Source organism: Pseudomonas sp. 8209, from assembly GCF_028682105.1.
Taxonomy (GTDB): domain Bacteria; phylum Pseudomonadota; class Gammaproteobacteria; order Pseudomonadales; family Pseudomonadaceae; genus Aquipseudomonas; species Aquipseudomonas palmensis.
Window position 1 is genome coordinate 1 of the sequence record NZ_JANIAH010000012.1, and the last position, 57,671, is coordinate 57,671.

Genomic DNA, 57,671 nt, shown 5'->3' on the forward strand with positions numbered 1-57,671 from the left:
TGTGCAATCAGCGCATGGGCGAGCTGGTTGGCACGGCTGTTGAGTTCGGCATAGCTCAGGTGCTGCCCGGCGAACACCAGGGCCGGGGAGCCGGGGGTCCGCTCGACCTGGTCTTCGATCAGCTGGTGCACGCAGCGTTCGAGCGGGTATTCGGTGCTGGTGGCGTTCCACGCCTGGACGACCTGTTGGCGTTCGGTCGGCGCGAGCATCTCCAGCTCGCCCAGGTGCTGGCGGGGGTTGTCGCGCATGCGTTCGAGCAGGTTGAGCAGGTGCTCGCCGATGGCCTGCACGCCCGCGTCGCTGAAATGCTGTCGCGAATAGCTGGCATGCAGCAGCAGCGAGTCACCAGCACTGATGGCCAGGGTCAGCGGGTAGTTGGTCTGTTCGTGATAGTCGACTGCACCGAATGTCAGCCCGGCGGGCGCCTCCTGTTCCAGGGCTTCGGCCACCGGGTAGTTCTCGAACACCAGGATGTTGTCGAACAGTGCCTCGCCCTGTTGACCGGACCAGCGCTGGATATCGCTCAGCGCGGTGTGTTCGTGCTCACGCAGGCCAAGGTTGATTTCCTGCACCTGCTGCAGCCAGCTGGCCACGCTGACGTCGGGGCGCGGGCTGGCGATGACCGGCAGGGTGTTGATGAACAGGCCGATCTGCTGTTCCACGCCCGCGATATCAGCCGGGCGCCCGGCCACGGTGGCCCCGAAACATACGCAGCGCTGGCCGCTGTACTGTTGCAGCACTACCAGCCAAGCGGCTTGCACGAGGGTGTTGAGGGTGACTTTCTGCTGGCGTGCGAAGTCGTTGAGGCGTTGAGTGCGTGGCGCATCCAGGCTCAGGTAGCAGGCGCCATGGCCCTGCGCCGGCGTGCTGTTGACGACCGAATGCGCGAGCCGGGTGGGCTCCTCCAGGTCGGCCAGTTGAGTGTGCCAGTAGGCCTGGTCAAGTACGGCGTCCTGACGGCCGAGCCAGTCGATGTAGTCGCGGTAGCGGCCTGGCGGGGTAGCGAGGGCCTGGCCGCTGTAGCGTTGCAACACTTCGCCGAGCAACTGCGAGGTGCTCCAGCCATCCATCAGGATGTGGTGGCTGGTATGGATCAGGTGATAGTGCCCAGGTGCGGTGCACACCAGCACAAGCCTGAACAGCGCAGCCTTGTCCAGCGCCAGGTCCTGTTGCAGCTGCTCGGCGGCCAGTGCGTCGAGCGCGCCCGGCAGGTCAGTGCGTTGCTGCCAGTCGAGCAGGCTGAACGGCACGCGCATCTGCCTGTACACCGCCTGCAGTGGCTGCGCCATTTCGCCTTGCCAGAGGAACACCGTGCGCAGGCTGTCGTGTCGGTCGACGGCGGCCTGCCAGGCTTCGGCGAATGCCTGGGGGTCCAGGCCGCTGATGTCCAGGCGCATCTGGTTGATGTAGCTGCGACCGTCCAGGTCGTGGGCTTCCTGCTCGTAGAGGGTATGGAACAGCATGCCTTGCTGCAGCGGCGACAGCGGATAGAGGTCGTCAATCAATGCCAGGTCGATCGGCAGGGCATCCAGTTGCGCCTGGTCGAGCCCGGCCAGCGGGAAGTCCGACGGGGTAGCGCCCTGATTCAGGCTGTCACAGCAGTGGTCGATCAGTGCACCGAGCTCTGCGACATAGTCCTTTGCCAGACGCTCTATCACCTGCGGGGCGAAGCGGTTCTGGTCATAGGTCCAGCTCAGGCTCAACTCGCCGGCGTACACCTGGCCATTGATGCTCAGCCAGTTGCTCAGCGGGGCATCGGCGTGTTTCTCGGCACCGGCTGCTTCGCTGGCCGGTATCAGCAGCGGTTGCTGGGTGTCATCGAAGCTGGTGTCGAACTGGCCGAGGTAGTTGAAGGTGATACGTGCATCTGGCAGCGCCTGCAACACGTCGCGCACGGCTTGTTCGCCCAGGTAGCGCAGGGCACCGAAACCGATGCCTTTGTCGGGTATGCCACGCAGTTGCTCCTTGACCTGCTTGATGGTGGCCTGCAGGTCATGTCCCGCCGACAGCCGGAGCGGGAAGGCACTGGTGAACCACCCCACGGTACGGGTGAGGTCCAGCCCTTCACTCAGCTCTTCGCGGCCATGCCCTTCGAGCTGGATGAGGTTGTCGGCCTGTCCGGTCCAGCGTGCGAGTACTCGGGCCAGCGCGCTGAGCAGCAGGTCGTTGACCTGGGTGCGGTAGGCCGCAGGCGCCTGTTGCAGCAGGCGACGCGTGCGTTCGCTGTCCAGGTGCGAATCGAGCAGCGCGACCTGTGCCGGTGCGCCCATGGCGCTCCGGGCATCGGGCAGGTCGGCTGCGATGGCCTGGTGCTGGTCCAGCCAGTAGTCCAGCTCGCCGATGGCCTGGCCCCTGGCATGCTCGCGCAGCGCCTGGGCGAAGGCCTGCAGCGAACTGGTACGGGCCGGCAATTGGGGGGCTGGCCAGCCAGGCACTGCTGGTAGGCGCTTTGCAGGTCATCAAACAGGATGCGCCAGGAAACCCCGTCGATCACCAGGTGGTGGGCTACCAGTAACAGGCGTTGACGCCCATCGGCCAGGCTCACCAGCAGCGCGCGCAGCAACGGGCCGTGTTCGAGGTCCAGGCTGCGCTGGGCGCGTTCGCACAACTGCTCCAGTTCGCGATCATCGCACGCCACCGCTTGCAGCAGGGCGTTGTGGGCGTCGGCAGGCGCGCGGTAGACGCTGTTCCAGCCCTGTGCCTGCTGGGTGAAACTCAGGCGCAATGCGTCGTGGTGGTTGATCAGGGTGTTCACTGCCTGTTCCAGCACAGCGGCATCGAGTGGCTGCCCGGCCGGCTTGAGCAGGACCGACTGGTTCCAGTGATGACGTGATGGCACCGGCGTATCGAGGAATGCCTGCTGAATCGGCAGCAGCGCGACCGTGCCGCTGGCCGGCCCCTGGTCGATGTGTGCAACCGGGTCGTCGAACTGTGCGACCTGGGCCAGCCCCTGCACGGTCTGGTGCTGGAACAGCTGTTTGGGAGTAAAGCGAATGCCAGCCTGACGGGCGCGGCTGACCACCTGGATGGAGACGATCGAGTCGCCACCCAGTTCGAAGAAGTTGTCGTTCAAGCCGATGTTCGGCTGCTTGAGCACTTCCTGCCAGAGCATCGCGATCTGGCGTTCCATGGCGCTTTGCGGGGCCGCGTACCGGTAGCCGGTGGGCGCGGTGTCGGGCATAGGCAAGGCCTTGCGGTCGAGCTTGCCGTTGCGTGTCAGGGGCAGGCCGTCGAGCAGCAGCAAGTGGGCCGGTACCATGTAGGCCGGCAGTTGCTGTTTGAGCCCGGCAATCAGGGCCTGGCGCAACTGGTCCTGCGCCTGAGCATCGGGCAAAGGCCGGGTGGCCACCACATAGGCCACCAGGCGCTGGCTGCCCAGGTAGTCCGGGGCCAGTACGACGGCTTCGGCCACCTGGGGCTGTTGCAGCAGGCGTGCCTCGATCTCGCCCAGTTCGATGCGCAGGCCGTGCAGCTTGATCTGGTGGTCGATGCGGCCGACATAGTCGATCACGCCGTCGTCGCGATAGCGGGTCAGGTCGCCACTGCGGTACAGGCGCTCGCCGTGTCCGGCGAAGGGGTCTGGCACGAAGCGTTCGGCGGTCAGCCCGGGCCGGGCGTGGTAGCCGCGGGCCAGGGCCACGCCACCGATCAGCAGCTCGCCACTGACGCCGATGGCGCAGGGGTTCAGCTCGTGGTCGAGCACGTGGGTGCGCAGGTTGCTGATTGGCTGGCCGATGGGCACGATGGCGCCGTCGGGCGTGGTCGGCACGCTGTAGCAGCACGTGTCGATGGTGGCTTCGCTGGGCCCGTAGAGGTTGTAGATACGTGCGTCGCTGACGCTGCGCAGTTGCTGCACCAACGCCGGGCTCAGCGCTTCGCCGCCCAGCAGGATTGCCCGCAGGCTGGCCAGTGATGTGCGCTCGGCCTGGCCCATCAGGGCTTGCAGCAGCGAGGGCGCGGCTTGCAGCACGGTGATGCGCTGGGCCTGCACTTCGGGCCACAGCAGCGACATGTCGTCGTTCAGTTCAGGGCCAGCCAGCACCAGTTGCGCGCCGTTGAGCAACGGCAGCCAGAACTCCCAGACCGAGGCATCGAAGCTGAACGCGGTTTTTTGCAGCACCCGGTCCTGGGCCTGCAATTGCAGGGTCTGCTGCATCCACAGCATGTGGTTGGTGAGTGCGCCATGACGAACCTGCACACCCTTGGGGCGACCGGTGGAGCCGGAGGTGTAGATGATGTAGGCCAGGTTGTCCGCGTCGACCACTGGCGTCGGGTTGCTGTCGGCATACCCCTGCAGTTCGTTGTCGGCCTGCTCCAGCAGCATGACCGGCAGGGCCTCGGGCAGCAGCAGGCCAGGGTGCACCGATGCCTGGGTCAACAGCAGTGCAATGTCGCTGTGCTCGATCATGTAGGCCAGGCGATCCTGCGGGTAGCCGGTGTCCAGCGGCACATAGGCGCCCCCGGCCTTGAGCACGCCCAGCAGCCCGATCACCATCTCCAGGCTGCGCTCGCACGCAATGCCCACGCCGACCTCTGCACCTACGCCCAGCTCCAGGAGCTTGTGCGCCAGGCGGTTGGCGCGCTGGTTGAGTTGACGATAGGTGAGAGCGGCACTGCCCAGGCGTACGGCGACGGCATCCGGGGTGGCGTGCGCCTGACGTTCGAACAGGGTCTGCAGGTTGGCATGCGCGCCGAAGTCCGTGGCTGTGGCGTTCCAGGTGTGGAGGGCCATCTGCTGTTCGGCACGCTCGAGCATTGGCAGCTCGCCCAGGCGCAGTTGAGGCGTTTCGACAAGCCCCTGAAGCAGGTGCTGCCAGTGGCCGGCCAGACGCTCGATGGTCTGTGGCAGGAACAGTGCGGTGCTGTAGCTGAACGTGGCGTCGATCTGCTGCTGGCTGTAGTCGATCTCCAGCGACAGGTCGAACTTGGCCTGCTGCTGCTCGACACCGAGAAATTCCACCTCCAGGCCATCCAGGCGCAGTTGTGCTGCGTCCTGGTTGGCCACGCGCCAGTTGAACAGCGTCTGGAACAGCGGGTTGGCCTGGGTGCTGCGTTGCAGTTGCAGGTCTTCCAGAATCAGCTCGATGGGGTAGTCGGCGTGCTCCAGTGCGGCCAGCGACTGTTCGCGCAGGCGTTGAAGGAATTCGGCGACGGGTTGCGCGCCGTCGAGTCGGGCACGGTACACCTGGCTGCTGACGAAGAAGCCGACCAGCGCCTGTGTCTGGCCCTGGCTGCGGGTTGCATTGGGCACGCCGACGGTGAAGTCGTGCTGGCCGGTATAGCGACCCAGCAGCAGTTGCCAGGCACCCAGCAGCACGATGAAGGGGGTCAGCCCCTGTTGCTGGCAGAACCGCTGCAGGGCGCTGCCCAGCGAGGCCGGCAGGGTAAGGCAATGGTTGCCGACGAGGTGTAGCTGGTCTGGTGCATGCGGCCTGTCGAAGGGCAGGTCCAGGCTCGGCAGCTCGCCGTCGAGCACTTGCTTCCAATGGGCGGTCGCGCGTTCGTGGGCGGCGCTGAGCGGGTACTGCTGGCGCTGCCAGTGCGCGTAGTCGGCGTATTGGATCGACGGCCGCTGCAGGCCACCGGGCAGGCCTGCCTGCGCTTGCGCAAAGGCTTGGGCCAGGTCCTGCAGCAGGATCGCATTGGACCAGGCATCGGACACGATGTGGTGCATGTTCAGTAGCAGCACGTGCTCGCTGGCACCGGTACGCAACAGCGTGCCGCGAATCAGAGGTGCCTGGCTCAGGTCGAACGGTTGGGCCAGGTCGGCGTCATGGTGCCGGCGTATGGCTGCGTCGCGCTCGGTGGCGGGCAGTTCGCCCAGGTTGTGCCGTGCAAGTATCAGTCGCGCCTGGCGGTCGACCTGCTGCTGCGCCAGGTTGTCGATTTCGACGAAGCGGGTGCGCAGGATATCGTGCTTGTCGATCACTGCATTCAACGCCTGCTCCAGCGCGTCGGCGTTCAGCGGACCGTTCAGGCGCAGTGCGCGAGGCAGGTTGTAGGCACAGCTCTGCGGGTCGAACTGCTGCAGGAACCAGAGGCGCTGCTGAGCGAAGGACAAGGCGCCATGCGTGGGTGCGCAACCGGCCTTGATCACGTGTTCGGAGCCGGCTTCGTCGGCCAGCAGCAGGGCCAGCAGGTCGTCGTCGGAGGGGTGATTCATCTGGTTCATGTCGATCTCGTCGCCGTCGGCAGAAATTGAGCGTTGTCAGGAAGACGAAGGGCGACGAATGCGATTTAGTTGCAAAGGCGGGCAGCGGCGAGCGGCGGTGCGCTCGCCGGTTCAAGGCGTTCAGGCGAAGACTTTTTCGCTGACCACACGACCGCCGTGCATGCGCACCAGTTGGTCGGCCACGTCGAAATAGCGGTCGTCGTGGGAGATCACGATGATGGTCTTGCCCAGGCGTTTGAGATCGGGCAGCAGCTCGGTGTAGAAGATCCGGCGGAAGGTCGGATCCTGGTCGGCGGCCCATTCGTCGAACACCAGCACCGGGCGCCCGTCGAGCCATGCATTGACCAGGGCCAGGCGCTTGCGCTGGCCGGTGGACAGGTCGGTGGTGGTGAAGGCGCCGTCGCGCACGCTGACCTTGTGCGCGATCTCCAGGCGCTCCAGGTACTGCGCGGCATCGTCGGGCAAGGCGCCTTCGCGCTGCACCAGTTCGTCGAACAGGAAGTAGTCGGCAAAGATGGTGGTGAACAGCTGGCGGTAATCGTCCAGGCCAGGCGCATCAACAGCCTTGCCGTTGAGCAGCACCATGCCCTGTTGCGGCGTGTACAGGCCCAGCAGCAGCTTGATCAGGGTGGTCTTGCCGCAGCCGTTCTCGCCGACGATGAACAGGATCTCGCCGGGCTCGATGTTCAGGTTGACCGGCCCCAGGCGGAAGGGCGCGGCGCCGGGTGCCGCCGGGAAGCTGTATTGAACGTCGCGCATTTCCAGGCCCTCGAAGGCGTCTGCGGGCTTTTCTGCAGCGCTGAGCAGCAGGTGTGGCTCGGGCGAGGAGAAGCGCTCGGCCAGGTCGGCGATGCGGCGGAAGGCGATTTGCGCCCGGCTGATGATCGGGATGTTGCCGATCAGGTTCTCCAGTGGGCCTTTCATGTACAGCAGTACCAGCACGAAGCCGCTCAGCGCGGTGGGGTTGCTGGCCGGCCAGAACGCCTGCAGGGCCAGGGCCAGGCCGATGACCACGAAGAACAGCATCGAACCCAGGCTCTTGGCGATCACGAAGATGTTGATGGCGCGTACATGGGTATCGCAGATGAAGTCGGCGGTGCCCTGGATGTTGCGGGTGAACATGGCGTGGCGGCGTGGGCGGTGGATGCGCAGTTCCTTGGCGCCCTCGGCGATTGCCTGGTAGTGCTTCTGCAGGTTGTCCTCGGCGTCGCGCGCGGCATGGAAACCCTTGACGCCGCGGCGCTGGGCAAAGAACTGCACCGCCGAACCGATGCCGATGGCGATCAGGGTCATCAGGCAGATCGGCCAGGACAGCATCGCCAGGTAGCCCAGGCAGCCGATCACCACGGTCAGCGAGATGGCCAGTGGCGCGAACGAAAAGGCGAAATCGCTGATGGTGTCGACGTCGTGGGTCAGCACCGGGATCAGGCGGTGGGTACGGTAGCGCTCGATCTGCTCGATCGGTGCGGCGAGCACCTTGGCGCCCAGGTCCTTGCGCAGCTTGGCGATGATTTTCTGGCCGACGTAGTTGCTGCCGATATCGGCCACGATGGTGCTGAGCAGGGCCAGAACGCATAGCCCGGTAAACGCCAGGACCACGCCCTTGCCCATGCCGCCGGCATCGTGCAGGCCCTGGTTGACGGTGGCCAGCAGGGCGGTGACGCTCAGGCCTCCGACGATACCCAGCGCGATCGAGGCGATCACGATGGCGCGGTAAGGCCTGAGCAGGCTGAAGAGTTCGCGAATGGCGCTACGCGGTGCTGCGGTCATGAAACTACCTCGGTCGCGACGTGGCTACGTGCTAAGGGCGAGTGGACCCGCGCACGGCGGGCTGTCTGAAACTGGACGAGTGGATGCGCGGGGGATTTAGTGAGGGCGCCGGCGCGGCACCGGCGCCCTGGCCGGTCGGCTACAGGTCGCGCATCACACGAAAGCCCAGCCAGTCGCCGGCGTTGTCCGAACAGCGGTCGTTGCGGTTGCCTGAGCGCGAGAAGATCGGCGCTTCGGTCCAGTCGTTGCCGCGGATGTGCCGGTAGTCGCAGGTGGGGTCGCTCGGCTTGGGGTCGATCCAGGCGCTGCCATCGGTGGGTGCGCCGACGTAATCGTCATGCACGCTGTCGGCGACCCATTCGTAGACGTTGCCGTGCATGTCGTACATGCCGAAGGCGTTGGGGGGGAAGCTGCCCACCGGGGCGGTGAAGCTGAAGCCGTCTTCAGGCCCGTAGGTGTTGGCATGCCTGGCGATGCTGTATTCCTTGCCTTCGTCGAAGGGGAACGGGAAGGGGCCGGTGCTGCCGGCACGTGCGGCGTACTCGCGTACCGACTCGCTGAGCATGCGGTAGGGCTTGCCGGTCTTGTTCGACAGCCAGTCGATGTAGCGCTGCGCTTCGTGCCAGGTCATGCAGACGGCGGGGTGACGCGCGGTGGTCGGGTAGCTGGGGTTGCCGGCGCTGCATTTGCGGCCGGGGCGGTCATCGGCGTCGGGCATCTTGTAGCCGGTGTCGCGCAGAAATGCCTGCCACTGGCCGATGGTCACGGTGAAGCGGCTGACGGCAAATGGCTTGCTGAAGGTCACCTGGTGCAGCGGGCCTTCGTCGGGCTGGCGGCCGACTTCGTCATCAGGGGTGCCCATGGTAAAGCTGCCGCTGGGCAGCACGACCATTTCAGGGCAGTCCTTGCAGTCCTGGAACACCTCGCCCGGGGGCGGTACGGCGGCGTGTGCGGCGGGCATCAGGCAGGCGAGCAGGGCACCAAGGGCCAGTGCGTTGTGCCAGGGGGTCGGGATCATCTGGGGTCTCCATGAGGGGCGGATCGCTGCACGCAGGCAGGGACGGTACGCGGTGTGCTCCCCAGGAAGAACGAGCGCAGGGCCGATTAATTTATCCGGCACCGGGTGTGGCGCCGACACTAAATTTAACCTTCAAGCCTACGTCCTAGCTTGGATAAAGCCTGCTTCCAGGCTGATACAGGTAGGGCAATGACGATATCTCGACGAGGATTTGTCGCAGGCCTGGCACTGACCGGTGCTGCGGTGCCTGCTGCGTTGTACGCGCACAAGGAACTGACGCGACCCGAGCATCCGGTTACCCCGGGGGAAGCCAGGGTCGAGCTGCCGGATACGGCAGGACGCCAGTTGGCCGATCAGTTGCGCGGGGTGTGGAGCCTGCGCCTGGAAGGGCGCGATGCGGGACTGGACGGCCTGGCCACGCATGACCTGGAGGTGTTCATCGACATTGCACCGCGCGGGCGCGTGGTTCGCGGTTTCATCGACACCGCGCAGGCCCTGCGTGCCCCCGCGGCCCCGCGCTACAGCCTGCTGGGCGACCTGGCCACGCCGGGAGCGGGGGAGCTGACGTGGCGCCTTTTCGATCGGGAGCAGGGGCTGCAGCAACCGGTCTACGAATTGAGCATGGTGCTGGATGAGGTGTGGGGTGAATTTGCCAACGCCGGCAGCGGCACGCTTACCGGGCGCATTGCGCGCCTGGACCGCAGCCTTGCCCTGGTACAGCAGGACAACCGTTTTGTCGCCACCCGCAAGCTGTTCCCGGAAGCACGCGAGCGCATCGGCTTGCAGCCGGCCCTGCTGAACTGGCTGATTTCCGACGAGCACAGGTTGTTTCACCAACTCTGGCACGCTTCGCGTGACCAGTGGCACTCGTTACCCGAAGACAAGCGCAATGCTCTGCGCGGGCTTGGCTGGCAGCCCGGAACGCGCGAGCGCGAGCGCGATGCGCGGGGGCCGACCAAGGACCGCAATGGCTCCGGGGTGGATTTTCTGTTCATGCATCGACATATGCTGCAGACCGCGCGGGGGTTGCAGGACCTGCCTTCCTGGCCGCGCTTTCCGGCGCCACAGCCGGAGCTTGAACGCGACCGCCTGGGCTTTGCGCGCTACTTCGACAACCATGACGGCTGTGCGGTGCCGCCAACCTGGCTGGCGCCGGGGGATGCCGAGTACACCCAGTGGGTCAGTGACATCAAGAGTGCCGAGACCTACCACAGCAATTTCGAGGTATGGGAGTCGCAGTACCGCGACCCGCGCTACCTGTCGCGCCTGACCCTGGGACAGCTGGGCTCGGAGATGGAGCTGGGCCTGCATGACTGGCTGCACATGCGCTGGGCGTCGGTGCCGCGTGACCCGTCCAACGGTGCGCCAGTACCCATGGCGCGTGACCTGGACGACTTCTCGGCGCGTTGGTATGGGCCCGAAAACGACTTTCTCGGCGATCCGTTTTCTTCCCATGTGAACCCTGTGTTCTGGCTGTTCCATGGCTGGATCGATGACCGTATCGAAGACTGGTTCCGCGCCCACGAACGCTTCCACCCCGGCCAGGTGACGCGCAACCGGGTCAATGGCGTGCCGTGGTTCGCCAAAGGGCGCTGGGTCGATATCAGGCAGCCCTGGCTGGGCCCTGTGACCCATGGTTGCAGCACCACGCCAGGCCTGCAGCCGGGCAAGAGTGTGGAGATGGACCCGGAGACCATGAAGCTGGCGCTGCGGGTGATCGTCGCCAATACCAAGGACAAGCAGCGTTTCAAGGGGTTGCTGCGCCGGGTGCCGCAACGGCCCTGGTACGCGCGTCACCTGGTGGTCACGCGTCGCACCTGAGGGCAGGTGCAGTCATTGCACCTGCCACCCCCCTCCCACAGCCTTGTACAGGGCGATGCTGGCCTGCAGTCGCTGCAGATGCAGCAGCACGGCCTCGTCCTGGCTTTCGTACAGGCTGCGTTGCGCGTCCAGTACATTAAGCAGCAATTCGGCGCCTGCCTCGTAGCGTGTGCGTGCAATGTCGAAGGCCTGCTGGGCCTGGTTCAGCTCGACGCGCTGCCATTGGCGCTGGCGATCGAGGCCGTCGATGCTGTTGAGGGCCTTTTCGACATCGGCAAATGCGTTGATCAGTTCGCCGCGGTATTTTTCCAGCAGTTCCTGCTGCACGGCGGTGGCCTTGTCGCGTTCGGCACCGAGCCGCCCATTGTTGAAGATCGGCGCACTGAGGCCGGCCGCCAGGCTGTAGAACGGGTTGCGCAGCACGTCGGCGGCGACGTTGGCGCCGGAGCCCAGGCCGGCAGTCAGGGTCAACTTGGGCAGCATTGCGGCGCGCGCCACCTGCACGTCGGCCTTGGCCGCTGCCAGGCGAGCCTCGGCCGCGGCGATGTCTGGCCGGCGGCTGAGCAGGTCGCTGGGCAACCCGGCATCGATGCCAGGGGCGGCGATGCGGTTGAAATCGCTGGCGTGCAGGGTGAGGGCCTGCACCGGCTTGCCCAGCAATGCGGCCAGGGTGATGCGGGCCTCGGTGGCCTGCTGGCGCAGCAATGGCAGCCGGCGCTGCTGCGCAGCGACCAGTACTTGCTGCTGGGCCAGCTCAAGTGCAGTTGCCGAGCCCGCGTTGTACTTGGCGCGTACCACCTCCAGTACCTGCTGGGCGTTGGCCAGGTTGAGGCTGGCGATACGCTGCTGTTCGTCCAGGGCCAGGGCCTGCAGGTAGAAGCTGGCCACGTTGCTGAACAGGGTCAGGGTGACGGTAGCCTGGTCGAACTCGCTGGCCTTGAGGGTCTGCTCGGCACTGTCGCGTGCCGCCGCATTGCCGCCCCAGAAGTCGACCTCGTAGCTGGCGTTGAAGCTGGCGCTGTAGCTGACCGATTCTCGGTCGTTGGTGCTGCTGGAGGTGCCGTAGCCGTTATGGTGCATCTGTTTTTCGCGATTGCCGGCCAGGGCTGCGCCAACTTCGGGCAGCAGCGTGCCGCCAGCGATGGTGCGCGCCGCACGGGCCTGGCGCACGCGGGCGATGGCAGCGGCAATGTCGTAGCTGCCGCTGTCGGCCTGTGCGATCAGTTGGTCGAGTTCGGGACTGGCAAAGCTGCGCCACCAGGCGCGGTTGCTGTCGCGCACCGCCTGGGTGTTGGCTGACTGCCACTGTTGTGGCGGGGCAAACCCGATGTCCGGCGGGGTGGGTGGAGTGCTGCAGGCACTGAGCAGCAGGGCCAGGCTCAATGCGCTCAAGAGCGGTTTCATCGGAGGTTCATTCACTGGTGAGGGCCTTGACCGGATCGAGACGGGCGGCTTTGCGTGCGGGCATGAAACCGAATACCACGCCGGTGATGACCGCGCAGGTGAATGCGCCAAGCATGGCGCCCAGGGTAAAGGCCACGGCAATGTCGGCCAGTAGCAGGCCGCCGCCGATCAACAGCGCCAGGGCAATGCCGGTGATGCCACCGACCATCGACAGCAGCACCGCTTCGCTGAGGAACTGGCGCAGGATGTCGCGCTGGCGGGCGCCGGTGGCCATGCGGATGCCGATTTCGCGAGTGCGTTCGCGCACGGTCATCAGCATGATGTTCATCACCCCGATGCCACCCACCAGCAGCGAAATGGCTGCGATTGCGCCCAGCATCAGCGACAGGGTGTTCTGGGTGCGGGCCTCGGCCTGGATCAGCGCCGCATCGTTGGTCAGCTCGAAATCATGCTTGCCGTTGTGCAGGCGGCGCATCAGGTGATCGATGGCCTGCTCGGTTTCCTTGACCCGGCCCGAGTCGACGGCGCCGATGGTGACGTACTCCGGATCGCGGCTGCCGAACAGGCGCACGGCAGCGGCGGAGTAGGGCACCACGATGCGGCCATCGCTGTCCTGGTTGCCGGAGCTGGAACCTTTTTCGGCGAGTATGCCGATGACCTGGAAGGGCACGTTGCCGATCAGGATGTACTGGCCAATAGGGTCGCCGGCATCCTTGAGGAGTTTTTCCCTGACCTTGTGACCGATCACCGCGACGGCTGCGGCAGCATGTTCGTCAGCGTCGGTGAAAAAGCTGCCTTCGACCACCGGCCAGTTGAAGATCTCGGGGAAGTGGGTGTTGTTGCCGCCGACGTAGAAGCGCTGGTTGCTGTTGCCGTAACGCACCGTCAGTTCGCTGCCGATGACCGGCATGATCATCTTCACCTGTGGTAACTGCGCCACTGCTGCCACATCGTCGAGGGTCACCACCCCGGCGGGGGCGTTGTGCGTCGGCTCGCTGCCGCTGAGGTAAAGGATGTTGGAGCCGAAGGCGGCCATCTGCGCCATGACCTGGCGCTTGCTGCCTTCGCCGACGGCCAGCATCACCACCACCGAGGCCACGCCGATGACGATGCCGAGCAGGGTCAGGGCGGTGCGGAAGCGGTTGATCCACATCAGGCGCCAGGCGGCCTGCAGGGCTTCGATGAGCTCGCCTTTCCAGGCCCCGCTCTGGGTGGCGCCGCGGTCCAGGCGCTGGCGCAGGTCGTCTGCATTCAGGCTGGCCACCGCTGCGCGCGCTGGCGCCGCCGCGTTGGCCGAGTCGCTTAGGATCAGGCCGTCGCGGATCTCGATGATGCGCTTGGCGCGCGCGGCGACTTCGCGGTCATGGGTGATCAGGATCACGACGTGGCCCTGGCCTGCCAGTTCGTCGAGCAGGCTCATCACTTCGGCGCCGCTCTGGCTGTCGAGGGCGCCGGTGGGTTCGTCGGCCAGGATGATGTGGCCGCCGTTCATCAGCGCGCGGGCAATCGAGACGCGTTGTTGCTGACCGCCGGACAGCTGGTGCGGACGGTTGCCCGTGCGGGTGGCCAGGCCCAGTCGGGCCAGCAGCCCGGCCGCGCGGGCATGGCGCTCGGCGGCAGGGGTACCGGCGTAGATTGCCGGCATCTCGACGTTTTCCTGGGCCGACCCGGAGGCGATCAGGTGGTAGCCCTGGAACACGAAGCCGAAGGCTTCGCGACGGATCCAGGCCAGTTCGTCGCTGTCCAGTTCGGCGACATCCTTGCCGGCAAAGTAGTACTGGCCGCTGGTGGGGCGGTCGAGGCAGCCCAGGATGTTCATCAGGGTCGACTTGCCCGAGCCCGAAGCCCCGACGATGGCAACGAACTCACCGGGCTGGATGGCCAGGCTGATACCGCGTACCACCTCGACCTTGGGCGTGTCGATGCCGCCGTAGGATTTGCGTATGTCGCGCAGTTCGATCAGGGGCGTGGACATTCAGCCTCCACTGGCGGCGGGCGCGCCGATCAGCAGGGTGTCGCCCTCGGCCAGGCCTTCGAGGATCTGCACGCGCAGGCGATCGCTGAGGCCGGCGCGAACCTGGCGTTGCTCGACCTTGCCGTTGGGGTGCAGTACCTGGACCAGGCGCATGTCGTTTTGCCGGGCATCGGGCTCCAGCGCCACGATCGGGGCAGTGAGCACGTTGCTGGCCTGGCCGGCGACGAAGAACACCTGGGCGGTCATTTCCGCCATCAGGGAATTGTCGACGTTGTCCACGTCCAGCAGGACGGTATACAGCACGACCTTGCCCCCACCGCCGGAGGCGCTGGAGCTGGTGGGGCTGCCACCGCCCTGGCTGATCTGGTCGAGCGGCTTGGGCGGTACCGGCAGGATCTGGCGCACGGTGCTGCTCCAGCGGCGCTTGCCGCCGGCCAGGGTGGTGAAGTAGGCCTGCATGCCGGGTTTGACGTTGCCAATGTCGGCCTCCGAGACCTCAGCCCATACGGTCATCGGCGACAGCTTGGCGATGCGCAGGATCAGCGGTGTTTGCTGCTGCGCGTTGAGTGTCTGGCCCTCACGCGCATCCACGGCGACCACCGTGCCGGACATCGGCGCGTAGATACGCGTGTAGCCCAGCTCTGCCTCGTCGCTGCGCAGGCTGGCCTGGGCCTGCAGGATCTGCGCCTGGAACATGCCGATGCGTGCCTGGGTGACTTTCAGTTGTGCCTGTGCGGTCTGCACATCCTCTTCGCGGGTAGCGCCGCTGGCGGCCAGTTGCTGCTGGCGCTTGAGCTGATGCTCGGCCAGGGTGTACTGGGCGCGCTGCTCCTGCAGCTGGGCCTTGAGGTTCTCGATCGAATAGCGGCCTGCATCGAGGCGTGCCTTCTGGGTCGAAGGGTCGATCTCGACCAGCAGTTGGCCTTCCTCGACGTGGTCTCCGGTTTCCACATGCAACTTGCGGATCTGTCCCGAGGCCTGGGCGCCGACATCGACATAGCGGCGTGGCTGCAGGGTGCCGAGTGCTGTCACGCTGCTTTCGATGTCGGCGCGGGTGACCTTGATGGTGTTCGAGGGCTCACCACCCAATGGCAGGGTTTGCCAGGCCGCCAGGCTGCCGGCGGCGAGCAGGCCGAGGCCGCAAAGCAACAGGCGGCGATTTTTCGTAAGACGTGTCATGCGGGCTTCCAGCCAGAAGGGTTGACCCGCGAGTTGCTGGCGTAGACAGCGCAGGCACGGGGGCTCCTCGTTAGACGAGCTATATGCACAGGAATTTACCGGCGCACATTCAGGGTCGCAGGCCGTGCAATCGGGTAATCTGCGAGGCGTGACGGAGGTTGCTGAGAATAATAATAATTTGTATTGTTGCCTACTGGCTTCACCCTGATTCTCCATTCTCGGCGCTTTAGCGCCGAATCCTGGCCAGGTGTCGTTTTGGAAAACTACTATCGCGAACTGGTGAGCTTTCTGTGTGTTCGGCTGGGCAGTCGCCAGGCGGCCGAGGACGTGGCCCACGACGCTTATGTGCGAGTGCTCGAGCGACATGGCGAACAGCAGATCGAGTATCCGCGGGCCTTTCTCTACCGTACCGCGCTGAATCTGGTGATCGACGACCATCGGCGTAGTCAGGTGCGGCACAACGAGCCGCTGGAAGTGCTCGACACCGACGAGGCATTCCGTTCGCCGGCGCCCTGCCAGCGCATGGACATGGATCGCCGACTGGAGCTGATGCAGCAGGCGTTGGGGGAACTAAGTCCTGGGTGCCGGGACAGTTTCCTTCTACGCAAGCTCGAGGGGCTTTCTCACCAGCAAATTGCCGAAAGACTCGGAATTTCTCGCAGTCTGGTGGAAAAAAATATCGTCAATGCCATGAAGCATTGCCGGGCGCGGATGCGCCAAAATTCCGTCTGATGCACTGGTCAGCAACAAACAATTGAGGCTGCGCCTTGATTTCCCGGCATTTCCCTACAACTATCTATCAGATCCGTCACCTGACGTAATGCCTGTCGCAGCCTGAGGTTTATCGTGGCGTAGTAGCGGTCAAGGAATGTCTTCCATGCTCTCTATCCAGGCCCTTCCGATGCCCGACAAGTCCATGCGAATCCTGATTGCCGATGAGCACCCCATCCAACTGCTGCAGTTGGAGAAGATGCTCAACGGCCTGGGGTATTACCGGATTGCCCCTGTCGAGACCTTCGACGACCTGCAGCGCCTGGTGCAGAACGCGCTTTTGCCGTTCAGTCTGCTGGTCGGAAATATCGACCTGGCCAGCCACGTGGGGGTCGATCTGGAGCGGTTCTGTCGCGTGAGTACGCAGATCCAGCATGTGCTGCTGTATGAGTCGCAACACCTTCGCGTACCTGCGGTGCCTGCTGGCCAGCGTCAGGCGGTGAGCGTCAGCCTGCCCAAGGTGCCCGACAACGAGGCCCTGCAGTCCTTCATGGCTATCATCGATGCCCCACTGCTGCTGGGGCAGTTGCCCAACCCCGGGTACAGGCCTGCTGGTAACGCGCCCCCCATGCGCCGCCTGAACATGGGGCATACGGTGTTCCCTCGCGAGGCCTGAGCCGTTCGCCGCTTTTTGGTATGCTCTGCGCCTGTCCTGGCGCGCCTTGCTGCGCGCAGTGAGCCTATCGAAGCGGATGCCTTTATGACTGCCACCAACCCTGCGCGCCCGCTGCGGCTTTCGCGCGACGACCACAAGACCCTGGGCCTGGCGGCGCTGGGCGGTGCGCTGGAGATCTACGATTTCATCATCTTCGTGTTCTTCGCGCTGACCCTGAGCCAGCTGTTCTTCCCGCCCGAGATGCCGGAGTGGCTGCGTCTGCTGCAGAGCTTCGGGATCTTCGTCACCGGGTACCTGGCGCGGCCGCTGGGCGGCATCCTGATGGCGCATTTTGCCGATCACCTGGGGCGCAAGAAGGTCTTCAGCCTGAGCATCCTGATGATGGCGCTGCCGTGCCTGCTGATCGGGGTGATGCCGACCTATGCCGACATCGGCTACGCGGCGCCGCTGATCCTGCTGGGCCTGCGCATTCTGCAGGGCGCGGCGGTGGGCGGCGAGGTGCCAAGTGCCTGGACCTTCGTCGCCGAGCATGCGCCGGCCGGGCGGCGGGGCTATGCGCTGGGTTTTCTGCAGGCCGGGCTGACGTTCGGCTACCTGCTGGGCGCGCTGACCGCCACGGCGCTGGCCCAGGTGTTCACCGCCCAGGAGATTCTGGACTACGCCTGGCGCTATCCATTCTTGCTGGGCGGGGTGTTCGGCGTGATCGGGGTGTGGCTGCGCCGCTGGCTGAGCGAGACGCCGGTGTTCCTGGCGCTGCGCGAGCGGCGTGAACAACCGGTGGCCTTCCCGCTGCGCACGGTGCTGCGCGAGCACCGCCGCGCGCTGGTGCCGGCGGCCCTGCTGACCTGCGTGCTGACCTCGGCGGTGGTGGTGCTGGTGGTGATTACCCCGACGGTGATGCAGCAGCGCTTCGGCATGAGCGCGGCCGACACCTTCGCCCTGAGCGCGCTGGGTATCGTGTTCTTGAACATCGGTTGCGTGCTGGCCGGCTTGCTGGTGGACCGGGTAGGTGCCTGGCGCGCGCTGATGGTCTACAGCCTGTTGCTGCCGTTGGGAGTGGGGGCGCTGTATGCCAGCCTGATCGGCGGCTGGGGCTGGACCGGGGTGGCCTATGCGCTGGCAGGGCTGGCCTGTGGTGTGGTGGGGGTGGTGCCGTCGGTGATGGTCGGGCTGTTTCCGCCGGCCATTCGCGTGTCGGGGATTTCCTTTACCTACAACCTGGCCTATGCGCTGTGGGCCAGCACCACGCCGCTTATGCTGATTGCGCTGATGCCGTGGAGCCCATGGGTGTGTGTGGGGTTCTGCCTGCTGATGGGCACGGTGGGCCTGCTCACGGCGGTGTACTTCAGTGCGCGAGAGGACCTGCGGGCCGGGGATGAACTGGTGTTGGCGAAGGTGTGAGACCGTTTGCTCGAACGCCTTCACGGAAAAGCCCCCAGCGCCGCAAGGCGTGGGGGCTTTTTTTGTGGGCGGTACTTACATGTTCGGGTAAGTCGGGCCGCCAGCACCTTCCGGGGTCACCCAGGTGATGTTCTGCGAAGGGTCCTTGATGTCACAGGTCTTGCAGTGCACGCAGTTCTGGGCGTTGATCTGGAAGCGCTTGCTGCCGTCTTCCTGGCTGATCACCTCGTATACGCCGGCCGGGCAGTAGCGCTGCGCCGGTTCGTCGTACAACGGCAGGTTGGTGCCGATCGGGATGCTCGGGTCGGTCAGCTTCAGGTGGCACGGCTGCTCTTCTTCATGGTTGGTGCTGGAGAGGAACACCGAGCTCAGCTTGTCGAAGCTCAACTTGCCATCGGGCTTGGGGTAATCGATCTTCTTCGAGTCGGCCGCCAGCTTGAGGCAGGCGTAGTCCGGCTTGGTGTCGTGCAGGGTGAACGGCAGCTTGCCGCCGAACCAGTTCTGGTCGACATAGTTGAATGCCGCGCCGAGCATCGGGCCGAACTTGTGCATCGCCGGGCCGAAGTTGCGGCTGGCGAACAGTTCTTCGTACAGCCAGCTGGCCTTGAAGCCGTCGACGTAGGCGGTCAGTTCGTCGCCACCCTCGCTACCGGCCAGCAGCGCATCGGCCACCGCTTCGGCTGCGAGCATGCCGGACTTCATGGCGGTGTGGCTGCCCTTGATCTTGGCCACGTTCATGGTGCCCAGGTCGCAGCCGATCAGCGCGCCGCCCTTGAATACCATTTTCGGCAGCGAGTTCAGGCCGCCCTTGGCCAGGGCACGGGCGCCATAGCTGATGCGCTTGCCACCCTCCAGGTACTGGGCGAGCACCGGGTGGTGCTTGAGGCGCTGGAACTCGTCGAACGGGGAGAGGTAGGCGTTGGCATACGACAGGTCGACGATCAGGCCGACCACCACTTGGTTGTTTTCCAGGTGATACAGGAACGAGCCGCCGGTGTTCTCGGTGCTCATCACGTCCAGCGGCCAGCCGGCGGTGTGGATCACCAGGCCTTGCTGGTGCTTGGCCGGGTCGATTTCCCAGATTTCCTTGAGGCCGATGCCGTAGTGCTGCACGTCGCTGGCGTTGTCCAGGTCGAAGCGCTTGATCAGTTGCTTGCCGATATGCCCACGGCAGCCTTCGGCGAACAGCGTGTACTTGCCGCGCAGTTCCATGCCGGGGGTGTATACGCCTTCCTTGGGGTTGCCTTCGCGGTCGACACCCAGGTCGCCGGTGATGATCCCGCGGACCACGCCGTTTTCATCGAACAGCGCTTCCTGGGCAGCGAAGCCTGGGTAGACTTCCACGCCCAGGTTCTCGGCCTGCTGGGCCAGCCAGCGGCACAGGTTGCCCAGCGAGATGATGTAGTTGCCTTCGTTGTGCATGGTCTTGGGCACGAACAGATCGGGCACCTTGACCGAGCTGCTGGCGTCGCGCAGCACGTAGATGTCGTCGCGCTTGACCTCGGTGTTCAGTGGCGCGCCGAGTTCTTTCCAGTCCGGGAACAGTTCGTTCAGGGCACGCGGCTCGAACACCGCACCGGAGAGAATGTGTGCACCGACCTCGGAGCCTTTCTCGACCACGCAGACGCTGATTTCATTACCGGCTTCGGCGGCCTTCTGCTTCAGTCGGCAGGCGGCGGACAGGCCTGCCGGGCCAGCGCCGACGATGACCACGTCGAATTCCATGTATTCGCGTTCCACAGGTTCTCTCCTACTCAAGGCTCATCGGTTTTTCTTTGTTGGCGGGTGTCAGGCGGTCATTTCGAAGTACCCGGGTGTGTAGCTCGGGTGATGACGGACTACACCGCTTTCTCTTGGCCGCGCATTATATCTACACCACTTGCGAGGTCCAATACAAACGTTTGTTTGAATTTGCCGCAGCCCAGTAAAATCAAAGACGCACGGCTTGAAGCTGGCTGGTTTGCCGTATTGACCGGATTGGGCGTTACGGTCAAGATACGGGCGGTTTTACGCTCGCCGTAGGCTGACCGTCGGATGCAGGAGCACCCCTAAAAACCAGGCAAAAAGCAGGGCAGTTACGCCAGGACCCGCCTTTGTAGTGGAGTTTACACGCCACGACAAACAATGACCCACGGGTTTTGCGCGCAAGCGTCGAGAACAGACTGCACAGTCAGTTGAATTTCACCTGCTCGCGTTCGTTTTTGGAGGTGCCCTTGTACCCACGCGCAATCGCCCGGTTCTGCCCAGGCGACATTCTTTTCACCGGAGAGTAACGAGGAATCCATGAAGGTTCTTGTAGCTGTCAAACGAGTGGTCGACTATAACGTCAAGGTTCGCGTCAAGGCGGACAACTCCGGCGTAGACCTTGCTAACGTCAAGATGTCCATGAACCCCTTCTGCGAAATCGCCGTAGAAGAAGCCGTGCGCCTGAAAGAGAAGGGCGTGGCGAGCGAAATCGTCGTCGTTACCGTCGGCCCGGCCACTGCCCAGGAGCAGCTGCGTACCGCCCTGGCACTGGGTGCCGACCGCGCCGTGCTGGTCGAGTCGGCTGAAGAGCTGACCTCGCTGGCCGTGGCCAAGCTGCTCAAGGCTGTGGTCGACAAGGAGCAGCCGCAACTGGTCATCCTTGGCAAGCAGGCCATCGACAGCGACAACAACCAGACCGGCCAGATGCTGGCTGCGCTGACCGGTTATGCCCAGGGTACTTTCGCCTCCAAGGTGGAAGTGGCCGGCGACAAGGTCAACGTCACCCGTGAAATCGATGGCGGCCTGCAGACCGTTGCTCTGAACCTGCCGGCGATCGTGACCACCGACCTGCGTCTGAACGAGCCGCGCTATGCGTCGCTGCCGAACATCATGAAGGCCAAGAAGAAGCCGCTGGAGACTGTGACTCCGGACGCGCTGGGCGTTTCCACCGCCTCTACCAACAAGACCCTGAAAGTCGAAGCGCCAGCTGCACGCAGCGCTGGTATCAAGGTCAAGTCGGTGGCTGAACTGGTCGAGAAACTGAAGAACGAGGCGAAGGTAATCTAAATGACTATCCTGGTTATCGCTGAACACGAAAACGGCGCCGTTGCCCCGGCGACCCTGAACACCGTTGCTGCCGCCGCGAAAATCGGTGGCGATATCCACGTACTGGTCGCTGGCCAGAACGTGGGTGGCGTTGCCGAAGCTGCCGCGAAAATCGCTGGCGTGGCCAAGGTGCTGGTAGCCGACAACGCTGCCTATGCGCACCAGCTGCCGGAAAACGTCGCGCCGCTGGTGGCCGAGCTTGGCAAGGCCTACAGCCACGTGCTGGCACCAGCCACCTCCAACGGCAAGAACATCCTGCCGCGCGTTGCCGCGCTGCTGGACGTCGACCAGATCTCCGAGATCATCGCGGTCGAGTCGGCGGACACCTTCAAGCGTCCGATCTACGCCGGTAACGCCATTGCCACCGTGCAATCGAGCGCTGCGGTCAAGGTCATCACCGTGCGTGCCACCGGCTTCGACGCCGTTGCCGCCGAAGGTGGTTCGGCTGCTGTCGAAGCGGTTGGCGCTGCCCACGATGCGGGCAAGTCGGCATTTGTCGGCGAAGAGCTGGCCAAGTCCGATCGTCCTGAGCTGACCGCTGCCAAGATCGTCGTTTCCGGCGGTCGCGGCATGCAGAACGGTGACAACTTCAAGCACCTGTACGCGCTGGCCGACAAGCTCGGCGCCGCCGTGGGTGCTTCGCGCGCCGCGGTCGACGCAGGCTTCGTGCCCAACGACATGCAGGTCGGCCAGACCGGCAAGATCGTTGCGCCGCAGCTGTACATCGCCGTCGGTATCTCCGGCGCGATCCAGCACCTGGCCGGCATGAAGGACTCCAAGGTGATCGTTGCGATCAACAAGGACGAAGAGGCGCCGATCTTCCAGGTGGCCGACTACGGCCTGGTCGCCGACCTGTTCGAAGCCGTACCTGAGCTGGAGAAGCTGGTTTAATCCAGCCGCTTCACTTATAAAGAGCCCGGTCTTTTGATCGGGCTTTTTTATTTCGCGACGCAAGGGAGGCATGTGCATGGGGTGGCTTGGCCGAATGGCGATGGCAGGATTGCTGGGGTTTGCCTGCTTGCCCACGGCGGCGCTGGCGGTGGGCAAGTGCGAGCGTCTGGTGGCGACCGGCAGCCCCGATGCGCCGCCCTATGCCTGGCGCGACCCGCAGGACCCCAGGCACCTGATTGGCGCCAACGTCGACCTGCTCAAGCAGGTGGCGACGGAGCTTGGGCTGAAGGTCGAGGTGCTGTACGCAGGCAAGCGCAACGAGGCGCAGGATGAAGTGCGCAGCGGACGCATGGACCTGCTGGTGGATGCGCCGCTGGCCACTGAAGACCTGACCCGTGTCGACTTCATCCACCCGGCGCTGCTGCAGAACGACTACCTGGTGTGGACCCGGCACGACTCCACGCTGGCCTACGACGGCCTGGCCGATCTGCACCAGCACCAGGGCGCGATCTCGGAGAAGGCCAGGCTGACCCCGGCGTTCGCCCAGTTTGCCAAGGACCAGTTGAAGCTGGCGCCGGCGCAGAACCTGACCCAGGCATTCCAGAAGCTTTTGCTTGGCCAGGTCGACTATGTGCTGGCCGGGCGGTACGCCGGCATGGCCATGGCGCAGACCCTTGGCATGGCCAACGACCTGATCGCCCGCGGCCTGCCGCTGGATCGCCCCGGGCTGTACCTGGCGCTGTCGCACAATTCGGCGTGCAATGACGCCTGGTTGCGCGGACAGCTGGCCAAAAAACTGACAGAATTGCCGGCCTCAGGCGTGCCTCAGGCAGTACTGCAACGCAATGTCGAGCGCTGGAAGGCGCAGCTGCAGCAACCGCTCGACGCCCCCAAACAGTAGGAAGATTGTGTGAGAACTCAACCGCTTTTCGCTGCCATGGCGTTACTGGCCCTGGCCGGTTGCGCTGCCGACCCGGCGCCCCACGAGCAGATGCGCCTGTCCGAACAGGCGCTGGAGCAGGCCAAGGCCGTCGGTGCCACCGACGAAGTGGCCGAGCTGAAGCTGGCCGAAGACAAGCTTGCCCGCGCCCGCAGCAACATGGCCAGCGAGTCGTACCGTGATGCGCGGCTGCGCGCCGAGCAGGCCGAGCTTGATGCGCGGCTGGCCGAAGCCCGGGTGCTGACCCTCAAGAGTCAGGAGCAGCTGTCGCTGCTGCAATCGCGGGTCAATCGTCTGCGCAAGCAGTTGGGGGAGCAACAGTGAGTTCGATCAAGCCCTTGGTGGCCGTGTTGTGTGCAGGTGTGCTGGGGTTGCAGGGCTGCGCCAGCGAGCGCAGCGAAACCGCCCTCGACCAGGCTTCCGCCAGTTTCCAGGCAGTGAAGGACGATTCCAATGTGCTGCGCAGTGCGCCGCGTGACGTGATCCGCGCCGGCGAGTCGCTGGCCCGTGCCGAGCGGTTGTCCAGCTACGTGGGCAGTGGTGCGGACGTGCGCCATTACGCCTACCTGAGTCAGCGCTACAGCGAGATTGCCCGCGAGCACAGCAACCTGGTGCTCAATCAGGAGCGCCTGGCCAAGCTCGAACTGGAGCGCCAGCGCCTGCAGCTGGCCCTGCGCGAGGCCAAGCTGGTCAGCGTGCAGCAGCAGGGCAAATGGCTGGAGGCGCAGATCGTCAGCCTGGCCACGACCCAGAGCGACCGTGGCCTGGTGATGACCCTGGGTGACGTGCTGTTCGATACCGGGCAGGCCGAATTGAAGAACTCCGCCAGCCGTACCGTGCTCAAGCTGGTGCAGTTTCTGCAGCTCAACCCCCGGCGCGTTGTGCGCATCGAGGGGTATACCGACAGCACCGGCACTCCCGAGGACAACCTGACGCTGTCGCGTGATCGTGCGCAGGCCGTGGCGGACATGCTGGTCGACCTGGGCGTCGACGAAAAACGCATCCAGGTCGAAGGCTATGGCGACCAGTACCCGATCGAGGCCAATGCCTCGGAGCGGGGCAGGGCGCAGAACCGTCGGGTGGAGATCGTGTTTTCCGACGAGAAAGGCCACCTGGGCGCGCCGCGCTGAGGTCGAGGTAAACAAAAACCGGTGATAGTCACCGGTTTTTTTATGCCGCAAAGCTTGAAAAAGCCGCTGTCACACAACTGTGTAGTCGACTATTCTGGCATCTGTGCCCGTACACTTATGCACTGTTCCGGTATTCTTCGCCGACTGTACAAGAACAATTAGATAGCCCGCGTTTCGAGATCCGTCCCATGACCAATCTGTTGCTCTACCAGCGCATCGCCCAGCAACTGGCGGAAGACATCCGTCGCGGCGTCTATCAGCCCGGTGAGCGCGTACCGTCGGTACGCAAGATGAGCTCGCAGCTCAATGTCAGCCATGCCACCGTGCTGCAGGCCTATGCCAACCTCGAGGACCAGGGGCTGATTCGCGCGCGGCCGCAATCGGGCTACTACGTCCACCAGACCCCGGCCCTGACTGCGCAGACCCCGGACATCGCGCGGGTCGAGCGTCCAGGGCTGGTCACGCGCAGCAGCATCATCCAGCAGGTACTGACCGAAGCCCGGCGTGATGGGGTGTTCCCGCTGGGGGCGGCGGTTCCGCATGTGGACTACCTGCCGGTGCGCGCGCTGCACCAGCAACTGGCCAAGGTCACGCGGTTCCAGAGCCCGCGCGCGTTCAGCTACATGTTCAGCCCGGGTTTCGAGCCGCTGCGCCGGCAGATCGCCATTCGCATGCGCGACGCCGGGGTGGTGGTCGACCCGTCCGAAGTGGTGGTAACCCACGGTTGCGTCGATGCGCTGCAGATGTCGTTGCGGGTGCTGACCCGGCCAGGCGACCTGATCGCCGCCGAGTCGCCCACCTATTACGGGCTGCTGCAACTGGCGGACCTGCTGGGGCTCAAGGTGATCGAGATCCCCAGCGACCCGGCCACCGGCATCAGCCTGGAGGCCCTGCAACTGGCGGCCAACCAGTGGTCGATCAAGGCGCTGGTGCTGACTGCGCGGTTGAGCAACCCGCTGGGCGGCACCATTCCCGAGGAGCGCCAGAAGCAGTTGCTGCGCCTGGCCTCGGATTTCAATATCCAGATCGTCGAGGACGATATCTACGGCGAGCTGATGTTCGAGCAAGGGCGCACCAAGGCGCTCAAGGCCTTCGACCGGCTGGGGCGGGTGATCTATTGCTCGAGCTTTTCCAAGACTCTGTCGCCAGGGGTGCGTATCGGCTGGATGATCGCGGGCAACTATCAGCAGGAAATTCAGCGACTGCAGACCTTTACCACGCACTCGGCGTGCAGCGTGACGCAGATGGGGGTGGCGGCCTACCTTGAAAATGGTGGCTATGACCGCCATCTGCGCTACATTCGCCAGGAATATCGCAAGAACCTCAGTGCCTACCAGCTGGCGGTACAGCAGCACTTTCCGGAAGGCACCCAGATGAGCCGGCCTACCGGGGGCTTCATCCTGTGGGTCAGCCTGCCGGGGCGGGTCAACACCCAGGAGTTGCATGTACGTGCCTTGCAGCAGGGCATCAGCATCGCGCCCGGGCTGATCTTCAGTAACACGGAGCAGTTCAACCACTGCATTCGCCTCAACTGCGGCATTCCGTGGAACCGCGAGGCTGAGCGGGCGCTGCTGACATTGGGGATGCTGGCCCATCAGCTTTGCCAGGAAACCGCCTCGGGCGGATACCTCTAGATCGCGGGCTTGCCAGCGACTGCAGGAACAGGGAGCATGTGCGACTCATGAATACGTCTCGTTGCCTATGAAAGCGTTGAGCTGTGCTGCCGTGATGTTGTGTGCGCTGGGCCTGTGTGCAACGGGCCCGGCACTGGCTGTGCCCGGACCGGGGCCGATACTGCTGGCACAGGCGTCGGCTGCCCCGGCACCGGACCGGAAGCCTTCGGCCCAGGCCCCGGTAAAAGCGAGTGCCAAGCCACAGGCCAAGCCCAAGGCGCAACCCAAGACCAAGGCTGGCGACCCCAGGAAGACGCCGGCCAAGGCGGTAAAGTCGGGCAAGCGCAAGGCCTCCGAGGTGATTGCCGCGCCCTTGCCCAAGGCGCGCCTGGATTTGAGCCTGCCCCCGGAGATGGTCAAGGACCTGCAGCCGAGCAGTCAGGAGGAAGTTCGTGTGCGACGGCCGCTGCTGCCGTCGTTGTTCGAAGAAAAGCCTGCCGCGGACAGCCCGTTCCAGCTCAATGGCCGCTTGATCAGCAACGAAATGCAATTGCAGTTGCGCAATGATGCCCGTCAGGACATTGAGGGTGCAGCCATCGATTTCGAGTTCAAGCAATAAACGCTGCTCGACCTGCCGGTCACATTCTGCGCGGCGATATTTCATCTGAGCGGTAATTTCAAACACCTGTTTTAGCGGTTACTATCCCCATTCACCCATCATTTGTTAGGCCGAGGTCCATGTCGTCATGAACTGCCGTGAAGGCTGTGGCGCTTGCTGCATTGCCCCTTCCATCAGCTCGCCCATTCCTGGCATGCCGCACGGCAAGCCGGCTGGCGAACGCTGTGTGCAACTGTCCGAGCACAACCTCTGCAGCCTGTTCGGCCAGCCTGAACGGCCGGCGGTGTGCTCGGGCTTCCAGGCGGAGGTGGACACCTGCGGCAATGATCGCGACGAGGCGATCAGGATCATCGGTTGGCTGGAGCAAGTGACGGCGGCTTGAGTGAGTGGAACTTCGCAAACAAGGAAAACAACACGATGGGTTCGATGAAGCGGGTAGCGGTGATTTGTGGTCTGAGTGCGATGTTCATGTCGGTGGCGCAGGCTGAAGACTGGAAGGTTGCCAAGCAAGCGGATGGCATCAAGGTATCGCTGAGCGAAGTGAGTGGTTCGAACTACAAGGCCTATCAGGGCGTGACGACCATCAAGGCGCCGCTGGCCAAGGTCCGGGCGCTGCAGGAAGACGTGGCCGGGGCCTGTGCCTGGATTCACGAGTGCAAGAGCCAGAAGCTGCTCAAGCACGAGGGTGACCAGAGCTGGACCTACACCCAGTTCAATACGCCGTGGCCGGTCACCCCGCGCGATTCGATCATCCATGTAACCACCAGCGAAGGTGCCGACGGCAGCCTGACCCGCAAGCTGGAGGGTGTGCCCAAGTACCTGCCGGAAGAAAAAGGCTATGTGCGGGTGGCTGAAGTGCAGGGTTTCTGGAAGCTGGTGCCCAAGGGTGACACTACCGAGGTGACATACCAGGTGCACACCGAGCCAGGCGGCAGTGTGCCAGCGATGGTGGCGAACAAGTTCGTGGTGGATGCGCCGTTCAATACGCTCAAGGCGTTGAAGGAGCGGGCGGAGAAACCGTAACAGTTTGATGGTTGGCTGGAATATGCCTCAACTGTAGGGGTCGCCAAGGCTTGCTCCTCCTGCATGAAGCGTTACGCAACAAAAAAGGCTGCCCGAGGGCAGCCTTTCTTGTTGTTGCAGGCGAGCCGTTTGGCTTACTTGCGGTCTTCCAGTTTGACGATGTCACGCGACTCGTAGCCGGTGTACAGCTGGCGCGGACGGCCAATCTTGTACGGGCTGGAGAGCATTTCCTTCCAGTGCGAGATCCAGCCGACGGTCCGCGCCAGGGCGAAGATCACGGTGAACATGCTGGTAGGGATGCCGATCGCCTTGAGGATGATCCCCGAGTAGAAGTCGACGTTCGGGTACAGCGAGCGCTCGATGAAGTACGGATCGGTCAGGGCGATCTCTTCCAGGCGCATGGCCAGTTCCAGCTGCGGATCGTTGGTGATGCCCAGCTCGCGCAGCACTTCGTCGCAGGTCTGCTTCATCACGGTGGCACGCGGGTCGCGGTTCTTGTAGACGCGGTGACCGAAGCCCATCAGCTTGAACGGGTCGTTCTTGTCCTTGGCCTTGGCGATGAAGGTGTCGATGTTCGAGACATCGCCAATTTCGTCGAGCATGGTCAGCACGGCTTCGTTGGCGCCGCCGTGGGCAGGGCCCCACAGTGCAGCGATGCCGGCAGCGATGCAGGCGAACGGATTGGCGCCCGAGGAGCCCGCCAGGCGTACGGTGGAGGTCGACGCATTCTGTTCGTGGTCGGCGTGGAGGATGAAGATCCGGTCCATTGCCTTGGCCAGCACCGGGCTGATCGGTTTGATCTCGCACGGGGTGTTGAACATCATGTGCAGGAAGTTTTCGGCGTAGGTCAGGTCGTTGCGCGGGTACATCATGGGCTGGCCCATGGAGTACTTGTAGACCATCGCGGCCAGGGTCGGCATCTTGGCGACCAGGCGCACGGCCGAGATTTCCCGGTGCTGCGGGTTATTGATGTCCAGCGAGTCGTGATAGAACGCCGACAGGGCGCCAACCACGCCGCACATGACGGCCATCGGGTGGGCGTCGCGGCGGAAGCCGTTGAAGAACGACTTCAACTGCTCGTGCACCATGGTGTGATTTTTGACGGTGCTGACGAACTGAGCCTTCTGCTCGGCATTCGGCAGTTCGCCGTTGAGCAGCAGGTAGCAGGTTTCCAGGTAGTCGGATTGCTCGGCGAGCTGTTCGATCGGGTAGCCGCGATGCAGCAGGATGCCCTTGTCGCCGTCAATGTAGGTGATCTTGGACTCGCACGATGCGGTCGCCATGAAACCAGGGTCGAAAGTGAAGTGACCCGTGGCCCCCAACCCTCTAACGTCGATAACATCGGGACCAACGGTGCCGGTTAAAATGGGCAGCTCGACGGGGGCTGCGCCCTCGATGACCAACTGCGCTTTTTTGTCAGCCATGTGGCCTCCTATTAATGCTTGAAATCATCAGACAGACCCCCCACGCAGGGCCCGCACCACTATAGTGAGATAAATTCGAATGTCAATTTGCCTAAAGCACGGTTGTAAAGGGCTTTGGGCGCTGTTTTTCCGCGAAATTGCGGCCCGTTTACGCCTTTTGTTCGCCAAAGGCAATGCGCTATTTGGGCTAGGGCTTCACGTTGTCATTAGTAGCCTAACTGTCTATACTCGGCACCCGACCGCCAGGGGCTTTAAAGCCCGCTTTTCTGGGGTCGTCACTCCCTGGGTGGTGGGTACCTGACCAGTACACTTACCAACAACTTTGCCCTGCTTGCTAGGGGCTCTTCAGTGTGAAAAAAGCCGTGAAAAGCCAACGACCTGTAAACCTAGACCTAAGGACCATCAAACTCCCCATTACCGGCGTTACGTCATTTCTTCACCGTGTTTCCGGCATCATCCTCTTTCTGGGCCTGGGCATCATGCTGTACGCATTGAGCCAATCCCTGAGTTCCGAGGAAGGTTTTGCCGAGGTGAAGGCATGCCTGACCAGTCCGCTGGCCAAATTCGTGGCGTGGGGCCTTCTGTCCGCCTTGCTGTATCACCTGGTTGCCGGTGTGCGCCATCTGATTATGGACATGGGCATCGGTGAGACGCTGGAAGGCGGCAAACTGGGCTCGAAAATCGTTATCGCCATTTCCGTGGTGGTGATCGTTCTGGCGGGAGTTTGGATATGGTAACTAATGTCACGAACCTGTCGCGTTCGGGCCTCTATGACTGGATGGCGCAGCGCGTTTCTGCGGTCGTTCTCGCGGCTTACTTCATTTTTCTGATCGGCTACCTGGTGGCGCACCCTGGCATCGACTATGCCCAGTGGCACGCCCTGTTCTCCCATAACGCGATGCGGATCTTCAGTCTGCTGGCCCTCGTTGCCCTGGGCGCTCACGCCTGGGTCGGCATGTGGACCATTGCCACCGACTACCTGACGCCGATGGCGCTGGGCAAGTCGGCGACTGCAGTTCGTTTCCTGTTCCAGGCGGTATGTGGTGTCGCGATGTTCGCGTACTTCGTCTGGGGTGTGCAGATTCTCTGGGGTATCTGATTCATGGCTAACATTCCAACGATTTCCTTCGACGCCATCATCATTGGTGGTGGCGGTGCCGGCATGCGCGCTGCGCTGCAGCTGGCTCAAGGCGGCCACAAGACCGCCGTGATCACCAAGGTGTTCCCGACCCGTTCGCACACCGTATCGGCCCAGGGTGGCATCACCTGCGCCATCGCTTCGGCCGACCCGAACGATGACTGGCGCTGGCACATGTACGATACCGTCAAGGGTTCCGACTACATCGGTGACCAGGACGCTATCGAATACATGTGTCAGGAAGGCCCGGCTGCGGTGTTCGAGCTGGACCACATGGGTCTGCCGTTCTCGCGTACCGAAACCGGCCGTATCTACCAGCGTCCGTTCGGTGGCCAGTCCAAGGACTACGGTAAAGGTGGCCAGGCCGCCCGTACCTGCGCCGCTTCCGACCGTACCGGTCACGCGCTGCTGCACACCCTCTATCAGGGCAACCTGAAAGCCGGCACCACCTTCCTCAACGAGTGGTACGCGGTTGACCTGGTCAAGAACCAGGACGGCGCCTTCGTCGGCGTGATCGCGATCTGCATCGAAACCGGCGAGACCGTCTACATTCGCGCCAAGGCCACCGTACTGGCCACCGGCGGTGCAGGGCGTATCTACGCCTCCACCACCAACGCCCTGATCAATACCGGCGACGGTATCGGCATGGCCCTGCGTGCCGGCGTGCCGGTGCAGGACATCGAGATGTGGCAGTTCCACCCGACCGGCATCGCCGGCGCAGGTGTACTGGTTACCGAAGGCTGCCGTGGTGAAGGTGGTTACCTGATCAACAAGCACGGCGAGCGTTTCATGGAGCGCTACGCGCCAAACGCCAAGGACCTCGCCGGTCGCGACGTTGTGGCCCGTTCCATGGTCAAAGAGATCATCGCCGGCAACGGCTGTGGCCCGAACGGCGACCACGTGATGCTCAAGCTCGACCACCTGGGCGAGGAAGTGCTGCACAGCCGCCTGCCAGGCATCTGCGAGCTGTCCAAGACCTTCGCGCACGTCGACCCGGTCGTTGCACCCGTACCCGTCGTTCCAACCTGCCACTACATGATGGGCGGCGTTGCCACCAACATTCATGGCCAGGCGATCTCGCAGAACGCCGACGGCGAAGACACCATCATCGAAGGGCTGTTCGCGGTCGGTGAAGTGGCTTGCGTATCGGTTCACGGCGCCAACCGCCTGGGCGGCAACTCGCTGCTCGACCTGGTGGTGTTCGGCCGTGCGGCCGGCCTGCACCTGGAAAAGGCCCTGAGCGACGGTATCGAATACCGCGACGCCAGCGACACCGACGTGGAAGTCGCGCTGAACCGTCTGAACAAGCTCAACGAGCGTACCGACGGCGAAGACGTGGCAACCCTGCGTCGCGAGCTGCAAAGCTGCATGCAGAACTACTTCGGCGTATTCCGCACCGGCGAATACATGCAGAAGGGTATCGAACAGCTGGCTGGCCTGCGCGAGCGTATCGCCAACGTCAAGATCAACGACAAGTCCCAGGCCTTCAACACCGCGCGTATCGAAGCGCTGGAGCTGCAGAACCTGCTGGAAGTCGCTGAAGCCACTGCAATCGCTGCTGAAGTGCGCAAAGAGTCCCGCGGTGCCCACGCCCGTGAAGACTTCGAAGACCGTGACGACGAAAACTGGCTGTGCCACACCCTGTACTTCCCGGGTGAAAAGCGGGTTGCCAAGCGTGCAGTCAACTTCTCGCCGAAAACCGTTCCGACGTTCGAGCCTAAAGTCCGGACTTACTAAGGGTGGCCACTATGTTGAAAGTCGAAGTTTATCGCTACAACCCCGACACCGACTCGGCACCTAAGACCCAGGTGTTCGAAGTCGATACCGGCGGCAAGGACCTGATGGTTCTGGATGTGCTGGCACTGATCAAGGAACAGGACGAAGGCTTCTCCTATCGTCGTTCGTGCCGCGAAGGCGTGTGCGGTTCCGATGGCATGAACATCAACGGCAAGAACGGCCTGGCCTGCATCACCCCGCTGTCGGCGGTGGTGAAGAAGAACAAGCTGGTCGTGCGTCCGCTGCCCGGCCTGCCGGTCATCCGTGACCTGGTCGTTGATATGAGCATCTTCTACAAGCAGTACGAGAAGGTGAAGCCGTTCCTGCAGAACGATACCCCGGCGCCGGCGATCGAACGCCTGCAGTCCCCGGAAGAACGCGAGAAGCTGGACGGTCTGTACGAGTGCATCCTGTGCGCTTGCTGCTCGACTTCCTGCCCGTCGTTCTGGTGGAACCCGGACAAGTTCCTGGGCCCGGCCGCTCTGCTTCAAGCTTATCGCTTCCTGGCCGATAGCCGTGACACCAAGACCCAGGAGCGCCTGGCGTCCCTGGATGACCCGTTCAGCGTATTCCGCTGCCGCGGGATCATGAACTGCGTAAACGTTTGCCCCAAAGGTCTGAACCCGACCAAGGCAATCGGCCACGTACGTAACATGCTGCTGCAAAGCGGCACCTGATTCAAAAGTGTTGTACCCGTAGCACACCGAAGTGCGGGCCCTTGCCCGCACCGAGGTGCAACTTGAGCAAAGGCCAAAAGCCCGAGCTTTTACCTATGAAGATATGAGACCAGCAGGGGCGTCCGGGCTGGTACCCGGTAAATCTGCGGAACTCTCGGTGGCTTGGTTCAGTCGCTGCATACGGACTCAACTCAGCTTGCTGTGGTTCTTGCCGATCGAGGCCCCTAACCGAGGGTGACCAAGCATGCAAGAAAGCGTGATGCAGCGCATGTGGAACAGCGCCCACCTTTCAGGTGGTAACGCTGCCTATGTGGAAGAGCTCTACGAGCTCTACCTGCACGACCCTAACGCTGTGCCAGAAGAGTGGCGCACTTACTTTCAGAAGTTGCCCGCCGAAGGCAGCACTGCCACCGATGTATCGCACTCGACGATCCGCGACCATTTCGTACTGCTGGCAAAGAACCAGCGCCGCGCCCAACCGGTTTCCGCCGGTAGCGTGAGCAGTGAACACGAGAAGAAGCAGGTTGAAGTGCTGCGACTGATCCAGGCCTACCGTATGCGCGGCCACCAAGCCGCGAAGCTCGACCCCCTGGGGTTGTGGCAGCGCCCTGCGCCAGTAGACCTGTCGATCAATCATTACGGCTTGACCAATGCCGATCTTGATACGACCTTCCGTGCCGGCGACCTGTTCATCGGCAAAGAGGAAGCGAGCCTACGCGAAATCTTCGAGGCGTTGCAGCAGACATATTGCCGCACCATCGGCGCCGAGTTCACCCACATCGTCGACTCCGAGCAGCGCAGCTGGTTCCAGCAGCGTCTGGAGAGCGTGCGTGGGCGTCCTGAATTTTCCGCAGACATCCAGAGCCACCTGCTCGAGCGCGTTACCGCGGCAGAAGGCCTGGAGAAATACCTGGGTACCAAATACCCGGGCACCAAACGTTTCGGCCTGGAAGGCGGCGAAAGCCTGATTCCGATGCTGGACGAGCTGATCCAGCGCTCCGGTTCCTATGGCACCAAGGAAGTCGTGATCGGCATGGCCCACCGTGGTCGCCTGAACGTACTGGTCAACACCTTCGGCAAGAACCCGCGCGAGCTGTTCGACGAGTTCGAAGGCAAGAAGAAGGTCGAGCTGGGTTCCGGTGACGTGAAGTATCACCAGGGCTTCTCGTCCAACGTGATGACCGCCGGCGGTGAAGTTCACCTGGCCATGGCGTTCAACCCTTCGCACCTGGAAATCGTCTCGCCAGTGGTGGAAGGTTCGGTGCGTGCCCGTCAGGACCGCCGCAACGACAGCGTTGGCGACAAGGTACTGCCGATCTCGATCCACGGCGACGCGGCCTTCGCTGGCCAGGGCGTGGTCATGGAAACCTTCCAGATGTCGCAGACCCGCGGTTTCAAGACCGGCGGCACCGTGCACATCGTGATCAACAACCAGGTTGGTTTCACCATCAGCAACCCGCTGGACTCGCGTTCCACCGAGTACTGCACCGACGTCGCCAAGATGATCCAGGCGCCGATCCTGCACGTCAACGGCGACGATCCGGAAGCGGTGCTGTTCGTGACCCAGCTGGCGGTCGACTACCGCATGCAGTTCAAGCGTGACGTGGTCATCGACCTGGTCTGCTACCGTCGTCGCGGCCACAACGAGGCCGACGAGCCGAACGGCACCCAGCCGCTGATGTACCAGCAGATCAGCAAGCAGCGCACCACCCGTGAGCTGTACGCCGATGCGCTGACCCAGGCCGGTCGTCTGGATGCCGAGCGCGTCCAGGCCAAGGTCGACGAGTACCGCAATGCGCTGGACAACGGCCTGCATGTTGTGAAAAGCCTGGTCAAGGAGCCGAACAAGGAGCTGTTCGTCGACTGGCGTCCATACCTGGGCCACGCCTGGACCGCGCGTCACGACACCCGCTTCGACCTCAAGACCCTGCAGGAGCTCTCGGCCAAGTTGCTGGAGCTGCCGGAAGGCTTCGTGGTTCAGCGCCAGGTGTCGAAGATCTACGAAGATCGCCAGAAGATGCAGGCCGGTGGCTTGCCGATCAACTGGGGTTACGCCGAAACCATGGCGTACGCCACCCTGGCCTTCGAAGGTCACCCGATCCGCATGACGGGTCAGGATATCGGTCGCGGCACCTTCTCTCACCGCCATGCGGTGTTGCACAACCAGAAGGACGCCAGCACCTATATCCCGCTGCAGAACCTGTTCCCGGGCCAGCCACGTTTCGACCTGTACGATTCGTTCCTGTCCGAAGAGGCGGTACTGGCGTTCGAATACGGCTACTCGACCACCCAGCCCAATGCGCTGGTGATCTGGGAAGCCCAGTTCGGCGACTTCGCCAACGGTGCCCAGGTGGTTGTCGACCAGTTCATCACCAGCGGCGAGCACAAGTGGGGCCGTCTGTGCGGTCTGACCATGCTGCTGCCACACGGTTATGAAGGGCAGGGGCCTGAGCACTCCTCGGCGCGTCTGGAGCGTTACCTGCAACTGTGTGCCGAGCACAACGTTCAGGTCTGCGTACCTACCACGCCGGCTCAGATCTACCACCTGCTGCGTCGTCAGGTCATCCGTCCGCTGCGCAAGCCGCTGATCGTGCTGACACCCAAGTCGCTGCTGCGCCACAAGCTGGCCATCTCGACCCTGGAAGAACTGGCCGAAGGCTCGTTCCAGACCGTCATTCCGGAAATCGACAGCCTCGATCCGGCCAAGGTGACGCGCCTGGTGCTGTGCAGCGGCAAGGTCTACTACGATCTGCTGGAAAAACGCCGTGCCGAAGGTCGTGAAGACATCGCTATCGTGCGTATCGAGCAACTGTATCCGTTCCCTGAAGACGATCTGGTTGAAATCCTTGCGCCTTACACCGGTCTGAAGGACGTGGTGTGGTGTCAGGAAGAGCCGATGAACCAGGGCGCGTGGTACAGCAGCCAGCACCACATGCGTCGCATCCTGAGCCGTCACAACAAGGACCTGGTCCTTGAGTACGCCGGTCGTGACGCCTCGGCAGCACCTGCCTGTGGTTACGCTTCGATGCACGCCGAACAGCAGGAAAAACTGCTGCAAGCTGCCTTCACCGTTTAATGCCATCGCGCACCAGAAACCGAATTTAAGGAACCACTGATAATGGCTATCGAGATCAAAGCCCCTACTTTCCCGGAATCGGTTGCCGATGGCACCGTTGCCACCTGGCACAAGAAACCGGGCGAAGCCGTCAAGCGTGACGAGCTGATCGTCGACATCGAGACCGACAAGGTCGTCCTGGAAGTGCTGGCCACCGCCGATGGCGTGCTGGGCGACATCGTCAAGGGCGAAGGCGAGACCGTGCTGTCCGACGAAGTGCTGGGTTCGATCAATGAAGGCGCTGCACCAGCTGCTGCTCCGGCCGCCGCTGCCGCCGCACCTGCCCAGGCTGCTGCTCCGGCCGACGCTGGCGAAGACGACCCGATTGCTGCGCCTGCCGCACGCAAGCTGGCCGAAGAAAACGCCATCGACCTGGCCAGCGTCGCTGGCACCGGTAAAGGCGGTCGCATCACCAAGGAAGACGTCGTCGCTGCCGTCGCCAACAAGAAGGCCGCTCCGGCTGCCGCTGCTGCCAAGCCGGCCGCTGCTGCCGCTGCCCCGGTTGTCGCCACTGGCGACCGTACCGAGAAGCGTGTGCCGATGACCCGCGTGCGTGCCACCGTGGCCAAGCGTCTGGTCGAAGCACAGTCGAACATGGCGATGCTGACCACCTTCAACGAAGTCGACATGACCGAAGTCATGGCACTGCGTTCGAAGTACAAGGACCTGTTCGAGAAGTCCCACAACGGCGTGCGCCTGGGCTTCATGTCGTTCTTCGTCAAGGCTGCCACCGAAGCGCTGAAACGCTTCCCGGCCGTCAACGCCTCGATCGACGGCAGCGACATCGTCTACCACGGCTACGCCGACATCGGTGTTGCCGTGTCCAGCGACCGCGGCCTGGTGGTACCGGTACTGCGTAACGCCGAGCAGATGAGCCTGGCCGAAATCGAAGGCGGCATCGCCACCTTCGGCAAGAAGGCCCGTGACGGCAAACTGTCGATCGACGAGATGACCGGCGGTACCTTCACCATCACCAACGGTGGTACCTTCGGTTCGATGATGTCGACCCCGATCGTCAACCCGCCGCAGGCTGCAATCCTGGGCATGCACAACATCATCCAGCGTCCGATGGCCGTCAACGGCCAGGTCGTGATCCGTCCGATGATGTACCTGGCACTGTCCTACGATCACCGCCTGATCGATGGCAAAGAAGCCGTGACGTTCCTGGTGACCATCAAGAACCTGCTGGAAGACCCGGCTCGTCTGCTGCTGGACATCTGATAAACAGCTGCAGGCTGCAAGCGACAAGCTTCGAGCAGAAGCGTGTTCGCCTTGCCGCCTGCAGCTTGCCGCTTGACGCTAAAAGGAATCTTTTATGACCCAGAAATTCGACGTGGTAGTGATTGGTGCAGGTCCTGGCGGCTATGTAGCCGCGATCAAGGCTGCCCAGCTCGGCCTGAGCACTGCCTGTATCGAGAAGTACGTTGACGGCGAAGGCAAACTGGCCCTCGGCGGTACCTGCCTGAACGTGGGTTGCATTCCGTCCAAGGCGCTGCTGGACAGCTCCTGGAAGTACAAGGAAGCCAAAGAGAGCTTCAACGTGCACGGCATCTCCACTGGCGAAGTGAAGATGGACGTGGCGGCGATGGTTGGCCGCAAGGCTGGCATCGTCAAGAACCTGACCGGCGGCGTTGCCACCCTGTTCAAGGCCAACGGCGTCACTTCGATCCAGGGCCACGGCAAACTGCTGGCCGGCAAGAAAGTCGAAGTCACCAAGCCTGACGGCAGCACCGAAATCATCGAAGCCGAGAACGTGATCCTGGCCTCCGGTTCGCGTCCGATCGACATTCCGCCGGCTCCGGTCGACCAGAAAGTCATCGTCGACTCCACCGGCGCCCTGGAATTCCAGACCGTGCCAAAACGCCTGGGCGTGATCGGCGCCGGCGTCATCGGCCTGGAGCTGGGTTCGGTATGGTCGCGCCTGGGTGCCCAGGTGACCGTGCTCGAAGCCCTGGACACCTTCCTGATGGCAGCCGACACCGCTGTTGCCAAGGAAGGCCTGAAGACCCTGACCAAGCAAGGTCTGGACATCAAGCTGGGCGCTCGCGTGACCGGCTCGAAGGTCAACGGCGACGAAGTCGAAGTGACCTACACCGACGCCAACGGCGAGCAGAAGATCACCTTCGACAGGCTGATCGTTGCAGTCGGCCGTCGCCCTGTGACCACCGACCTGCTGGCTGCCGACAGCGGCGTGACCATCGACGAGCGCGGTTTCGTGTTCGTTGACGACTACTGCGCTACCAGCGTACCGGGCGTCTACGCCATCGGTGACGTGGTACGTGGCATGATGCTGGCGCACAAGGCCTCGGAAGAGGGCATCATGGTCGTCGAGCGCATCAAGGGCCACAAGGCCCAGATGAACTACGACCTGATCCCATCGGTTATCTACACCCACCCGGAAATGGCCTGGGTCGGTAAAACCGAGCAAGCCTTGAAGGCTGAAGGCGTTGAGGTTAACGTGGGCACCTTCCCGTTCGCGGCCAGCGGCCGTGCGATGGCGGCCAACGACACCGGTGGTTTCGTCAAGGTCATCGCCGATGCCAAGACCGACCGCGTTCTGGGTGTACACGTCATTGGCCCAAGCGCTGCCGAACTGGTGCAGCAGGGTGCAATCGCAATGGAATTCGGCTCCAGCGCCGAAGACCTGGGCATGATGGTCTTCTCCCATCCGACCTTGTCTGAAGCGCTGCACGAAGCCGCTCTGGCCGTGAATGGCGGTGCCATCCACGTAGCCAACCGCAAGAAGCGTTAAACAATAAGAAACCACGGCGGACGGCCCGTCGTGAGTCTTGCGTGCATGGCTCACCGCGGAAAGTCCGCCGGACTCGAACTCCCGGAGCATACCGGGGGCAAGCGGTCACAGGTGGCGCGGCACTCCACAGGAGCGCAGCGCCGAAGCGCAGTACCTAACGAAGACGGTAAAAAGCATGAATCTTCACGAGTATCAGGGTAAGCAGCTGTTCGCTGAATACGGCCTGCCAGTTTCCAAGGGTTTCGCAGTCGACACCCCTGAAGCTGCAGCAGAAGCCTGCGACAAGATCGGTGGCACCGAGTGGGTTGTAAAAGCCCAGGTTCACGCCGGTGGTCGCGGTAAAGCGGGCGGCGTAAAGCTGGTTCGCAGCAAAGAAGACGCCAAGGCGTTCGCTGCCCAGTGGTTGGGCAAGCGTCTGGTTACCTACCAGACCGATGCCAATGGTCAGCCAGTCACCAAGATCCTGGTTGAATCGTGCACTGATATCGCTAAAGAGCTGTACCTGGGCGCTGTCGTTGACCGTTCGAGCCGTCGTATCGTGTTCATGGCCTCCACCGAAGGTGGCGTGGACATCGAGAAAGTCGCTCACGACACTCCGGAAAAAATCATCAAGGCCACTATCGATCCACTGGTTGGCGCTCAGCCATTCCAGGGTCGCGAGCTGGCATTCCAGCTGGGTCTGGAAGGCAAGCAGGTTGCTCAGTTCGCCAAGATCTTCGTCGGTCTGGCCAAGCTGTTCAAAGAGCACGACCTGGCACTGCTGGAAGTGAACCCGCTGGTGATCAAGGCCGACGGCGATCTGCACTGCCTCGATGCCAAGATCAACATCGACGCCAACGCCATGTACCGTCAGCCCAAGCTGAAAACCTTCCACGACCCGTCGCAGGACGATCCTCGTGAAGCCCACGCTGCCAGCTTCGAGCTGAACTACGTGGCCCTGGAAGGCAACATCGGCTGCATGGTCAACGGTGCCGGCCTGGCCATGGGTACCATGGACATCGTCAACCTGCACGGCGGCAAGCCAGCCAACTTCCTCGACGTAGGTGGTGGCGCTACCAAAGAGCGCGTGACCGAAGCGTTCAAGATCATCCTGTCCGACAGCAATGTCGCGGCCGTACTGGTCAACATCTTCGGCGGCATCGTTCGTTGCGACATGATTGCCGAAGGCATCATCGGTGCAGTGAAAGAAGTTGGCGTTAAAGTGCCGGTTGTTGTTCGTCTGGAAGGCAACAACGCTGAACTGGGCGCCAAAGTACTGGCAGAAAGCGGTTTGAACATCATTGCGGCAACCAGCCTGACCGACGCTGCTCAACAAGTTGTCAAAGCTGCGGAGGGCAAGTAATGAGCGTCCTGATCAATAAAGACACCAAAGTCATCTGCCAGGGCTTCACCGGCTCGCAGGGTACCTTCCACTCCGAGCAAGCCATCGCCTACGGCACCAAGATGGTTGGCGGCGTGACCCCAGGCAAAGGCGGCACCACTCACCTGGGCCTGCCGGTGTTCAACACCGTGAAAGAAGCAGTAGCTGCTACCGGCGCCGACGCGTCGGTCATCTACGTACCGGCTCCTTTCTGCAAGGACTCGATCCTGGAAGCAGCGTTCGGCGGCATCAAGCTGATCGTGTGCATCACCGAAGGCATTCCTACCCTGGACATGCTCGATGCCAAGGTCAAGTGCGACGAGCTGGGTGTTACCCTGATCGGCCCTAACTGCCCAGGCGTCATCACCCCGGGCGAGTGCAAGATCGGCATCATGCCAGGTCACATCCACTTGCCAGGCAAGGTCGGTATCGTGTCGCGTTCCGGCACCCTGACCTATGAAGCCGTGAAGCAGACCACTGACGCCGGTTTCGGTCAGTCCACCTGCGTCGGTATCGGTGGCGACCCGATCCCGGGTTCGAACTTCATCGACATCCTGAAGCTGTTCCAGGAAGACCCGAAGACCGAGGCGATCGTGATGATCGGCGAGATCGGCGGTTCGGCTGAAGAAGAAGCGGCTGCCTACATCAAGGCAAACGTCACCAAGCCAGTGGTTTCTTACATCGCCGGTGTGACTGCCCCAGCGGGCAAGCGCATGGGCCATGCTGGCGCCATCATTTCGGGCGGCAAGGGTACTGCAGACGAGAAGTTCGCAGCCCTGCAGGACGCCGGTGTAAAAACCGTGCGTTCGCTGGCCGACATCGGCAAGGCCCTGGCCGAGCTGACCGGTTGGGAAGTGAAGAAGTAAGCTGCGGCTGACCTTCCACGCTTCGGCAAAGGCCACCCTCGGGTGGCCTTTGTGCTTTCTGGTGTACAACGCTGCCCCCTGTAGGGGCCGGCCTTGCCGGCGAAGCAGACAGCGCGTTCTTGCATAAAAGTCGGTCATCCACGCGACATGCATATTCGCTCATCGGACAAGCACCCCTCTGGCAGTGCGTTTTGCGGCCAGATTCGTTAACCTGTGCCCTCATTTTGTGCCAGCACCCCAAAAGGGAGCTACACGCTAAACGGGTCTGCTCCATCCGGGCAGGCAGCATTTCCCTCACCCAAGGGGAAGTCCCTCTCTAAATCCCGATTTCAGAAGTGTGGTATTTCCTTAATGAAAGTCTTGAAAGGCCAGGACATCCTGGCGCTTGGTTTTATGACGTTCGCGTTATTCGTGGGCGCAGGCAACATCATTTTCCCGCCTATCGTCGGCCTGCAATCGGGCCCCTACGTCTGGTTGGCCGCCCTGGGCTTTCTGGTCACTGCCGTGGGCCTGCCCGTGATCACCGTGGTGGCACTGGCCAAGGTCGGTGGCGGCATGGACGCGCTGAGCAGCCCGATCGGCAAGGTGGCCGGTGGCCTGCTGGCGGCTGCCGCGTACCTGGCCGTAGGCCCGCTGTTCGCCACCCCGCGTACCGCGACCGTGTCCTTCGAGGTAGGTGTTGCACCGCTGACTGGCGAGAGCCCGACCGCGTTGTTCATCTATAGCCTGGTGTACTTTGCCGTGGTGCTGGCCGTGTCCATGTACCCGGGCAAGCTGCTCGATACTGTCGGGCGCTTCCTGGCCCCGCTGAAGATCATCGCGCTGGCCGCGCTGGGCATCGCCGCGTTCATGCTGCCGGCCGGCACCATGGGGGTGGCGCAACCTGAATATGTCGCCGCGCCGTTCTCCCAGGGCTTCATCAATGGCTACCTGACCATGGATACCCTGGGCGCGCTGGTGTTCGGTATCGTCATCGTCAACGCGATCCGCTCGCGTGGCGTCGACTCGCCGCAACTGATCACCCGCTATGCCATCATCGCCGGCCTGATTGCCGGTGTCGGCCTGGCGCTGGTGTACATCAGCCTGTTCCGCCTGGGTGCGGGCAGCCACGAGATCGCCGCCGGTGCGAGCAATGGCGCGGCGGTGCTGCATGCCTATGTACAGCACACTTTCGGTTCGCTGGGCAGTGGCTTCCTGGCTGTACTGATCGCGCTGGCCTGCCTGGTCACCGCCGTGGGCCTGACCTGCGCCTGCGCCGAGTACTTCAGCCAGGTACTGCCGTTGTCGTACCGTATGCTGGTGGTGCTGCTGGCCGGCTTCTCGCTGGTGGTGTCGAACCTGGGCCTGACCAAGCTGATCGCGTTCTCGATCCCGGTGCTCACGGCAATCTACCCGCCCTGCATCGTGCTGGTGGCGCTGAGTTTCTGCGGCAACCTGTGGAACTCCCAGACCCGCATCATGGCCCCGGTCATGGCGGTGTCGCTGCTGTTCGGCGTGATCGACGCGCTCAAGGGCGCCAACCTCGCTGGCTGGCTGCCGGAGTCGCTGGCGCACCTGCCGCTGAGCGAGCAGGGCCTGGCCTGGCTGGTGCCTTCGGTGGCGATGCTGGCTGTTGCCGTGGTGCTTGACCGCATGCTCGGCAAGCCGCGCGAAGCGGTCGCCTGAGTGCCGGCCGCGGCAGGCGAGGGCCACAAGCCATGATCGCCTGCCGGGCCAGCCTCTGAAGAGCCCCGCATCCATTCGGATGCGGGGCTTTTTCGTCTCGGGGCCACGTGTCTTTTTGCCGCTGGCAGCGTCGAAAGGCGGACAATGCACCATCCTGTGCCATTTCTTCGGGAGCGCCATGAGCTTCATCCAGAACAACCTGATCAACCTGTTTGCCGCCTGCTGGTTCGTTGCCTGCTGGGGTGGCTACACCCGCTACGCCAGCTGGAAGGCCCGTGATACCGCCTGCCTGGCCAGCGTCATGCACCTGTACCGCGAGGACTGGATGCGCCGCATGCTGCTGCGCGACAACCGCATCGCCGACGCCAGCGTGATCGGCAACCTGGAGCGCAACGCATCGTTCTTCGCCTCCAGCACCCTGATCATCCTGGCCGGTATCCTCACCGTGCTGGGCGCCTCGGACCGCGCCTGGTCGCTGCTGGCCGACCTGCCGCTGGTACAGCAGACATCCCAGGGCATGTCCGAAATCAAACTGTTGTGCCTGGCGATGGTGTTCGTGTACGCCTTCTTCACCTTCAGCTGGTGCATGCGCCAATACAATTTCGCCGCCGTGCTGGTGGGCTCGGCACCGATGATCGGCGAGCGTCAGGTCAGCGAGCAGGAGCGCAAGGCCTTCGCTTTGCGCGGGGCGCGGGTGATCTCGCTGGCGGCCAACCAGTTCAACTTCGGGCTGCGCTCGTACTATTTCGGCATGGCCTTGCTCAGCTGGTTCATCAGCCCCTGGCTGCTGGTGCTGATGAGCACCGGGGTAGTACTGGTGCTGTACCGCCGCGAGTTTCATTCCGACGTGCTCGACGTGATGGTCTATACCCCTACAGAGGCGCCATTGCCTGAGCCGAACAAGGAACCGGTCGCATGAGTATTCCGTTCTGGTGTGTGTTGATCAGCGCACTGCTGATCTATGTGGCGCGGGTGCCGGTGGCGCGTGCGATGAAGCAACAGGGCAGCTACGACAACCACCTGCCGCGCAGCCAGCAGGCGCAACTGACCGGCATGGGCGCCCGGGCGGTGGCGGCGCACCAGAACAGTTTCGAAGCATTCATGTTGTTCGCCGTAGGTGTATTGATGGCGCACACCACCCAGACCCAGGGTTTTCTGATCGATACCCTGGCGATCATCTTCGTGATCGCGCGGATCATCTACCTGCCGCTGTATTGGTATGACTTTGCGTGGCAGCGCAGCCTGGTCTGGTCGATCGGGCTGATCTGTTCATTGTTGCTGATGCTCAGCCCGACCTTTCGCCAACTTCTGGCCTGACATGAAAAAACCCGACCTGAGTCGGGTTTTTTCATTAAAGCGCAGTTGCTTACTTGGCAGGTTCTGCCGGGGCGGCTTCTGGTGCTGGCGTCACAGGAGCGGCCTGGTTGTTTTCTTCTGCACGCTTTTGTTCGGCTTCAGCACTGTCTTTGGCGGCTTCGGCGTTTTCTTTGGCGGCGTCGTTCATCTTATCCTGAGCGTCGTCCATTTTCTTCTGGGCTTGCTCGGCATGTTCTTGAGCGTCCTGGGCTTTGTTTTCGCTGGCTTTATCGCAAGCAGCGAGGCCCAGGGCGGCGGCCAGCATAACGGCAAAGGCAATGGGTTTACGCATGGGGTGTTTCTCCTTGTGGAATAGAGTTGCTTGAATTATCTGAGTTCAAGTAAGCGACATAAGTTCCGCGTCGTTTGCACATATATAAGTGCCGGATCCATATAGACTTTCCCTCAGGCTTATGCAGCACCTGAGTTATTGCACAAGGAGCTGACCGTGAATGAACCGTCACCGTTGATGGCCCAGGCCGAACGTTTTCTTTCGGCGCTGCGCCATTGCCAGTTGTTGAAGATGCGCGTAGAGCGCGCCGATGCCGACGGCATCACGCTGTGCCTGCCGTACTCGCCGCAGATCGTGGGTAACCCGCAGAGCGGCGCGATCCATGGCGGTGCAATCACCACCCTAATGGACACTGCGCTGGGCATGGCCACCCTGTGCGCCCTGGCCGAGTTCGAGGTGTGCCCGACCCTGGACCTGCGCATCGACTACATGCACCCGGGGCAGGCCGACAAGGCGGTGTATGGCCAGGCGCAGTGCTACCGGGTCACCCGCGATGTGATCTTCATCCGCGGCTGCGCCTACCAGGACGACCCCGACCAGCCGATTGCCCAGGTGGTGGGCACCTACATGCGCCTGGGCAAGGACATCAAGGGCGGCCTGGGCTTTGGCCGGCAGCTCAAGGCGGTGGCGCAATGATTCCCGCGGACGTGCATGCACAGCTGCGCCAGGCGCATGCCCAGGGCAACTACGCGCCACTGCTGCAACTGATCCCCTACGCCAGCCTGATCGGCATCCAGTGCAGCCGTGACGGCGACGACCTGCTGTTCTGCCTGCCGGCCAGTGCCGACAATATCGGCAACCCGTTGCTGCCGGCGATCCATGGGGGGGTGATCGCCGGGTTCATGGAACTGTCGGCGGCGCTGTACCTGCTGATTTTCAGCGAAAGCGCGAGCATTCCCAGGATCATCGACTTTTCCATCGATTACCTGCGCGCCGGCCTGTACCGCGATACCTATGCGCGGTGCCAGCTGTGGCGTCAGGGGCGGCGGGTGACCAACGTCGCGATCACCGCCTGGCAGGGCGACCCGGACCAGCCCATCGCCACGGCCCGTGCGCATTTCAAGATCAAAGAACTGCCCGTGCCCTTGAAATAGATATGCCAGCCCCCATCTGCTGTTCATCCCGCCACGAAAGGCCGGACGCTGCCCCGCGGGGCCGTCGGCCCGAGTGACTACTGCCATCAGATCGGAGTGTTGAAGACCATGAGTGTGGAAACTCAAAAAGAAACCCTGGGCTTCCAGACCGAGGTGAAGCAGCTGCTGCACCTCATGATCCATTCGCTGTACTCGAACAAGGAAATCTTCCTTCGCGAATTGATTTCCAACGCCTCCGACGCCGTCGACAAACTGCGCTTCGAAGCCCTGGCCAAGCCCGAGCTGCTCGAGGGCGGCAGCGACCTGAAGATTCGCGTGAGCTTCGACAAGGCGGCCAACACCGTCACCCTGGAAGACAACGGCATCGGCATGAACCGCGATGACGTGATCACCCACCTGGGCACCATCGCCAAGTCCGGCACTGCCGACTTCATGAAGAACCTCACCGGTGACCAGAAGAAAGACTCGCACCTGATCGGCCAGTTCGGTGTGGGCTTCTACTCGGCGTTCATCGTCGCCGACCAGGTCGATGTCTACAGCCGCCGCGCTGGTACTCCGGCGAGCGAGGGCGTGCACTGGTCGTCCAAGGGCGAGGGCGAGTTCGAAGTCGCCACCGTGGACAAGGCCGAGCGCGGTACGCGCATCGTGCTGCACCTGAAAAAAGGTGAAGACGAATTCGCCGATGGCTGGCGCCTGCGCAACATCATCAAGAAGTACTCCGACCATATCGCCCTGCCGATCGAACTGCCCAAGGAAGCGACTGCCGCCGAAGGCGAAGAGCAGCCGGCCGTGGAGTGGGAAACCGTCAACCGTGCCAGCGCGCTGTGGACCCGTCCGCGTACCGAGATCAAGGACGAGGAATACCAGGAGTTCTACAAGCACATCGGCCACGATTTCGAAAACCCGCTGGCCTGGAGCCACAACAAGGTCGAAGGCAAGCTGGAGTACACCTCGCTGCTGTACGTGCCGGCCCGTGCGCCGTTCGACCTGTACCAGCGTGAAGCGCCACGCGGCCTGAAGCTGTACGTGCAGCGCGTGTTCGTGATGGACCAGGCCGAATCGTTCCTGCCCTTGTACCTGCGCTTCATCAAGGGTGTGGTCGACTCCAACGACCTGTCGCTGAACGTGTCGCGCGAGATTCTGCAGAAAGACCCGATCATCGATTCGATGAAGTCGGCGCTGACCAAGCGCGTGCTGGACATGCTCGAGAAGCTGGCCAAGAACGAGCCCGAGCAGTACAAGGGCTTCTGGAAGAACTTCGGCCAGGTGCTCAAGGAAGGCCCGGCGGAAGACTTCGCCAACAAGGAGAAGATCGCCGGCCTGCTGCGCTTTGCCTCCACCCATGACGACAGCGGCGAGCAGAGCGTGTCCCTGGCCGACTACCTGGCACGTGCCAAGGAAGGTCAGGACAAGATCTATTTCCTCACCGGCGAGTCCTACGCGCAGGTACGCAACAGCCCGCACCTGGAAGTCTTCCGCAAGAAAGGCATCGAAGTGCTGCTGCTGACCGACCGCATCGACGAGTGGCTGATGAGCTACCTGAGCGAGTTCGACGGCAAGGGCTTCGTCGACGTGGCCCGTGGCGACCTGGACCTGGGCAAGCTGGACTCCGAGGAGGACAAGAAGGCTCAGGAAGAAGTGGCCAAGGACAAGGAAGGCCTGGTCGAGCGTCTGAAAGCCGCGCTGGGCGATACCGTCAGCGAAGTGCGCGTGTCGCACCGCCTGACCGATTCGCCGGCGATCCTGGCCATCGGTGAACAGGACATGGGCCTGCAGATGCGCCAGATCCTCGAAGCCAGCGGGCAGAAGGTGCCGGACTCCAAGCCGATCTTCGAATTCAACCCGGGTCACCCGCTGATCGAGAAGCTGGACAACGAGCAGAGCGAAGACCGTTTCGCCGACTTCTCGCATATCCTCTTCGATCAGGCCGCCCTGGCGGCGGGCGACAGCCTCAAGGATCCGGCGGCGTATGTGCGTCGACTGAACAAGCTGCTGGTCGAACTGTCGGCGTAAGCAGTTGCAGGAAAGCCCGCTTCGGCGGGCTTTTTTCATTGTGCAAGGAGGGGTTCATGAGCAACGTGACGATCGAGTCGCTGGTGTACAAGCTTGACGGCAAGGTGTACGAAAGCCGCCTGGTGTATACCCACGGCGCCAAGGAACAGCCGGGCCTGGTGATGGCGCCGAACTGGATGGGCATCGGCGAGGGCGCCGAGCGCATTGCCAGGGAGGTGGCGGCCCAGGGCTATGTGGTGCTGCTGGCTGACCTGTATGGGCAGACGCTGCGCCCATCCAACATGGATGAAGCGGGGGCGGCGATGATGCCGCTGAAAAATGATCGGGTCGAGCTGCGCAAACGCATGAAGGCGGCGCTGGATCAGTTGCTGGGGCAATCGAAGGCAGTGCTTGCGCCGGGCAAGCTGGCCACCTTCGGCTTCTGCTTCGGCGGTTGCTGCGCACTGGAGCTGGCCCGTGAAGACCAGCGTCTGCGCGCTGCGGTGTCGTTCCACGGTACGCTGGACACGCCGCTGCCGGCCCAGGAGGGCAAGGTGTCGGCAGCGTTGCTGGTGTTGCACGGTGCAGCCGACCCGCTCGTGCCGCGCGAGCAACTGCCTGCCTTCGAGGCCGAGATGGATGCGGCCAAGGCTGACTGGCAGCTGGTGAGCTACGGAGGCGCGGTGCATTCGTTCACCGACCCCGCAGCGAACGTGCCAGGCAAGATGAAGTACGACGCCAGGACGTCCAAGCGCGCGTTCCAGGCGATGCACACCCTGCTGCGGGAAGTGTTCCAGGCCTGATGGCCTCTTCGCTGGCAAGCCCGCTCCTGCCTCTGTAGGAGCCGGCCTTGCCGGTGAATCTCAAGGCAACTCGATTCGCCCGATCTCGCCCGGTACCACCGGCCAATCCCCGGCCGCCCAGCGTGCCCGTGCCTGCTCGATCAGCGCCGGGTCACTGGCGACGAAGTTCCAGTTCATCCGCCGCGGCCCGTCCAGTGCGTCGCCGCCAATGATCACCAGGTGGCATTCGCTGTCGGCGTACAGGCTCATCGCTTCGCCTTCGGGCAGCACCACCAGGCTGCACGGCTCCAGTGGCTGATCATCAAGGCTCGCCTCACCGTCGAGTACATAAACCGCCCGTTCAGCGTGTTCGGCGGGAATCAGCAGCGTGCTCGCCGCCTGCATGCGCACCTCGGCATACAGGGTCGCTGACAACACCGGCACTGGCGAGGTCAGGCAAAACCCCGTGCCCGCGATCATGCGGATACTCACCCCCAGCGCATCGCTGCTCGGCAAGCTGGCCGCCGGGTGATGGCTGTAGTGCCCCGGCCCCTGTTCGTGATCCTTCGGCGAGGCCAGCCACACCTGCAGCCCGTGCAGGCGCTTGGGCTGACCCAGCAGCTCCGGCGGGGTGCGCTCGATATGCGCCACAGCGCTGCCGGCGGTCATCCAGCTCACCTCGCCGGCACTCACGCGCTGATCCGAGCCCAGGCTGTCCTTGTGCTGCAACTGGCCTTCGAACAGGTAGGTGAGGGTGGACAGGCCGATGTGCGGGTGCTGGCGAATGTCCATGCCACGCCCGGGCGGGTAGTCGGTCGCCAGCATGTGATCGAAGAACACGAACGGCCCGACGCTACGCCGCCGTGCCGAAGGCAGCGGGCGCAGGATGGGTTGGCCTTCGACGGATTCGGCGCGCGGGCGGATTACCAGGGGAGGGTTCATCAGGGGCACCAGGGCGATGGAAATAATTGGAAGCATAACCTGCCCGGTGCCCGGGCTGAACCGTTGCGCCCGGCGGCAGGTCTACCCTGGGTCAATTGCACAAGGGGATTGCGATGTGGGCCAGGACGCTGGGGTGCCTGTTGCTGTCGGTGACGCTGTCGGGCATGGCCCAGGCGCGGGAGTACCGCTACAGCGACGCGCACCTGCATTATGTCGATTTCTTTCAGGAAAGCGCCGGCATGGACGAGTTGCTCAAGGCCATGGATGCGGCGCGTATCGATCAGTCGATGATCTCGGGTGTGGCGGTGGCCAAGAAATGGCATGAAGACGAGCCCAAGCGCCCGCGCTACTACGCCGGCGATGATGCCGCAGCCTACTGGTACAGCGCCACCGACATCTATGTGGCAGCGGCGCTGCAACAGTTGCCCGAGCAGCAGCGCCAGCGCTTTCACCCGTTTCTGACCGGCTTCAACCCGGTGGACAAGAACGCGGCCACCCATATCGAGCGCATGCTCGAGCTGTTTCCCGGCCTGTGGCAGGGCATCGGAGAAGTATTCACCCGCCACGACGACCTGACGGCGTTGACCAGCGGCGACACGCCACGGGCCAACAACGAGGCGCTGGGCCTCATCTATCAGCTGGCGGCCAGGCACGACATGCCGGTGCTGATCCACTCCAACATCACCTCCAAGCGCGAACGCAACCCGCTGTACCTGGAAGAGATCGAGCAGCCCCTGCGCGAGCACCCCGATACCCGTTTCATCTGGGCCCACGCCGGCACCAGCATGGAGATTCACCGCCACCAGACCCAGCTGGACTTTCTGCTGCCGACCCTGACGCGCATGCTCGAGCGTTATTCGAACCTGTACATCGACCTGTCGTGGAGCGTGCTCGAACCCTACCTGCTGGACGACAAGGGCGTGCCACGGCCCGAATGGGTTGCGCTGGTGGAGCGCTTCCCCGAGCGTTTCATGCTCGGTTCCGATGTGGTCGGCCGCTTCGCCAGCCTGGGCGAGCAACTGCACGGGTTCGACCGGTTTCTGGATGCCTTGCCCGAGGCCGTGGCGCACAAGGTGGCCAAGGACAACTTTCTCGCGGTACTGCCCAGGTCACGCTGATGTCATCAGCCTGTCATGCAAGCCCCATAGCCTGCCGCCATCAACCTGATGGAGAGCAGTATGTCGAAGAGTCGTTTGGGCGCCCTGGCCGCGCTGATGCTGGTGAGTGCGGTGGCCGGTGCAGAGGTGCGGGTGCAGGGGCCGGTGGAGTACGGCGTGTTCCAAACCCGCCACCAGGACTTCCAGCCCGGTGAACGGGTATTGACCCAGACCAACCAGACCCTGGAGCACACCGACCGGGTGCCGGCCCGTCTTGGCAGCAAATTCGGCCTGCGCTATCGCCTTGAAGGCAAGGTGGCCGAAGACACGCCCTTGACGCTGCTGTACCTGACCCCCGGGGTGATCACCCCCGACGGCCAGCGCCATGACAAATTCGAGGTGGTGCAGAAGCTGGTACCGGGGGCCGCGCAGGATGTCATGGCCTATGAATTTACCGAGCACCACGAAGTGGTACCGGGCCAGTGGCACTTCATGGTGTTCCAGGGGGACCGCCTGCTGGCCGAGCAGCGCTTCATCGTGCAATGAGGCATGCGCCGCCTGCGCTCGCAATGACAAGGCGTTTTGATATCACTTTTTCGTCTTACGCAAAAATCTCAAGGGCCGATACCTTCTAATAAGCACGTCAGCTGCATGACCGATGCAGCGCTTTTGGAGGGAACCGGAAGATGAGCTTGAGACGTTTGAACATTGCGCCGCGGGCAGGTCTGGGGTTTGGTCTGGTAGCGTTGCTGGTGTTTGCATTGGGGGCCTTCTCGCTCCTGCAGATGAGCAGCATGCGCCAGCAGTCCGAACAGGTCGACAGCAACTGGCTGCCCAGTGTGATCTCGGTGGGGCAGATCAGCCAGGACATGTTCCGGATACGGGCGCTGACCCTGCGCCTGCTGCTCAACAGCGACAACGCCGCGCAGCAGCAGACCCATTCACGCATCGAGCAGATCAAGGGCGAGCTGGGCAAGGAACAGCAACGCTACCAGGCCCTGATTGCATTGCCCGAGGAGCAGGCGCTGTTCGACCGCTACCTCAAGCTCGAGCAGCAGTACCTGGGCTATCAGGCACGGGTAGCGCAGATGGCCCTGCAGGGCCAGACAACGGAGGCGGTGGCGCTGGTGAACGGTGAGATGAACCAGCTGGCCGATCAGCTCACCACCACCCTCAACGAGCTGATCGCCCTCAACAACCATCACGCCAACATGGCCACCGAGCTTGCCGGCACGGTGTACGAGCGTGCCCGCGTGTGGGTGATCGGCCTGCTGGTGGCCGCACTGGTGCTCACCGTGGTGCTGGCGCTGACCCTGACCCGCAGTATCGTGCGCCCGCTGGCGCAATCGCTGCAGGTGGCCGAGGTGGTCGCCACTGGCGACCTGACCCCGCAGATCAACGTGGAGGGCAGTGACGAGCCGGCGCGCTTGCAGGCGGCCCTCAAGCAGATGCAGCAGAGCCTGCGCGACACCATCGGGCGTATTTCCGATTCGTCCAACCAGCTGGCCTCGGCGTCCGAAGAGCTCAGCGCAGTGACCGAGGACGCCACCCGCGGCCTGCACCAGCAGACCCAGGAAATCGAGCAGGCCGCCACCGCCGTGAACCAGATGACCGCCGCGGTGGAAGAGGTGGCGAGCAATGCGGTGGCCACCTCCCAGGCCTCGACCGAGTCCGATCGCATTGCCCGTCAGGGGCGCGAGCAGGTGCGCCTCACGGTAGCGTCGATCGAGGCGCTGGCCGATGGCGTTACCGCCAATGCCGCGGAAGTCGGGCAGTTGGCCGAGCAGGTGCACGGCATCACCAAGGTGCTGGATGTGATCGGTTCGATCGCCGAGCAGACCAACCTGCTGGCCCTGAACGCGGCCATCGAGGCGGCGCGGGCGGGGGATGCCGGGCGCGGTTTTGCAGTGGTGGCCGACGAGGTACGGGCACTGGCCCATCGTACCCAGCAGTCGACACGGGAAATCGAACAGATGATCGGTGGCATCCAGGAGGGTACCGACCGGGCGGTGGAGGGCATGCAGCAGACCAACCAGCGTGCCCAGGGCACCCTGGATGGCGCGCATGCGGCGGGTACGGCGCTGGAAGAGATTGCCACGGCCATCAGCCTGATCAACGAGCGCAACCTGGTGATCGCCAGTGCGTCCGAGCAGCAGGCACAGGTGGCGCGGGAGGTGGACCGCAACCTGACCAACATCCGCGACCTGGCGCTGCAGAGCTCGGCGGGGGCCAACCAGACCAGCGCGGCGAGCCAGGCGTTGTCGCAGCTGGCCATCGAGCTCAATACGCTGGTGGGCAGGTTTTCGGTGTAACGCCTTTGGCCGGCAAGGCCGGCCCCTACAGGCATCGCGTGCCCTGCAGGAGCCGGCCTTGCCGGCCAATTGCCCCGAAAGCCGCAAACAAAAACGCCCCGAACCAGTCGGGGCGTTTCTACAGCAGGGGCGAGCCCTTGCTTACTTGCCAGCCCAGCGCTTGAGCACCAGGGTGGCATTGGTGCCGCCGAAACCGAAGCTGTTGCTCATCACGGTGTCGATCTTGGCATTTTCGCGGGTTTCGCGCAGAACTGGCAGGTCGGCCACTTCCGGGTCCAGCTCGTCGATGTTGGCGGAGCCGGCAATGAAGTTGCCTTCCATCATCAGCATGCAGTAGATCGCCTCGTGAACGCCGGCAGCGCCCAGCGAGTGGCCCGACAGGCTCTTGGTGGAGCTGATGGCCGGGGCCTTGTCGCCGAACACTTCACGCACACCCTTCATTTCGGCAACGTCACCGACCGGGGTCGAGGTGCCGTGGGTGTTCAGGTAGTCGATCGGGGTGTCGACGGTGGACAGCGCCTGCTGCATGCAGCGGATTGCGCCTTCGCCACTTGGGGCAACCATGTCGTAACCGTCGGAGGTCGCGCCGTAGCCAACGATTTCGGCGTAGATCTTCGCGCCACGGGCCAGAGCGTGCTCCAGCTCCTCGACCACTACCATGCCGCCACCGCCGGCGATGACGAAACCGTCACGGTCGGCATCGTAGGCGCGCGAGGCTTTTTCCGGGGTGTCGTTGCGCTTGCTGGACAGTGCGCCCATGGCGTCGAACAGGAACGACTGGCTCCAGTGCTCTTCTTCACCGCCACCGGCGAACACCACGTCCTGCTTGCCCATCTGGATCTGTTCCATCGCGGTACCGATGCAGTGCGCGCTGGTGGCGCACGCCGAGGCGATGGAGTAGTTCAGGCCCTTGATCTTGAACGGGGTGGCCAGGCACGCCGACACGGTGCTGCTCATGGTGCGGGTAACGCGGTATGGGCCGACGCGCTTGACGCCTTTTTCGCGCAGGATGTCCAGCGCTTCCATCTGGTTCAGGGTCGAGGCGCCGCCGGAACCGGCGATCAGACCGGTGCGCGGGTTGGACACCTGCTCTTCGCTCAGGCCCGAGTCCTTGATCGCGTCCTGCATCGCCAGGTAGGCGTAGGCGGCTGCGTGGCCGACGAAGCGATAGACCTTGCGGTCGATCAGCTCTTCGAGGTTGAGGTCGATGGAACCGGAAACCTGGCTGCGCAGCCCCATTTCCTTGTATTCCGGGTTGAAACGGATGCCCGGACGGCTTTTACGCAGGTTTTCGGAGACGGTCTCTTTGTCATTGCCCAGGCACGATACGATGCCCAGACCTGTGATTACGACGCGGCGCATGCGAATAACCCTTAGAAATTTTCAGTGGAGGTAAATACACCGACCCGAAGGCCTTCGGCGGTGTAGATCTCGCGGCCGTCGACGCTGACCGAGCCATCGGCGATGGCCATGTTCAGCTTGCCTTTCAGGACGCGCTTGATGTGGATGTTATAGGTGACTTTCTTGGCGGTCGGCAGTACCTGACCGAAGAACTTCACTTCGCCCGAACCCAGGGCCCGGCCACGGCCTGGCAGGCCTTGCCAGCCCAGGAAGAATCCGACCAGCTGCCACATGGCATCCAGGCCCAGGCAGCCTGGCATCACCGGGTCGCCTTCGAAATGGCAGGCGAAGAACCACAGGTCTGGACTGATATCCAGCTCGGCGACCAACTCACCTTTGCCGTACTTGCCACCCTCTTGGCTGATGTGCGTGATGCGATCCACCATCAGCATGTTAGGGGCGGGCAGTTGCGCGTTACCTGGGCCGAACAGCTCACCGCGACTGCAGCGCAGCAGGTCTTCCCGGGTAAAGGCGTTTTGTTTGGTCATGCGAGCTCCTCAATAGTCACCGTGCGGCACGGGGTAGATCTTCCCGACCGACCCAAAAGCCTCAGGCTTGGGGCGGCAGCCTACACATAGACTATTGCGTTGTAGTGAAAGTCACAGCACAGGGGACGAAGATGTACACTTGTGCACTGAAATTTTTATGACAAGCCCGGCAAGGGCCCGGTTCAGTCTGTAAGACTGCCGCACTTTAGCATTTATCGCCAGTCACAGATGCCTGTGCGGGCAGCCAGCGTTGCAGAATCTGCTGCAGATCAATGCGTTTGAACGGCTTGGTCAGGTAGTCGTTCATGCCGGCGGCCAGGCAGCGTTCGCGATCGCCCTGCAGCGCGTTGGCAGTCAGGGCGATGATCGGCATGGCTGCGGCATGGGGGATCTGGCGGATGCGCCGGGTGGCCTCGTAGCCGTCGATGACCGGCAGGCGGCAATCCATCAGCGTGGCGGCAAAGCGCTGGCGGCTGGCCAGCGCCACTGCCTGGGCGCCATCGGCGGCCACGCACACCTCGAACCCCAGGCTGCGCAGCATGGCCTGGGTCACGGCCTGGTTCACCGGGTTGTCCTCCACCAGCAGGATGCGCCGGCCCTGGCCAGGGTCACTGTTGTCGGCCCTGGGCGCAGGCAGCGTGGGGTTCTGCTGCATGCATAGTGCCAGCGGCATTTCCAGGGTAAAGGTCGAGCCCCTGCCTTCACGGCTTTCGGCACGCAGCGTGCCGCCCATGCGCTCGGTCAGGGTGCGGGCGATAGACAGCCCCAGGCCGGTACCGCCGTAACGTCGTGAAATAGAACTGTCGGCCTGCTGGAAGGCAACGAACATGGTTTCCAGGTGCTCGCTGTCGATACCGATGCCGGTATCGCGCACCGCACAGGTGAACCAGATCAGTTGTCGGTCCAGTACCTGCCAGCGCGGTTCGATCTGCACGCTGCCGTGTTCGGTGAACTTCAGCGCGTTGCCGATCAGGTTCACCAGCACCTGGCGGATGCGGGTCGGGTCGCCGGCCACGCGCAACTGTTCCATGCCCGGCGGCAGTGGCGCCAGCAGCAGCAATCCGCGCTGCTGGGCGACATGCTGGAACGACTGCGTGCAACTGCCCAGCAGCTCGGCCAGGTTGAACTCGATGTGCTCCAGCTCCAGCGTCGTGCGCTCGATCCGCGAGAAGTCGAGGATGTCGTTGATCACCTTGAGCAGATGGCCGGTGGACTCGCTGGCCACGGCCGCGTACTCGCTCTGTTCTTCGCTCAGCGCGGTGGTCTGCAGCAGTTGCAGCATGCCCAGCACCCCGTTCATGGGGGTGCGCAGCTCGTGGCTCATCATCGCCAGGAAGTCCGACTTGGCCTTGTTCGCCTGTTCCGCTTCCTCGCGGGCCTGGATCAGCTGGGCGATGGCCTGTTGCTGCTCGTGGCTGGCTTGTGCCAGGCCGCTGGCCAGGTTGTTGATGTGGCGGGCCAGGTGGCCCAGCTCGCTGTCGTCGACCACCGGCAGCGGCGCATTGAAGTCGCCTTTCTGGATCGCCTTGACCGCGTGCCCCATGTCGCTGATCGGACGCGACAGGCTGCGCGCCAGGCGCCGTGCGAGGATGAAGGTGAACAGCAGGGCGAACAGGGCCAGGATCGCGGCCTTGATCACGATTTCCTGCTGGCGCTGGTTGAAGGCGTCATCGGACATGCCCACGATCACCCGGCCCAGGTAATCGTCCTTGCGGGTCGAGGCCGAGCCGCCGTTGTGCAGGAAATCGCTGTCCAGGAAGATCCGCTGCAGGCGGATAGGCGCCTGGAACACCTCGACCTGCTGGGGGCGGTTCTCGTGCTCGTCGGCCTGCTCGACATACACCAGGATGTGGTTTTCGCTGTCCTGCACTTCGAGAAAGCGCACATGCGGGATGGTCAGGGTGGCGCGCATCAGGCTCTCGAGCACTTCGTCATTGCCCGAAATGACCCCGTATTCCGAGGCCGGTGCCAGCTGGTTGGCGATCAGCTGGCCGGTATGGTTGAGCTCCTGGCGCAAGTCCTGGATGCGCACGAAGGTGAAGAAGCTGATCAGCAGCAACGTCAGCAGCAGGGCCGGCCCCAGGCTGATGATCTGGGTGCGGGTACTGATGTCCCAGGTCAGTTTTTTCATCGGTGCTTCTCTCCTGCGGCCACGGCCTGCTGTGCGGCCACCGGGTCTATCGCCTCGATGCCCAGGGCTCGGGCCACCTGCTGGTTGCCGGCCACGCGAAATCGCTCGGGGTACAACGTCCGCGGCCAGGCCGCCGGCGGCTGGTCGAGCAGGCGGTCGAGCACCGCCAGCCAGTCATGCTGGTCGCTCAGGGTACTGGCCAGCCCGCCGGCGCGCACGAACCCGGCATTCGGACCGATCAGCGGGACCTGGCGTGCATAGCTGCTCAGCAGCAGGTGCTTGGCCGTGGTGGCGTTGTACAGCAGTGGGTCGTCCAGGCCCAGTAGCACATCGCTGTTTTTGAGCACGGCCTGCAGCGGCCGATTGTCACGCGGGTCGGGCCAGGCCTGGGCGATGATCTCAAGGCGCAGCGCCTTGGCCGCCTGGCGCAGCTCGTCGAGCAGGAACCGGCTGTTCTCGGTATATAGCACACCAATGCGCCTGGCCTGGGGCAGCAGGTAGTGGGCCAGGCGCAACTGACGCGCGGGCGGCGGGTCGCTCCACAGCAGGCTCAGGTAGGACGGGCGTCGGTCGCCCAGGTGCCGGCTGGCCTGTACCCGGCTGACCCGCAAGGCCAGCGTCGGCGGGCCTTCGGCCTGTTTCAGGCGCCAGTCCAGTGCGGCCAGGTCGAGCAGAATCAGGCGCGTGCCCGGCTTGAGCCTGTGCCCGGCAGGCAGTTCTGACACGGCGGTGAAGCGCACGTGATCGGTGGGGCGCTGCGCGCGCAGGGCGGTGACGAAGTCGCGCACGCCTGCATTGCCCTGGGCGGCGGTAACCAGAATGTCTGCGGCCGCCAGTGCGCTCAGCGGCCACGCCAGCATCAGCACCAGGCAAGCGTGCAGCAGGCGCATCAGAATTCCAGCTCCGCGCTCAGGTACAGCACCTGCCGGCTGTCGTAGCGGTTCTGCCAGTTGCTGGTGGGCTCGTCATCCAGGCGTTGCTGAAGCATCCCGGCCAGCTCCAGGCTGGTGTTGCGGATGGGGATGCGCCTGGCCACGCGCAGGTCGACACGCTCGAAGCGGTACTGGTTGAGGGCGTCGTCGCCGTAGTAGAACACTGCGCTCGACCAGCCTCGGCCCCAGTCGCGCAGCCAGCCGGCCGAGCCGCTGTTGCGTGCGCTGAGGTGGCGGTCATCGGGGTTGCTGGCCCAGGCATCCACATAGGCGTAGGTCAGGCGCAGGCGGTCGGTACTGCGCAGTTGCCAGTCCAGTTGCGCCTCGCTGCCGGTGAAACGCGCCTTGTTGGCGTTGCTGGCGATGGGCCGGTTGTTGCGCAGCGGTTCGCTGACCATGCCGGTGAGCTGGTCATGGAACAGCTTGATGTCCAGGCTCAGGCCGATTTCGCTGAAAAAGCCGTTGTAGCCCAGCTCCTGCGAGCGCATGCGTTCCTGGTCGAGATCGCCCGGGCCGCGGGTGGTGACGAAGTACTCGGCGTGGCGCTGGCCGAAGGCGGCCGGGCGCAGGTTGTCGACGCGGTAGCTCCAGTTGACGTTGTTCTCGAACATGTCCGGCGAGCGTACCGCTTCCGAGTACACCGCACGCAGGCCGTGGCGCGGGG

General features: G+C 63.4%; 47 protein-coding genes and 1 pseudogene (1 of these 48 running past the window's edge). 32 read left to right on the forward strand and 16 right to left on the reverse strand.

Annotation, left to right across the window (positions count from 1 at the left end; genetic code table 11):
- The 4 genes and pseudogenes from NP552_RS22910 to pvdO form a co-directional block, all read right to left on the reverse strand.
- Positions 1-2,435 (reverse strand): condensation domain-containing protein (locus tag NP552_RS22910; protein WP_274097189.1); only part of this gene is annotated, 2,435 nt, incomplete at its 3' end.
- 26 nt (positions 2,436-2,461) lie between these two features.
- Positions 2,462-6,172: pseudogene (locus NP552_RS22915) on the reverse strand (amino acid adenylation domain-containing protein); the annotation flags it as partial.
- Positions 6,173-6,292: 120 nt separating this feature from the next.
- Positions 6,293-7,942, reverse strand: coding sequence for a cyclic peptide export ABC transporter (locus NP552_RS22920; protein ID WP_274097190.1), 1,650 nt, complete (start codon positions 7,940-7,942; stop codon positions 6,293-6,295).
- Between the two features lie 139 nt (positions 7,943-8,081).
- A complete protein-coding gene (pvdO, locus tag NP552_RS22925; RefSeq protein ID WP_274097191.1) occupies positions 8,082-8,960 on the reverse strand; it encodes a dihydropyoverdine dehydrogenase in 879 nt (292 codons plus the stop codon).
- Between the two features lie 189 nt (positions 8,961-9,149).
- Between pvdO and pvdP the strand changes: the two genes are divergently transcribed.
- Positions 9,150-10,781 (forward strand): pyoverdine maturation tyrosinase PvdP, encoded by a 1,632-nt coding sequence (pvdP, locus tag NP552_RS22930; protein WP_274097192.1) that lies wholly within the window; start codon positions 9,150-9,152, stop codon positions 10,779-10,781.
- 12 nt (positions 10,782-10,793) lie between these two features.
- On the opposite strand, the gene NP552_RS22935 is transcribed toward pvdP, so the two are convergent.
- Genes NP552_RS22935 through NP552_RS22945 form a run of 3 tightly spaced genes read right to left on the reverse strand, consistent with a single transcriptional unit; the run spans position 10,794 to position 15,339 of the window.
- On the reverse strand, positions 10,794-12,185 hold the full coding sequence (locus NP552_RS22935; RefSeq protein WP_274097193.1) for an efflux transporter outer membrane subunit: 1,392 nt from the start codon (positions 12,183-12,185) through the stop codon (positions 10,794-10,796).
- Between the two features lie 7 nt (positions 12,186-12,192).
- Positions 12,193-14,160, reverse strand: coding sequence for a MacB family efflux pump subunit (locus NP552_RS22940; protein WP_104572888.1), 1,968 nt, complete (start codon positions 14,158-14,160; stop codon positions 12,193-12,195).
- Positions 14,161-15,339, reverse strand: a complete 1,179-nt coding sequence (locus NP552_RS22945) for an efflux RND transporter periplasmic adaptor subunit (RefSeq protein ID WP_104572887.1) — start codon at positions 15,337-15,339, stop codon at positions 14,161-14,163. It abuts the gene before it with no gap.
- 255 nt (positions 15,340-15,594) lie between these two features.
- On the opposite strand from NP552_RS22945, the gene NP552_RS22950 reads away from it, so the two are divergent.
- The 3 genes from NP552_RS22950 (at position 15,595) to NP552_RS22960 (ending at position 18,127) form a co-directional block, all read left to right on the forward strand.
- On the forward strand, positions 15,595-16,071 hold the full coding sequence (locus NP552_RS22950) for a sigma-70 family RNA polymerase sigma factor (protein ID WP_104572886.1): 477 nt from the start codon (positions 15,595-15,597) through the stop codon (positions 16,069-16,071).
- Between the two features lie 169 nt (positions 16,072-16,240).
- On the forward strand, positions 16,241-16,726 hold the full coding sequence (locus NP552_RS22955) for a histidine kinase (protein ID WP_104572885.1): 486 nt from the start codon (positions 16,241-16,243) through the stop codon (positions 16,724-16,726).
- Between the two features lie 84 nt (positions 16,727-16,810).
- The gene (locus tag NP552_RS22960; protein WP_104572884.1) at positions 16,811-18,127 is read left to right on the forward strand and encodes an MFS transporter; all 1,317 of its coding nucleotides are present in this window, start codon (positions 16,811-16,813) and stop codon (positions 18,125-18,127) included.
- 75 nt (positions 18,128-18,202) lie between these two features.
- Here NP552_RS22960 and NP552_RS22965 read toward each other — a convergent pair whose 3' ends face one another.
- On the reverse strand, positions 18,203-19,867 hold the full coding sequence (locus NP552_RS22965) for an electron transfer flavoprotein-ubiquinone oxidoreductase (RefSeq protein ID WP_043863152.1): 1,665 nt from the start codon (positions 19,865-19,867) through the stop codon (positions 18,203-18,205).
- Positions 19,868-20,410: 543 nt separating this feature from the next.
- On the opposite strand from NP552_RS22965, the gene NP552_RS22970 reads away from it, so the two are divergent.
- The 9 genes from NP552_RS22970 to NP552_RS23010 all read left to right on the forward strand — a co-directional run bounded on the left by NP552_RS22970 (position 20,411) and on the right by NP552_RS23010 (position 27,415).
- Complete coding sequence (locus tag NP552_RS22970; RefSeq protein ID WP_043863151.1) at positions 20,411-21,160, forward strand: electron transfer flavoprotein subunit beta/FixA family protein; 750 nt, start codon at positions 20,411-20,413, stop codon at positions 21,158-21,160.
- On the forward strand, positions 21,161-22,090 hold the full coding sequence (locus NP552_RS22975) for an electron transfer flavoprotein subunit alpha/FixB family protein (protein WP_043863150.1): 930 nt from the start codon (positions 21,161-21,163) through the stop codon (positions 22,088-22,090).
- A gap of 94 nt (positions 22,091-22,184) precedes the next feature.
- Positions 22,185-22,991: a substrate-binding periplasmic protein gene (locus NP552_RS22980; protein WP_244988700.1), complete on the forward strand. Its 807-nt coding sequence runs from the start codon at positions 22,185-22,187 to the stop codon at positions 22,989-22,991.
- A gap of 9 nt (positions 22,992-23,000) precedes the next feature.
- Entirely contained in the window at positions 23,001-23,354 is a 354-nt protein-coding gene (locus NP552_RS22985) for a DUF4398 domain-containing protein (RefSeq protein ID WP_043863148.1), read from the forward strand.
- Positions 23,351-24,160, forward strand: a complete 810-nt coding sequence (locus tag NP552_RS22990; protein WP_274097194.1) for an OmpA family protein — start codon at positions 23,351-23,353, stop codon at positions 24,158-24,160. The genes NP552_RS22985 and NP552_RS22990 overlap by 4 nt, the downstream gene beginning before the upstream one ends.
- A gap of 188 nt (positions 24,161-24,348) precedes the next feature.
- Complete coding sequence (locus NP552_RS22995; protein ID WP_043863146.1) at positions 24,349-25,794, forward strand: aminotransferase-like domain-containing protein; 1,446 nt, start codon at positions 24,349-24,351, stop codon at positions 25,792-25,794.
- Between the two features lie 67 nt (positions 25,795-25,861).
- Complete coding sequence (locus NP552_RS23000) at positions 25,862-26,392, forward strand: translation initiation factor 2 (RefSeq protein WP_236176409.1); 531 nt, start codon at positions 25,862-25,864, stop codon at positions 26,390-26,392.
- Between the two features lie 127 nt (positions 26,393-26,519).
- Positions 26,520-26,774, forward strand: a complete 255-nt coding sequence (locus NP552_RS23005) for a YkgJ family cysteine cluster protein (RefSeq protein ID WP_043863144.1) — start codon at positions 26,520-26,522, stop codon at positions 26,772-26,774.
- A gap of 35 nt (positions 26,775-26,809) precedes the next feature.
- Positions 26,810-27,415 carry an START domain-containing protein gene (locus tag NP552_RS23010; protein WP_058541861.1) on the forward strand — a complete coding sequence of 202 codons (606 nt, stop codon included), beginning with the start codon at positions 26,810-26,812 and terminating at the stop codon, positions 27,413-27,415.
- A gap of 134 nt (positions 27,416-27,549) precedes the next feature.
- Here NP552_RS23010 and gltA read toward each other — a convergent pair whose 3' ends face one another.
- Entirely contained in the window at positions 27,550-28,839 is a 1,290-nt protein-coding gene (gene gltA, locus NP552_RS23015; RefSeq protein ID WP_043863142.1) for a citrate synthase, read from the reverse strand.
- 350 nt (positions 28,840-29,189) lie between these two features.
- On the opposite strand from gltA, the gene sdhC reads away from it, so the two are divergent.
- The 12 genes from sdhC to NP552_RS23075 all read left to right on the forward strand — a co-directional run bounded on the left by sdhC (position 29,190) and on the right by NP552_RS23075 (position 43,505).
- A complete protein-coding gene (sdhC, locus tag NP552_RS23020; RefSeq protein ID WP_088515660.1) occupies positions 29,190-29,576 on the forward strand; it encodes a succinate dehydrogenase, cytochrome b556 subunit in 387 nt (128 codons plus the stop codon).
- A complete protein-coding gene (gene sdhD / locus NP552_RS23025; RefSeq protein WP_043863140.1) occupies positions 29,570-29,938 on the forward strand; it encodes a succinate dehydrogenase, hydrophobic membrane anchor protein in 369 nt (122 codons plus the stop codon). The genes sdhC and sdhD overlap by 7 nt, the downstream gene beginning before the upstream one ends.
- 3 nt (positions 29,939-29,941) lie before the next feature.
- On the forward strand, positions 29,942-31,714 hold the full coding sequence (gene sdhA, locus NP552_RS23030; RefSeq protein ID WP_043863139.1) for a succinate dehydrogenase flavoprotein subunit: 1,773 nt from the start codon (positions 29,942-29,944) through the stop codon (positions 31,712-31,714).
- 11 nt (positions 31,715-31,725) lie between these two features.
- Positions 31,726-32,430, forward strand: coding sequence for a succinate dehydrogenase iron-sulfur subunit (locus NP552_RS23035; RefSeq protein WP_043863138.1), 705 nt, complete (start codon positions 31,726-31,728; stop codon positions 32,428-32,430).
- 244 nt (positions 32,431-32,674) lie between these two features.
- Positions 32,675-35,506 carry a 2-oxoglutarate dehydrogenase E1 component gene (locus NP552_RS23040; protein WP_043863137.1) on the forward strand — a complete coding sequence of 944 codons (2,832 nt, stop codon included), beginning with the start codon at positions 32,675-32,677 and terminating at the stop codon, positions 35,504-35,506.
- Positions 35,507-35,548: 42 nt separating this feature from the next.
- Positions 35,549-36,766 carry a 2-oxoglutarate dehydrogenase complex dihydrolipoyllysine-residue succinyltransferase gene (odhB, locus tag NP552_RS23045; RefSeq protein ID WP_054915668.1) on the forward strand — a complete coding sequence of 406 codons (1,218 nt, stop codon included), beginning with the start codon at positions 35,549-35,551 and terminating at the stop codon, positions 36,764-36,766.
- A 94-nt stretch (positions 36,767-36,860) separates the two neighbouring features.
- The gene (lpdA, locus tag NP552_RS23050; protein ID WP_043863135.1) at positions 36,861-38,297 is read left to right on the forward strand and encodes a dihydrolipoyl dehydrogenase; all 1,437 of its coding nucleotides are present in this window, start codon (positions 36,861-36,863) and stop codon (positions 38,295-38,297) included.
- Between the two features lie 175 nt (positions 38,298-38,472).
- A complete protein-coding gene (gene sucC / locus NP552_RS23055; protein WP_043863134.1) occupies positions 38,473-39,639 on the forward strand; it encodes an ADP-forming succinate--CoA ligase subunit beta in 1,167 nt (388 codons plus the stop codon).
- Positions 39,639-40,523, forward strand: a complete 885-nt coding sequence (gene sucD / locus NP552_RS23060; protein WP_038613108.1) for a succinate--CoA ligase subunit alpha — start codon at positions 39,639-39,641, stop codon at positions 40,521-40,523. The genes sucC and sucD overlap by 1 nt, the downstream gene beginning before the upstream one ends.
- A gap of 351 nt (positions 40,524-40,874) precedes the next feature.
- Positions 40,875-42,188 carry a branched-chain amino acid transport system II carrier protein gene (brnQ, locus tag NP552_RS23065; protein ID WP_043863133.1) on the forward strand — a complete coding sequence of 438 codons (1,314 nt, stop codon included), beginning with the start codon at positions 40,875-40,877 and terminating at the stop codon, positions 42,186-42,188.
- 178 nt (positions 42,189-42,366) lie between these two features.
- Entirely contained in the window at positions 42,367-43,107 is a 741-nt protein-coding gene (locus NP552_RS23070; RefSeq protein ID WP_054915669.1) for a DUF599 domain-containing protein, read from the forward strand.
- Positions 43,104-43,505, forward strand: coding sequence for an MAPEG family protein (locus NP552_RS23075; protein WP_054915670.1), 402 nt, complete (start codon positions 43,104-43,106; stop codon positions 43,503-43,505). The genes NP552_RS23070 and NP552_RS23075 overlap by 4 nt, the downstream gene beginning before the upstream one ends.
- 49 nt (positions 43,506-43,554) lie before the next feature.
- Here the strand turns inward: NP552_RS23075 and NP552_RS23080 are convergent, their stop codons facing one another.
- Complete coding sequence (locus NP552_RS23080; protein WP_043863130.1) at positions 43,555-43,836, reverse strand: hypothetical protein; 282 nt, start codon at positions 43,834-43,836, stop codon at positions 43,555-43,557.
- A gap of 177 nt (positions 43,837-44,013) precedes the next feature.
- Between NP552_RS23080 and NP552_RS23085 the strand changes: the two genes are divergently transcribed.
- The 4 genes from NP552_RS23085 to NP552_RS23100 all read left to right on the forward strand — a co-directional run bounded on the left by NP552_RS23085 (position 44,014) and on the right by NP552_RS23100 (position 47,725).
- Positions 44,014-44,472: a PaaI family thioesterase gene (locus tag NP552_RS23085; protein ID WP_043863129.1), complete on the forward strand. Its 459-nt coding sequence runs from the start codon at positions 44,014-44,016 to the stop codon at positions 44,470-44,472.
- Positions 44,469-44,930, forward strand: a complete 462-nt coding sequence (locus tag NP552_RS23090; RefSeq protein WP_043863128.1) for a PaaI family thioesterase — start codon at positions 44,469-44,471, stop codon at positions 44,928-44,930. The genes NP552_RS23085 and NP552_RS23090 overlap by 4 nt, the downstream gene beginning before the upstream one ends.
- Before the next feature lie 108 nt (positions 44,931-45,038).
- Complete coding sequence (htpG, locus tag NP552_RS23095) at positions 45,039-46,943, forward strand: molecular chaperone HtpG (RefSeq protein WP_054915672.1); 1,905 nt, start codon at positions 45,039-45,041, stop codon at positions 46,941-46,943.
- A 56-nt stretch (positions 46,944-46,999) separates the two neighbouring features.
- Positions 47,000-47,725 carry a dienelactone hydrolase family protein gene (locus tag NP552_RS23100; protein WP_043863126.1) on the forward strand — a complete coding sequence of 242 codons (726 nt, stop codon included), beginning with the start codon at positions 47,000-47,002 and terminating at the stop codon, positions 47,723-47,725.
- A gap of 60 nt (positions 47,726-47,785) precedes the next feature.
- Here the strand turns inward: NP552_RS23100 and NP552_RS23105 are convergent, their stop codons facing one another.
- Complete coding sequence (locus NP552_RS23105) at positions 47,786-48,646, reverse strand: pirin family protein (RefSeq protein WP_054915674.1); 861 nt, start codon at positions 48,644-48,646, stop codon at positions 47,786-47,788.
- 113 nt (positions 48,647-48,759) lie between these two features.
- Between NP552_RS23105 and NP552_RS23110 the strand changes: the two genes are divergently transcribed.
- From NP552_RS23110 to NP552_RS23120, 3 genes are all read left to right on the forward strand, one after another.
- On the forward strand, positions 48,760-49,764 hold the full coding sequence (locus NP552_RS23110; RefSeq protein WP_104572267.1) for an amidohydrolase family protein: 1,005 nt from the start codon (positions 48,760-48,762) through the stop codon (positions 49,762-49,764).
- 60 nt (positions 49,765-49,824) lie between these two features.
- On the forward strand, positions 49,825-50,289 hold the full coding sequence (locus NP552_RS23115) for a DUF3859 domain-containing protein (protein ID WP_253087366.1): 465 nt from the start codon (positions 49,825-49,827) through the stop codon (positions 50,287-50,289).
- A gap of 140 nt (positions 50,290-50,429) precedes the next feature.
- Positions 50,430-52,055: a methyl-accepting chemotaxis protein gene (locus tag NP552_RS23120; protein ID WP_274097195.1), complete on the forward strand. Its 1,626-nt coding sequence runs from the start codon at positions 50,430-50,432 to the stop codon at positions 52,053-52,055.
- 141 nt (positions 52,056-52,196) lie between these two features.
- On the opposite strand, the gene fabB is transcribed toward NP552_RS23120, so the two are convergent.
- The 5 genes from fabB to NP552_RS23145 form a co-directional block, all read right to left on the reverse strand.
- The gene (gene fabB, locus NP552_RS23125) at positions 52,197-53,417 is read right to left on the reverse strand and encodes a beta-ketoacyl-ACP synthase I (RefSeq protein WP_054915677.1); all 1,221 of its coding nucleotides are present in this window, start codon (positions 53,415-53,417) and stop codon (positions 52,197-52,199) included.
- 11 nt (positions 53,418-53,428) lie between these two features.
- Entirely contained in the window at positions 53,429-53,944 is a 516-nt protein-coding gene (gene fabA / locus NP552_RS23130; RefSeq protein ID WP_043863120.1) for a 3-hydroxyacyl-[acyl-carrier-protein] dehydratase FabA, read from the reverse strand.
- Between the two features lie 205 nt (positions 53,945-54,149).
- A complete protein-coding gene (locus NP552_RS23135; protein WP_274097196.1) occupies positions 54,150-56,075 on the reverse strand; it encodes an ATP-binding protein in 1,926 nt (641 codons plus the stop codon).
- The gene (locus tag NP552_RS23140; protein ID WP_043863118.1) at positions 56,072-56,965 is read right to left on the reverse strand and encodes an ABC transporter substrate-binding protein; all 894 of its coding nucleotides are present in this window, start codon (positions 56,963-56,965) and stop codon (positions 56,072-56,074) included. Before NP552_RS23140 ends, NP552_RS23135 begins: the two co-directional genes overlap by 4 nt.
- Positions 56,965-57,671: the 3' portion of a TonB-dependent receptor plug domain-containing protein gene (locus tag NP552_RS23145; RefSeq protein ID WP_100634698.1), read on the reverse strand. The gene runs 1,405 nt beyond the window's last position; the window shows 707 of its 2,112 coding nt (coding positions 1,406-2,112); its start codon lies beyond the right edge, outside the window; the stop codon is at positions 56,965-56,967. Before NP552_RS23145 ends, NP552_RS23140 begins: the two co-directional genes overlap by 1 nt.

What these genes read in the sequence shown, in the direction of transcription:
- NP552_RS22920 (WP_274097190.1), bottom strand. Translation starts at nt 7,942, where the DNA reads ATGACCGCAGCACCGCGTAGCGCCATTCGCGAACTCTTCAGCCTGCTC.
- pvdO (WP_274097191.1), bottom strand. Translation starts at nt 8,960, where the DNA reads ATGATCCCGACCCCCTGGCACAACGCACTGGCCCTTGGTGCCCTGCTC.
- pvdP (WP_274097192.1), top strand. Translation starts at nt 9,150, where the DNA reads ATGACGATATCTCGACGAGGATTTGTCGCAGGCCTGGCACTGACCGGT.
- NP552_RS22935 (WP_274097193.1), bottom strand. Translation starts at nt 12,185, where the DNA reads ATGAAACCGCTCTTGAGCGCATTGAGCCTGGCCCTGCTGCTCAGTGCC.
- NP552_RS22940 (WP_104572888.1), bottom strand. Translation starts at nt 14,160, where the DNA reads ATGTCCACGCCCCTGATCGAACTGCGCGACATACGCAAATCCTACGGC.
- NP552_RS22945 (WP_104572887.1), bottom strand. Translation starts at nt 15,339, where the DNA reads ATGACACGTCTTACGAAAAATCGCCGCCTGTTGCTTTGCGGCCTCGGC.
- NP552_RS22955 (WP_104572885.1), top strand. Translation starts at nt 16,241, where the DNA reads ATGCCCGACAAGTCCATGCGAATCCTGATTGCCGATGAGCACCCCATC.
- NP552_RS22960 (WP_104572884.1), top strand. Translation starts at nt 16,811, where the DNA reads ATGACTGCCACCAACCCTGCGCGCCCGCTGCGGCTTTCGCGCGACGAC.
- NP552_RS22970 (WP_043863151.1), top strand. Translation starts at nt 20,411, where the DNA reads ATGAAGGTTCTTGTAGCTGTCAAACGAGTGGTCGACTATAACGTCAAG.
- NP552_RS22975 (WP_043863150.1), top strand. Translation starts at nt 21,161, where the DNA reads ATGACTATCCTGGTTATCGCTGAACACGAAAACGGCGCCGTTGCCCCG.
- NP552_RS22980 (WP_244988700.1), top strand. Translation starts at nt 22,185, where the DNA reads ATGGCGATGGCAGGATTGCTGGGGTTTGCCTGCTTGCCCACGGCGGCG.
- NP552_RS22995 (WP_043863146.1), top strand. Translation starts at nt 24,349, where the DNA reads ATGACCAATCTGTTGCTCTACCAGCGCATCGCCCAGCAACTGGCGGAA.
- NP552_RS23000 (WP_236176409.1), top strand. Translation starts at nt 25,862, where the DNA reads ATGAAAGCGTTGAGCTGTGCTGCCGTGATGTTGTGTGCGCTGGGCCTG.
- NP552_RS23005 (WP_043863144.1), top strand. Translation starts at nt 26,520, where the DNA reads ATGAACTGCCGTGAAGGCTGTGGCGCTTGCTGCATTGCCCCTTCCATC.
- NP552_RS23010 (WP_058541861.1), top strand. Translation starts at nt 26,810, where the DNA reads ATGGGTTCGATGAAGCGGGTAGCGGTGATTTGTGGTCTGAGTGCGATG.
- gltA (WP_043863142.1), bottom strand. Translation starts at nt 28,839, where the DNA reads ATGGCTGACAAAAAAGCGCAGTTGGTCATCGAGGGCGCAGCCCCCGTC.
- sdhD (WP_043863140.1), top strand. Translation starts at nt 29,570, where the DNA reads ATGGTAACTAATGTCACGAACCTGTCGCGTTCGGGCCTCTATGACTGG.
- sdhA (WP_043863139.1), top strand. Translation starts at nt 29,942, where the DNA reads ATGGCTAACATTCCAACGATTTCCTTCGACGCCATCATCATTGGTGGT.
- NP552_RS23035 (WP_043863138.1), top strand. Translation starts at nt 31,726, where the DNA reads ATGTTGAAAGTCGAAGTTTATCGCTACAACCCCGACACCGACTCGGCA.
- NP552_RS23040 (WP_043863137.1), top strand. Translation starts at nt 32,675, where the DNA reads ATGCAAGAAAGCGTGATGCAGCGCATGTGGAACAGCGCCCACCTTTCA.
- odhB (WP_054915668.1), top strand. Translation starts at nt 35,549, where the DNA reads ATGGCTATCGAGATCAAAGCCCCTACTTTCCCGGAATCGGTTGCCGAT.
- lpdA (WP_043863135.1), top strand. Translation starts at nt 36,861, where the DNA reads ATGACCCAGAAATTCGACGTGGTAGTGATTGGTGCAGGTCCTGGCGGC.
- sucC (WP_043863134.1), top strand. Translation starts at nt 38,473, where the DNA reads ATGAATCTTCACGAGTATCAGGGTAAGCAGCTGTTCGCTGAATACGGC.
- sucD (WP_038613108.1), top strand. Translation starts at nt 39,639, where the DNA reads ATGAGCGTCCTGATCAATAAAGACACCAAAGTCATCTGCCAGGGCTTC.
- brnQ (WP_043863133.1), top strand. Translation starts at nt 40,875, where the DNA reads ATGAAAGTCTTGAAAGGCCAGGACATCCTGGCGCTTGGTTTTATGACG.
- NP552_RS23070 (WP_054915669.1), top strand. Translation starts at nt 42,367, where the DNA reads ATGAGCTTCATCCAGAACAACCTGATCAACCTGTTTGCCGCCTGCTGG.
- NP552_RS23075 (WP_054915670.1), top strand. Translation starts at nt 43,104, where the DNA reads ATGAGTATTCCGTTCTGGTGTGTGTTGATCAGCGCACTGCTGATCTAT.
- NP552_RS23080 (WP_043863130.1), bottom strand. Translation starts at nt 43,836, where the DNA reads ATGCGTAAACCCATTGCCTTTGCCGTTATGCTGGCCGCCGCCCTGGGC.
- NP552_RS23085 (WP_043863129.1), top strand. Translation starts at nt 44,014, where the DNA reads ATGGCCCAGGCCGAACGTTTTCTTTCGGCGCTGCGCCATTGCCAGTTG.
- NP552_RS23090 (WP_043863128.1), top strand. Translation starts at nt 44,469, where the DNA reads ATGATTCCCGCGGACGTGCATGCACAGCTGCGCCAGGCGCATGCCCAG.
- htpG (WP_054915672.1), top strand. Translation starts at nt 45,039, where the DNA reads ATGAGTGTGGAAACTCAAAAAGAAACCCTGGGCTTCCAGACCGAGGTG.
- NP552_RS23100 (WP_043863126.1), top strand. Translation starts at nt 47,000, where the DNA reads ATGAGCAACGTGACGATCGAGTCGCTGGTGTACAAGCTTGACGGCAAG.
- NP552_RS23105 (WP_054915674.1), bottom strand. Translation starts at nt 48,646, where the DNA reads ATGAACCCTCCCCTGGTAATCCGCCCGCGCGCCGAATCCGTCGAAGGC.
- NP552_RS23110 (WP_104572267.1), top strand. Translation starts at nt 48,760, where the DNA reads ATGTGGGCCAGGACGCTGGGGTGCCTGTTGCTGTCGGTGACGCTGTCG.
- NP552_RS23115 (WP_253087366.1), top strand. Translation starts at nt 49,825, where the DNA reads ATGTCGAAGAGTCGTTTGGGCGCCCTGGCCGCGCTGATGCTGGTGAGT.
- NP552_RS23120 (WP_274097195.1), top strand. Translation starts at nt 50,430, where the DNA reads ATGAGCTTGAGACGTTTGAACATTGCGCCGCGGGCAGGTCTGGGGTTT.
- fabB (WP_054915677.1), bottom strand. Translation starts at nt 53,417, where the DNA reads ATGCGCCGCGTCGTAATCACAGGTCTGGGCATCGTATCGTGCCTGGGC.
- fabA (WP_043863120.1), bottom strand. Translation starts at nt 53,944, where the DNA reads ATGACCAAACAAAACGCCTTTACCCGGGAAGACCTGCTGCGCTGCAGT.
- NP552_RS23135 (WP_274097196.1), bottom strand. Translation starts at nt 56,075, where the DNA reads ATGAAAAAACTGACCTGGGACATCAGTACCCGCACCCAGATCATCAGC.
- NP552_RS23140 (WP_043863118.1), bottom strand. Translation starts at nt 56,965, where the DNA reads ATGCGCCTGCTGCACGCTTGCCTGGTGCTGATGCTGGCGTGGCCGCTG.